Source organism: Vibrio scophthalmi (genome assembly GCF_040869025.1).
Classification (GTDB): Bacteria; Pseudomonadota; Gammaproteobacteria; order Enterobacterales; family Vibrionaceae; genus Vibrio; species Vibrio scophthalmi.
The window spans coordinates 515,340-573,010 of the sequence record NZ_CP134272.1 but is presented as its reverse complement, the minus strand read 5'-3'; the positions used below and the strand labels follow the sequence as shown (position 1 = coordinate 573,010).

Annotated in this window: 50 protein-coding genes and 1 pseudogene (2 of these 51 cut by a window edge); 34 read left to right on the top strand and 17 right to left on the bottom strand. The window is 45.0% G+C overall.

The genetic code is table 11. The features are described from left to right. Positions 1–128, top strand: partial view of a hypothetical protein gene (locus tag RJD38_RS17540; protein ID WP_009385940.1) — the 3' portion only. 91 nt of this gene lie to the left of the window's left edge; only the last 128 of its 219 coding nucleotides appear in the window; its start codon lies off the left edge, out of view; the stop codon is at positions 126–128. A gap of 220 nt (positions 129–348) precedes the next feature. Next, entirely contained in the window at positions 349–1,959 is a 1,611-nt protein-coding gene (locus RJD38_RS17535; RefSeq protein WP_005593474.1) for a BCCT family transporter, read from the top strand. A 267-nt stretch (positions 1,960–2,226) separates the two neighbouring features. On the opposite strand, the gene RJD38_RS17530 is transcribed toward RJD38_RS17535, so the two are convergent. The 5 genes from RJD38_RS17530 to RJD38_RS17510 form a co-directional block, all read right to left on the bottom strand. Next, complete coding sequence (locus tag RJD38_RS17530; RefSeq protein WP_005593473.1) at positions 2,227–2,847, bottom strand: YitT family protein; 621 nt, start codon at positions 2,845–2,847, stop codon at positions 2,227–2,229. A 134-nt stretch (positions 2,848–2,981) separates the two neighbouring features. Further along, a complete protein-coding gene (locus RJD38_RS17525) occupies positions 2,982–3,896 on the bottom strand; it encodes a L,D-transpeptidase family protein (protein WP_005593472.1) in 915 nt (304 codons plus the stop codon). Next, entirely contained in the window at positions 3,896–5,347 is a 1,452-nt protein-coding gene (phrB, locus tag RJD38_RS17520; protein ID WP_065546738.1) for a deoxyribodipyrimidine photo-lyase, read from the bottom strand. The genes RJD38_RS17525 and phrB overlap by 1 nt, the downstream gene beginning before the upstream one ends. Before the next feature lie 77 nt (positions 5,348–5,424). Further along, complete coding sequence (locus RJD38_RS17515) at positions 5,425–6,225, bottom strand: MerR family transcriptional regulator (protein WP_065546737.1); 801 nt, start codon at positions 6,223–6,225, stop codon at positions 5,425–5,427. Continuing rightward, positions 6,215–7,165, bottom strand: coding sequence for a YbgA family protein (locus RJD38_RS17510; protein ID WP_065546736.1), 951 nt, complete (start codon positions 7,163–7,165; stop codon positions 6,215–6,217). Before RJD38_RS17510 ends, RJD38_RS17515 begins: the two co-directional genes overlap by 11 nt. A gap of 390 nt (positions 7,166–7,555) precedes the next feature. Here RJD38_RS17510 and deoD point away from each other — a divergent pair, with 390 nt between their 5' ends. The 9 genes from deoD to RJD38_RS17465 all read left to right on the top strand — a co-directional run bounded on the left by deoD (position 7,556) and on the right by RJD38_RS17465 (position 18,339). Next, a complete protein-coding gene (deoD, locus tag RJD38_RS17505) occupies positions 7,556–8,266 on the top strand; it encodes a purine-nucleoside phosphorylase (RefSeq protein WP_005593468.1) in 711 nt (236 codons plus the stop codon). A gap of 283 nt (positions 8,267–8,549) precedes the next feature. Next, a complete protein-coding gene (locus tag RJD38_RS17500) occupies positions 8,550–10,022 on the top strand; it encodes a lactate dehydrogenase (RefSeq protein WP_040757825.1) in 1,473 nt (490 codons plus the stop codon). Between the two features lie 123 nt (positions 10,023–10,145). Next, positions 10,146–11,615: a tetratricopeptide repeat protein gene (locus RJD38_RS17495; protein ID WP_065546735.1), complete on the top strand. Its 1,470-nt coding sequence runs from the start codon at positions 10,146–10,148 to the stop codon at positions 11,613–11,615. Beyond that, a complete protein-coding gene (locus RJD38_RS17490) occupies positions 11,615–13,195 on the top strand; it encodes a GGDEF domain-containing protein (RefSeq protein WP_065546734.1) in 1,581 nt (526 codons plus the stop codon). The genes RJD38_RS17495 and RJD38_RS17490 overlap by 1 nt, the downstream gene beginning before the upstream one ends. A gap of 92 nt (positions 13,196–13,287) precedes the next feature. Then, positions 13,288–13,704, top strand: coding sequence for a DUF3302 domain-containing protein (locus RJD38_RS17485; protein WP_065546733.1), 417 nt, complete (start codon positions 13,288–13,290; stop codon positions 13,702–13,704). A 2-nt stretch (positions 13,705–13,706) separates the two neighbouring features. Then, positions 13,707–14,837: an HlyD family secretion protein gene (locus RJD38_RS17480; RefSeq protein WP_065546732.1), complete on the top strand. Its 1,131-nt coding sequence runs from the start codon at positions 13,707–13,709 to the stop codon at positions 14,835–14,837. A 419-nt stretch (positions 14,838–15,256) separates the two neighbouring features. After that, complete coding sequence (locus tag RJD38_RS17475) at positions 15,257–15,805, top strand: ECF-type riboflavin transporter substrate-binding protein (RefSeq protein ID WP_005593462.1); 549 nt, start codon at positions 15,257–15,259, stop codon at positions 15,803–15,805. Positions 15,806–15,811: 6 nt separating this feature from the next. Continuing rightward, the gene (locus RJD38_RS17470) at positions 15,812–17,506 is read left to right on the top strand and encodes an ABC transporter ATP-binding protein (RefSeq protein ID WP_005593461.1); all 1,695 of its coding nucleotides are present in this window, start codon (positions 15,812–15,814) and stop codon (positions 17,504–17,506) included. Next, the gene (locus RJD38_RS17465; protein ID WP_009385955.1) at positions 17,503–18,339 is read left to right on the top strand and encodes an energy-coupling factor transporter transmembrane component T family protein; all 837 of its coding nucleotides are present in this window, start codon (positions 17,503–17,505) and stop codon (positions 18,337–18,339) included. Before RJD38_RS17470 ends, RJD38_RS17465 begins: the two co-directional genes overlap by 4 nt. A gap of 75 nt (positions 18,340–18,414) precedes the next feature. Here the strand turns inward: RJD38_RS17465 and RJD38_RS17460 are convergent, their stop codons facing one another. After that, complete coding sequence (locus tag RJD38_RS17460) at positions 18,415–19,593, bottom strand: MFS transporter (RefSeq protein WP_065546731.1); 1,179 nt, start codon at positions 19,591–19,593, stop codon at positions 18,415–18,417. Between the two features lie 130 nt (positions 19,594–19,723). On the opposite strand from RJD38_RS17460, the gene RJD38_RS17455 reads away from it, so the two are divergent. The 5 genes from RJD38_RS17455 to RJD38_RS17435 all read left to right on the top strand — a co-directional run bounded on the left by RJD38_RS17455 (position 19,724) and on the right by RJD38_RS17435 (position 25,581). Next, the gene (locus RJD38_RS17455; protein WP_005593458.1) at positions 19,724–20,215 is read left to right on the top strand and encodes a GNAT family N-acetyltransferase; all 492 of its coding nucleotides are present in this window, start codon (positions 19,724–19,726) and stop codon (positions 20,213–20,215) included. A gap of 599 nt (positions 20,216–20,814) precedes the next feature. Continuing rightward, positions 20,815–21,552 (top strand): PilZ domain-containing protein, encoded by a 738-nt coding sequence (locus RJD38_RS17450; RefSeq protein ID WP_005593457.1) that lies wholly within the window; start codon positions 20,815–20,817, stop codon positions 21,550–21,552. Between the two features lie 111 nt (positions 21,553–21,663). Further along, positions 21,664–22,584: a DUF368 domain-containing protein gene (locus RJD38_RS17445; protein ID WP_040757819.1), complete on the top strand. Its 921-nt coding sequence runs from the start codon at positions 21,664–21,666 to the stop codon at positions 22,582–22,584. A gap of 244 nt (positions 22,585–22,828) precedes the next feature. Continuing rightward, a complete protein-coding gene (locus RJD38_RS17440; protein ID WP_005593454.1) occupies positions 22,829–24,685 on the top strand; it encodes an ABC transporter ATP-binding protein in 1,857 nt (618 codons plus the stop codon). 191 nt (positions 24,686–24,876) lie between these two features. Next, positions 24,877–25,581 (top strand): DUF445 domain-containing protein, encoded by a 705-nt coding sequence (locus RJD38_RS17435; RefSeq protein WP_065546730.1) that lies wholly within the window; start codon positions 24,877–24,879, stop codon positions 25,579–25,581. 72 nt (positions 25,582–25,653) lie between these two features. Here RJD38_RS17435 and RJD38_RS17430 read toward each other — a convergent pair whose 3' ends face one another. From RJD38_RS17430 to RJD38_RS17405, 6 genes are all read right to left on the bottom strand, one after another. Next, positions 25,654–26,121 (bottom strand): Lrp/AsnC family transcriptional regulator, encoded by a 468-nt coding sequence (locus tag RJD38_RS17430; protein WP_065546729.1) that lies wholly within the window; start codon positions 26,119–26,121, stop codon positions 25,654–25,656. Between the two features lie 96 nt (positions 26,122–26,217). Beyond that, positions 26,218–26,445, bottom strand: coding sequence for a hypothetical protein (locus RJD38_RS17425; protein WP_005593451.1), 228 nt, complete (start codon positions 26,443–26,445; stop codon positions 26,218–26,220). A gap of 177 nt (positions 26,446–26,622) precedes the next feature. After that, positions 26,623–28,113: a sodium/proline symporter PutP gene (putP, locus tag RJD38_RS17420; RefSeq protein ID WP_065546728.1), complete on the bottom strand. Its 1,491-nt coding sequence runs from the start codon at positions 28,111–28,113 to the stop codon at positions 26,623–26,625. Between the two features lie 94 nt (positions 28,114–28,207). Next, the gene (locus tag RJD38_RS17415; protein WP_065546727.1) at positions 28,208–28,900 is read right to left on the bottom strand and encodes a 1-pyrroline-5-carboxylate dehydrogenase; all 693 of its coding nucleotides are present in this window, start codon (positions 28,898–28,900) and stop codon (positions 28,208–28,210) included. Between the two features lie 14 nt (positions 28,901–28,914). Then, positions 28,915–32,043 (bottom strand): bifunctional proline dehydrogenase/L-glutamate gamma-semialdehyde dehydrogenase PutA, encoded by a 3,129-nt coding sequence (gene putA / locus RJD38_RS17410; RefSeq protein ID WP_065546726.1) that lies wholly within the window; start codon positions 32,041–32,043, stop codon positions 28,915–28,917. Positions 32,044–32,229: 186 nt separating this feature from the next. Further along, complete coding sequence (locus RJD38_RS17405) at positions 32,230–33,045, bottom strand: helix-turn-helix transcriptional regulator (protein WP_005593446.1); 816 nt, start codon at positions 33,043–33,045, stop codon at positions 32,230–32,232. A 439-nt stretch (positions 33,046–33,484) separates the two neighbouring features. On the opposite strand from RJD38_RS17405, the gene RJD38_RS17400 reads away from it, so the two are divergent. The 3 genes from RJD38_RS17400 to RJD38_RS17390 all read left to right on the top strand — a co-directional run bounded on the left by RJD38_RS17400 (position 33,485) and on the right by RJD38_RS17390 (position 37,623). Then, positions 33,485–34,585, top strand: a complete 1,101-nt coding sequence (locus tag RJD38_RS17400) for a PEGA domain-containing protein (protein ID WP_005593445.1) — start codon at positions 33,485–33,487, stop codon at positions 34,583–34,585. A 152-nt stretch (positions 34,586–34,737) separates the two neighbouring features. Then, the gene (locus RJD38_RS17395) at positions 34,738–36,564 is read left to right on the top strand and encodes an SUMF1/EgtB/PvdO family nonheme iron enzyme (protein WP_065546725.1); all 1,827 of its coding nucleotides are present in this window, start codon (positions 34,738–34,740) and stop codon (positions 36,562–36,564) included. Positions 36,565–36,903: 339 nt separating this feature from the next. Next, the gene (locus tag RJD38_RS17390) at positions 36,904–37,623 is read left to right on the top strand and encodes a helix-turn-helix transcriptional regulator (protein ID WP_065546724.1); all 720 of its coding nucleotides are present in this window, start codon (positions 36,904–36,906) and stop codon (positions 37,621–37,623) included. A gap of 56 nt (positions 37,624–37,679) precedes the next feature. Here the strand turns inward: RJD38_RS17390 and pdxH are convergent, their stop codons facing one another. After that, on the bottom strand, positions 37,680–38,315 hold the full coding sequence (pdxH, locus tag RJD38_RS17385; protein ID WP_065546723.1) for a pyridoxamine 5'-phosphate oxidase: 636 nt from the start codon (positions 38,313–38,315) through the stop codon (positions 37,680–37,682). Between the two features lie 226 nt (positions 38,316–38,541). Between pdxH and RJD38_RS17380 the strand changes: the two are divergent. The 11 genes and pseudogenes from RJD38_RS17380 to sstT all read left to right on the top strand — a co-directional run bounded on the left by RJD38_RS17380 (position 38,542) and on the right by sstT (position 50,495). Then, positions 38,542–39,932 (top strand): annotated as a pseudogene (locus RJD38_RS17380) (HlyD family type I secretion periplasmic adaptor subunit). After that, a complete protein-coding gene (locus RJD38_RS17375; protein ID WP_231893184.1) occupies positions 39,916–40,680 on the top strand; it encodes a transglutaminase-like cysteine peptidase in 765 nt (254 codons plus the stop codon). Before RJD38_RS17380 ends, RJD38_RS17375 begins: the two are co-directional and overlap by 17 nt. Before the next feature lie 5 nt (positions 40,681–40,685). Further along, the gene (locus tag RJD38_RS17370) at positions 40,686–42,596 is read left to right on the top strand and encodes an EAL domain-containing protein (protein ID WP_065546722.1); all 1,911 of its coding nucleotides are present in this window, start codon (positions 40,686–40,688) and stop codon (positions 42,594–42,596) included. Positions 42,597–42,616: 20 nt separating this feature from the next. Then, positions 42,617–44,734: a type I secretion system permease/ATPase gene (locus RJD38_RS17365; RefSeq protein WP_065546721.1), complete on the top strand. Its 2,118-nt coding sequence runs from the start codon at positions 42,617–42,619 to the stop codon at positions 44,732–44,734. A gap of 233 nt (positions 44,735–44,967) precedes the next feature. Continuing rightward, entirely contained in the window at positions 44,968–45,606 is a 639-nt protein-coding gene (locus RJD38_RS17360; RefSeq protein ID WP_065546720.1) for a DUF2057 family protein, read from the top strand. A 76-nt stretch (positions 45,607–45,682) separates the two neighbouring features. Beyond that, a complete protein-coding gene (locus RJD38_RS17355; protein WP_065546719.1) occupies positions 45,683–46,216 on the top strand; it encodes a GNAT family N-acetyltransferase in 534 nt (177 codons plus the stop codon). A 143-nt stretch (positions 46,217–46,359) separates the two neighbouring features. Further along, a complete protein-coding gene (locus RJD38_RS17350) occupies positions 46,360–46,785 on the top strand; it encodes a hypothetical protein (RefSeq protein ID WP_065546718.1) in 426 nt (141 codons plus the stop codon). After that, positions 46,782–47,372, top strand: a complete 591-nt coding sequence (locus RJD38_RS17345; protein ID WP_065546717.1) for an SCO family protein — start codon at positions 46,782–46,784, stop codon at positions 47,370–47,372. The genes RJD38_RS17350 and RJD38_RS17345 overlap by 4 nt, the downstream gene beginning before the upstream one ends. A 12-nt stretch (positions 47,373–47,384) precedes the next feature. Further along, complete coding sequence (locus RJD38_RS17340; protein ID WP_065546716.1) at positions 47,385–47,831, top strand: copper chaperone PCu(A)C; 447 nt, start codon at positions 47,385–47,387, stop codon at positions 47,829–47,831. A gap of 120 nt (positions 47,832–47,951) precedes the next feature. Then, positions 47,952–49,004 carry a ribosome small subunit-dependent GTPase A gene (gene rsgA / locus RJD38_RS17335; protein WP_065546715.1) on the top strand — a complete coding sequence of 351 codons (1,053 nt, stop codon included), beginning with the start codon at positions 47,952–47,954 and terminating at the stop codon, positions 49,002–49,004. A 267-nt stretch (positions 49,005–49,271) separates the two neighbouring features. Continuing rightward, a complete protein-coding gene (sstT, locus tag RJD38_RS17330) occupies positions 49,272–50,495 on the top strand; it encodes a serine/threonine transporter SstT (RefSeq protein ID WP_005593431.1) in 1,224 nt (407 codons plus the stop codon). A gap of 129 nt (positions 50,496–50,624) precedes the next feature. On the opposite strand, the gene RJD38_RS17325 is transcribed toward sstT, so the two are convergent. Beyond that, a complete protein-coding gene (locus tag RJD38_RS17325; RefSeq protein ID WP_065546714.1) occupies positions 50,625–51,854 on the bottom strand; it encodes a tetratricopeptide repeat protein in 1,230 nt (409 codons plus the stop codon). Between the two features lie 508 nt (positions 51,855–52,362). On the opposite strand from RJD38_RS17325, the gene nagB reads away from it, so the two are divergent. Further along, entirely contained in the window at positions 52,363–53,163 is an 801-nt protein-coding gene (gene nagB, locus RJD38_RS17320; protein ID WP_009385983.1) for a glucosamine-6-phosphate deaminase, read from the top strand. 60 nt (positions 53,164–53,223) lie between these two features. Here nagB and RJD38_RS17315 read toward each other — a convergent pair whose 3' ends face one another. Together RJD38_RS17315 and RJD38_RS17310 are read right to left on the bottom strand one after the other, a co-directional pair. Next, a complete protein-coding gene (locus tag RJD38_RS17315; RefSeq protein ID WP_005593428.1) occupies positions 53,224–53,556 on the bottom strand; it encodes a GlpM family protein in 333 nt (110 codons plus the stop codon). A gap of 12 nt (positions 53,557–53,568) precedes the next feature. Further along, complete coding sequence (locus RJD38_RS17310) at positions 53,569–53,925, bottom strand: hypothetical protein (protein WP_005593427.1); 357 nt, start codon at positions 53,923–53,925, stop codon at positions 53,569–53,571. 235 nt (positions 53,926–54,160) lie between these two features. On the opposite strand from RJD38_RS17310, the gene RJD38_RS17305 reads away from it, so the two are divergent. Beyond that, entirely contained in the window at positions 54,161–54,487 is a 327-nt protein-coding gene (locus RJD38_RS17305; RefSeq protein WP_065431148.1) for a hypothetical protein, read from the top strand. A gap of 138 nt (positions 54,488–54,625) precedes the next feature. On the opposite strand, the gene RJD38_RS17300 is transcribed toward RJD38_RS17305, so the two are convergent. Then, a complete protein-coding gene (locus RJD38_RS17300) occupies positions 54,626–55,390 on the bottom strand; it encodes a ferredoxin--NADP reductase (RefSeq protein WP_065546713.1) in 765 nt (254 codons plus the stop codon). A 238-nt stretch (positions 55,391–55,628) separates the two neighbouring features. On the opposite strand from RJD38_RS17300, the gene RJD38_RS17295 reads away from it, so the two are divergent. Then, positions 55,629–57,413, top strand: a complete 1,785-nt coding sequence (locus RJD38_RS17295; protein ID WP_065546712.1) for an ankyrin repeat domain-containing protein — start codon at positions 55,629–55,631, stop codon at positions 57,411–57,413. A 207-nt stretch (positions 57,414–57,620) separates the two neighbouring features. Beyond that, positions 57,621–57,671, top strand: partial view of an alpha/beta fold hydrolase gene (locus RJD38_RS17290; RefSeq protein WP_065546711.1) — the start only. Its footprint extends 1,248 nt past the window's final position; only the first 51 of its 1,299 coding nucleotides appear in the window; it begins with the start codon at positions 57,621–57,623; its stop codon lies off the right edge, out of view.

The following is a 57,671-nucleotide window of genomic DNA, read 5'->3' as shown; positions in this document are numbered from 1 at the left end:
ATTTGATCCAACAAGCAACCGCAGCTGGCTTATCGACTCAACAAGCCGTTCAAGGTGTCGCAACTGGCCATATCACAACCGGTATGAGTGCAGATCAAATGCTTGAAGTTGCTGCTAAAATGAAATAATTCGCTATGCTCAGGGATGAGCAACGTTTTTCCTATCGTTTACCTCGATTTTCCTCCTACCTTCAAATGTGTTAATATAGCGCCCCTTTCACAGCCTCAACCTTTGCTAGGTCACAAAATGACTCTGCAATAGACGAGGAAAATTCACCGATCAGCTCAACAATATGTCGCACAACACAGACTGAATTAAACGGCTGACGACGATAAAAGCGAACACTCAATGTCGAATTTGACACAATCTGTTGCTCGTAAATCAGCAGATGAAAATTACCTTGCTTCTCATCCCCCCGAACAAAGTGATGCATCAAACACGGTAAACGCCTTCTCCAGTCCAGTACTCTGGTTAAGTGGCGGCTTTCTCGTTCTCTTCGTACTGCTTGCTGTTTTCGATACCCCTACTCTGTCCAGCGTGATTCAAGTTGGATTCTCTAAAGTGACTCAATGGTTTGGCCCATTTTGGCAAATACTTTTGCTGGCCAACTTTATTATTGGTCTCTATCTTGCCTTCGCTCGCACAGGCGACGTTAAACTCGGTAATCTTAAAACCCCAGAGCTCGACACCTTCAAGTGGTTGGCGATTGTTCTTTGTACCTTACTTGCTGGTGGCGGTGTTTTTTGGGCCGCTGCGGAGCCGATTGCTCACTTTGTCTCTTCACCTCCTTTTTATGGTGAAGCAGAAGGTCGTACCCTGGCACTCAATGCCTTGTCACAGTCATTCCTGCACTGGGGATTCCTTGCTTGGGCTATTCTGGGAAGCTTAGCGGCAATTGTCCTAATGCACCTGCATTACGATAAAGGCTTGCCATTACAGCCTCGTACTTTGCTGTACCCTATTTTTGGTGATAAGGCGATCAACGGCTGGATTGGCACCCTTACGGATACTTTCTGTATTATCGCGGTTGCGGCTGGCACCATTGGACCGATTGGTTTTCTTGGTCTGCAAATTAGCTATGCACTTAACTCTCTATTTGGCGTGCAAGATACATTAATCACGCAAAGTCTGGTGGTACTGTTTGCCATCGCGATGTATACCTTATCCGCTCTTAGCGGTCTGAGCCGTGGTATTCAGCTCATCAGTCGCTATAACATTATTCTTTCCGCGGCACTGATCATCTTCATCCTGCTATTTGGCCCAACAAGCTTCATTATTGACGGCTATATGCAAGGTGTGGCGAAAATGGTCAACAACTTCGTACCTATGGCGCTCTATCGCGGCGATACTGATTGGCTTAGTTGGTGGACGGTATTTTTCTGGGGTTGGTTTATTGGTTACGGCCCAATGATGGCAATCTTTATTGCGCGAATTTCTCGTGGTCGTACTATTCGCCAATTGATTCTCTCTATCTCCATCATCGCACCGCTGATCACTTGCTTCTGGTTTAGCATTGTCGGTGGTTCAGGGCTTGCTTATGAACTGGCGGAACCAGGCGTTATATCAACGGCGTTCGAAGGATTTAACCTACCAGGTGTCCTACTTGCAATTACCAATCAACTGCCTATGCCATCCGTCATTGCGGTGTTGTTTTTGATTCTCACCACCACCTTCATCGTCACGACCGGTGATTCAATGACTTACACCATCAGTGTGGTGGTAACAGGATCAACGCAACCAAGCGGTGCAATGCGTGCCTTTTGGGGTATTTTGATGGGGCTGGTTGCGATTGCTCTGATTTCGATGGGTTCCGGCGGTATATCGGCCTTGCAGTCATTCATTGTCATCACCGCAGTACCAGTGTCGTTTGTGTTATTGCCTTCGTTATGGCAAGCCCCACAAATTGCCAAAGCGATGGCACAACAGCAATTTGGTGAAGCTTCTTCAACGAAAGCATAACCTATGCATAAACGAACGTGCTCAATGGTGAGCACGTTCCTCTGTTCTCTATTCTCTGTAGCACGCCGCTTGCAATAATGAAAATTATCTTTGTGATTTTAAGGATTAATAAATCGTAATGATAATGTTAAGTTACGCATCGTTGGTTACGCTGCTACAAAGTCATTCTAAAGATCGCGGATACTTTATAACAGTTTGAATAAGGATGTTGCCAACATCTCCAATTAACAATGTCAAATTGTTGCCCTTTTTCGCCCATACGATTGCTTATCGTGTGGGCGCTTTTTTATCCGCACGTGGTTGATATCGTCCTGGCTTATGGTTCATCGCAACAATAAGATTGGTCATAATCGCACCTAATATTGATAAACCGATAAGCCGCCAATCAACAATAAATACCGACATCACGACGATGCTACAATCTAATGCCATCTGAACTTTACCTGCCCGAATGCCAAATCGATCCTGAAGATATAACGCCAGAATGCTGAACCCACCAAGGCTCATTCTGTGGCGAAAAATAATCAACATTCCCGTTCCAATTAGACCGCCACCGATCAATGCCGCATATAAAGGCATAATGTGTTTCAGTTCAATAACATGGTAGAGATGGTCAACCGCAAGTGATACTAGACTGACCGCAGCAAACGTATTTAAGGTAAAACGCCAACCCATGCGTGTCACAGAGAGCAAATAGAAAGGGAGATTGATAAGGAAGAAGACTTGGCCAAAACTTAAGGTGCTAACTTTGGTGATGAAGATGGCTAATCCAGCCGTTCCCCCGGTTAACAGACCTACATGATTAAAGAAGATAACACCTAAAGAAACCAAAGCACTGCCCAGTAGCAGTGCCAAAATATTTTCACGTAATGTATGTTCACTATCCAAAATTCCCGCCTAAATCACCATTGAACGTAATCACTTTACGATGGCGATTTAGAAAGGATATGTCGAATTTTGTTCACAATTTAATTACAAACACCCTGTAGTAACCGCTTTACAGGCAGAGCGTAACCTTGCTATTACAGAGGAGACTCTAGCTCTTGGGGCGCCACTATCTCAACTGGCACACCATTTTGCGCCAAGATCACCGCACGAGCTTTCGCTTCAGGCTGATCCATTGCTTGCAACCACCATGTTAGCTCTTGTGGTATGCCTAGCACGGTTTTACTACCATCGCTGCGTGTTAACGGTTCATGAGCTTCAATATAGACACTTCGGTCAGGCTCTAAGCTAATTTTAACCGGTGCATTAATGACGGTAACTTTCTCCCCCAAGTCAACCTGCTCAAAAAGCCATTCAATATCTTGTGGTGACATACGAATACAACCCGCACTCACTCGCATCCCAATACCAAAATCTTTGTTGGTACCGTGAATTAAATAGTCCCCAGCGCCGTGAGCTAAGCGCAGTGCATATTCACCCAACGGATTATCAGGCCCTGCGGGAACAACCGCTGGTAGAGTCACCCCTTTTGCTAAATATTCTTTACGAATCGAGTTAGGTGGTGTCCAAGTTGGATTCGGCCTTTTTTGGCTAATTTTAGTTACCATTTCTGGCGTATCACGTCCGATGCGTCCAATTCCGACCGGAAAGATGTGCACCACGTTTTGCTCAGGAACAAAATAGTACAAGCGCAACTCGGCAAGGTTAATCACCACACCTTCACGTTTCACATCCGGCAAGATCACTTGCGTTGGGATGGTCAAGACGTAGTCAACAGGCGGCAAGAAAGGATCCACGCCTTGGTTAGCCGCCATCAAAGCTAAGAAGCCGACGTCGTATTGCTTAGCAATATCAGCCATACTTTCACCTGTTTTGATTTGGTGAAATTGAGTTCGACCGACAATCTTGCTGTCTTGAGGGGGAAGCTCATAGCTCCGTGCAAAAACCGTGGAGCTGACACAGCAGCATAGTATGAGCAGCTTACGCAGCATCATTGGAAATCCTTAGCATCTTGAAAGAGCCGTAAGGTTATCTCTCTTTCGCTTTTGTGATCAACCATTGGTTTAGGATATGACAAGCTAATGACATTTTCCCACCGCCAAGGTTGGTGAATAAACTTGTTGGGTACTGCGCTTAACTCCGGGATCCAATGACGAATAAAATCACCGTCTGGATCAAACCTCTCACCTTGCGCGGTCGGATTAAAGATACGAAAATAAGGCTGAGCATCGCACCCCGTCGAAGCGCTCCACTGCCACCCTCCATTGTTGGCCGCATAGTCCCCATCCACCAGCTTCTGCATAAAATACCTTTCACCGTCATGCCAATGAATGTGCAGGTCCTTAGTCAAGAAACTGGCCACGACCATTCTCAAGCGATTGTGCATCCAGCCGGTTTGATTGAGTTGACGCATAGCGGCATCGACAATTGGATAGCCTGTCATCCCTTTTTGCCACGCCGCTAAATGTTGTTTACTCCCGGGCCAATTCAGTTTTTCAGTCCACTGAACAAAATTTTGTCCTTTACAAAGCTTTGGTTCAAAGTGTAGTAAATGTTGATAGAAATCTCGCCACACCAATTCACTGATCCAAGTGTGGATGCCTTCCCCCAAGAGGGGACTGGTTATCTGATGAGCTTGGGCAGAGTAGAGAACCCGAGCCACACATTGTCGAACCGACAAAGCGCCAATGGCAAGATAAGGTGAAAGCATGCTTGTCGCGTTTAGCGCTGGTTTGTCACGATCGTTGTGATAGTTATCGACCCGCTCGTGGCAAAACTCACGTAACAATTGACGAATCGCTTTGCTGTTAACCACATATCGCTCACTCGATTCGCGTGGATAAGAGAAAACACTTTGCGGCGATAAAAGTGCTGGATACGACTCTTTCTGCTCCGCCTTGATATCCAATATGTTCGTCGAATCGTCTCGTACTGCGGTAGTTTTTACCACTGGCGGTAGATTTTCGGTTAAACGAGCTAAATAGGCACGTTTAAACGGGGTAAAAACTTTAAAGTACTGACCTTGTTTGTTGAGTACGGAGCCAGGAGGCAGCAAACACTTATCATCAAAACCCTGAATTTCAATCGCGCTGTGGCTATGTAGTAAATCATCACGATCTTGTTCATTAACCTCATACTCGCGATTAAATACCACACGCTCTGCACCATAGCGCAGCGCGCAGTCACTCACTTGCTGAACAGATTGCTGATAGTTTTCAACTTCCATGTATAGCAAGGGAATATTGAGTTGTGCTAAGTCTTGCTGTAACTCAAATAGACGACGATAAATCAAATCCGCTTGAATTGGACTAAGGTGATGGTTTCGCCAACTATCGGGCGTGGCAACGTAAATCGCAATAACGGCTTGCTGCGTATTAATCGCGCTTTGCAAAGCCGTATTATCTTCAACGCGTAGATCACGGCGAAACCACATGAGTTGCATCACAACACTCCTTTATCAACAGCCATTGCCCGTTGGATGTTCGTTTAATCCGCTTTCATCAACCTAAAAAATCAATCTTACGCACTCATTAACGTAGTGATTAATGGGCTAGTGGTAAACTGACTGCCCAACACGTTAGCAATTGCTTGTATTGGCGTGAGCTGTGCTTGAGCAGGCGCTTGTGAAGCAAACACAGCAACCATTGCATAATTCTCAAGGCCCGTATTAGATTGCAACCCACTGATATCGTCAACGCCTTCGATAAAGCTAATACTGTAACCTCGATCGACTAACTTTAACGCCCATAGCCTCATGGCTGTCGAGCCTATAGCATCATAACTAACCACCAAGCCTTTACCATTGCGAGCCGCCTTGTTTTCAGCGTCTAAAATTGACGTTAACCGTGCTAACAAAATCGATTGAAACAGACCTGATTGCAATGTTTGCTGACTTTTTTTCACCTGTGCTATCGCGGCAACGATGGGTTGAATATACCGAGTGGTAATGATCTCTAATGGATACTCTTTAAACACCAACGATAACGTCGCTTCCGCTTTATGGCGATTTAGTTGAGCAAGTGCGCTTAAGGTCGTTTCCACTTCTTCTAGCACTACATCCGCGGCGCCTGTTGGAAATTCAGGAACTTGCCCGCTATCAAGTAAAACTTTTACCTTACCAATCGCAACGCCTTTTTCCAGCCACCCTTGTATGATTCGGATCTGTTCAATATGTTCATAGGTATATAAGCGATGGCCCTTCTCAGTACGCTGCGGTTGAATGATATTGTATCGACGCTGCCATGCGCGCAATGTCACCGGCTTAATCCCGGTTAACTCTGATACTTCGCGAATTGCGTACAGTTTATTTTCACAGCCCATAGCGTAAACGTAACTCCTGTGGGTAAGGGTTTAAAAATTTCTGACTTTGTAAATATTCATCAGGGAAGCGCTGCATATGATGCTTTAATAGCGTTAGCGGTGCCAGCAGAGGAAGAACACCCAGACGATAATCGTCAATCACCTGGCAAAGCTCAGCTTTCTCGTTTTTTTCTAGTGCTTTTTTGAAATAGCCCTGAATATGCATTAAAACATTAGTGTTATTTTTTCGACTGGCGCGATTTGCCATTGCTGTCATTAAACCAACACGGTAGAGCTGATAAAACTCTTCAATAGAATAATTTGCAACTTGTGCGACTAGTTTTCCCAGCTCTTTATAAGAGGCCGGATGGTGCGCCATCAATGTCAGCTTGTAACGAGAATGAAACGCCACAATTTTACCTGCACTTGGCTCCCCATCCATCGAATGATAAAAGTCGTGTAAGCAGAACACCCGAGTCACAAAGTTTTCTTTTAATATCGGATCATTAAGTCGGCCATCTTCTTCGATTGGCAACCAAGGCATACGTGTCATGAGCTCTTTGGTGTACAAACCAATACCGCTTTTTTCAGCACTATTGCTGCCATACACTTTTACTCGTTCCATGCCGCATGTCGGAGATTTAGCGCACACCACGTAGCCGCATAAATCTTCGTTTTGTAATCGTTCTATACGACGACGAGAAAATGCCAACATGCTGTCAGTGTGATCCTTGCTTGCATCTCTTGTTTCAACCAAGGCAATACGTTCTTTATCTGAAATCAGACGAATCGTCGGCCTTGGTACTGGCATACCAGATTCAACTTCAGGGCAAACGGGAACGAATCTAAAATGATTACCCAATTCCTTGGTAACAAATCGACTCGATTTATGTCCACCGTCAAAACGAACGGTTTCACCGAGTACACAGGCACTAACACCGATTTTGATTTCCTGTTCCATACCCTTTCCCTCTTTAAACAATCGCCCTTTACATCTCAAAGGTCACCAAACAAGTTATGCACACAAACTGCGTATACAAAATTATTTCACGTATAAGTATTAGCATAAAAACAATTGTTGTACAAAAATTAAATTCGTACAGAAATGTCATACTATCGATAAATAAATAAGGAATTGAATGACGCAATCGTTCGGCAAAACGATTGCCTTACCAGTTTCAACACAATTAGTTATCAATAGGAAAATTAATCCGATTAGCTCGACTTTTTGTGACATACTTCTCAAGGAGTCCCGCTACATCTAGCTAGTATTGCCTCAACAGATTTATTGAGGTTCAACACTTTTAGTAATTACTAGATTGAACTTTCCTAAAATATCGGAGTAACGACTATGGCAACCCCACACATTAATGCTCAACCTGGTGATTTCGCTGAAACTGTTTTGATGCCAGGCGATCCTCTTCGCGCTAAATATATTGCGGAAACTTTCCTTGATGACGTCAAACAAGTGTGTGATGTGCGAAACATGTTTGGTTACACCGGCACATACAAAGGCAAGCCTGTTTCTGTGATGGGGCACGGTATGGGTATCCCATCTTGCTGCATCTACGTACACGAGTTGATCGCAGAATACGGTGTGAAAAATGTGATTCGAGTAGGCAGCTGTGGTGCGGTTCGCGATGATGTAAACCTAATGGATGTGGTTATCGGTATGGGCGCATCAACCGATTCAAAAGTAAACCGCATTCGTTTTAACAACCACGATTTCGCTGCGATCGCAGATTATGGCCTACTTGAAGAGGCGGTAAACCAAGCGCGTGCGCAAAATGTGCCAGTGAAAGTGGGCAACGTATTCTCAGCGGATCTTTTCTACACGCCTGAAGCCGATATCTTCGCAAAAATGGAAAAGCTAGGCATTCTTGGTGTTGATATGGAAGCGGCTGGTATTTACGGCGTAGCGGCGGATCTTGGTGCAAAAGCACTGACAATTCTAACGGTTTCAGACCATATCATTCGCGGAGAGAAACTGAGCGCGGAAGAACGTCAAAAGTCGTTCAATGACATGATGAAAGTTGCACTCGAAACGGCAATTTCTATCTAAATTTGTTTTACAGCCAGTGCCTGACTGGCTGCTTTAATCACCCGAGGGGGGATTGTGGCATCTAGCAACTGACCCAACGAGGCATAACAACGACTGCTCACTTTATTCATTTAAGTTGAATATGTCGTTGTAGTACATCCTACTTCATTGATTACATTGGCGTGTTATAAAGTGTGAAGGATGTCATTTGCTTGATTAGGTTTGGTCGTGGATAAAGCCTTGCCCCCTTAATTTTAGGTGTTACGTGATAAAACCATCATCGCATCCACACAAAGGTTCTGAATTGCCCGAAGCTGTCACAGACGAGCATGGCAACACCTTATGTCAACTGAACTTCTGTAAAACACTGGCCTGCGATAACTTTGGATTAAGCGACGCACACCGTTATGTTGTCCAACATGCCAACCCTAAGCGCCCTGCGATGGTTTGTCGTGAATGTGGTGCCTTCCCTCCGCTACTCAACAATCAAGATGTACTTGATGAATTACACCGTTTAAGACAATTACATTGTGAAGGACTGCCCGCTTGTCGCAATAAAGATTGTGAGCATTTCGGATTATCCATCCATAGTCATAAACACCTCTACCATGCCTTTGGTTATAGTGGTGATCGTCAACGTTATCGCTGCAAAGTATGCCAATCGACTTTTGTCGACAAATGGTCCGGTGCCAACCATAAACTCAACTTTCAAGAGAACCTATTGGGGTTGCTCTTTATGGGTTATTCCGTCCGTGAAATTTGTCGTAAGCTGACTATCAACCCAAAAACCTTCTATGATCATATCGATCATATTGCCAGCCGTTGCCGCCGTAAATTGGCGATGTTCGACGCACGTTGGGTTAACCACGCTGAGCAATACGAACTCGCATCCCACTACATGCCTTTGCAGAGCAAAAGCAACAATGGAGTCTATTGGATTGCGACCGGCGAGGCACATTCTGGCTACATTCTCAGTCAGCACGTGAACTATTCGGCTCAAGAAGAACCTACTGGCAGCTGCGATCACGACCCTTTTTCTAGTCCTGCGCGTTTCGTCTCTCGAGATCATACTTCAGAGTCAAATCATCTAAATACGACTTCAGCCCGAAATCTGCGTGAGCGAATCGATCAACAATATCAGACGATTCTTGCCCGTGGTAATGTAGAAGACCCGATGGGGAACTTAACCGCTTTTCATTACCCATCGAAAGGCGCGCTAATTCGTCCACCATACACCTCGTATGCGCATTTTCTGCATGTTTTAAGTCTGTGTAACGACCAAAGAAAAGTGGCGATTTACTTGCCGCAAGACCCATTGCTGAGATCAGCGGCATTGAGTGTTAGTCTGCCACGTATTCACGCGGCAACAATCGACCTTATGTACGTCGATGAAGATGGTCAGTGGGGCAAAGAATTTCCACTCGATAAAATTGATATCGTGCATATGGGTTGGTGGCGAGATCGCTGGGCAATTGTTCATGCTGGAGACATGGCAAAAGGGATTTGCTATTTAGCGGGAAGCCACAACAAGCCAAAATATTGGCTCCGCCGAGCCTCTATTCGCCAAACCGCATTTTACCAACAACGGTTTCAACTTTTGTTTGACAGTTTTATTAATGAGCCACGTCGCAAACTGCGCCCTGGAGGACTACTTCCTGTATTGGATATATTCAGGGCATGGCATAATTTGTGCTATCAAAATAAAGATGGCATAACGGCAGCGCAGGCTTTAGGTATCAATCAGTCACCCATGACACTGCGAGAACTTCTCTCATAATTGCATTACTGTGAAGTCCGCCATTAAACCGTCGCTCGAATAGCTCTTTTTCTAGCACACGAATGGCGGCTATTTTTATAATACTAAGGTATGAGTTCAGTTAGCGGTTAAGGGATTAATTCATTGGATAAGAGTCAGCATTTGCTAGAAGTTGAGCTTGGACAGCTCAAATCACGCATTGAAAGCGAACCTGAACAGGTGTTACTTGCAGCGGAGCAATGCGCGACAAGAGCAAATCAGATCTTGTTTCCTCGAGGTGTTGTCCAAAGTCTCGTCATTATTTCCCGTTGCTATTGGGCGCTTATGGATTACCGTAAAGGCCTAAAAACCATCCGCGAAGCCTACACCAAACTGAGCCAAGTCGATAACGATGACGACTTACCAGAAATACTTCACCTCCATGCTCTGCACTTTTGGGGACAAGCCAAATACTACTCAGCCCAGCAATATTGGATTCAATCCCTCGAGCAATCAGCACTAGTTGACCAAGTTGAGATACAAATTGAATCGCTTATCGGCCTTGGCAATGTATGGCGCGTATTGGGCGAGTACAAATTAGCGTTATCCACCCATGAACTATCGGTCAAAGTGGCCAATAACATGCGCATCTATTGGCTTGAAGGTAAAGCCCGTATCTTATTGGCATGGGACCACTATCTCATCGGTCATTATATTGACATGCTCTCTATTCTCGACAGCGCCGAAGAAGCTTTATTACATCATGATGACCGCACATGGCAGGCTGAAATTTGGGATTTCCGCGGTCTAGCCTTGCTCGGTTTAGAACGAATCGATGATGCCGAAAAAGCCACACAAAAAGCACAACAGTTGGTTGAACAGAACAACCTAACTTGGATGAAAGCGCACGCTTACATTAGCCAAGCGCGTTTAGAGCTGATGCGTAAAGAACCTTCAGAAGCTTCCCAACTTCTTATTGCCGCAGAAAGAACAGCCAACAGCTTTGATAATGGCGAGCTGCTATCACAAATCTATTTTCAGCAATCACGCGTTGCTGAAGAGGTTGGCGATTTTGTGATTGCGCTGCAAGCCTTTAAAAAATATCGAACCCATTCTACCGAAATGTTACGCGAGCAGACAGTACGTGAAGGCAGCGACAAGGCTCGCGCGTCGAAACGAACGCTTGAACAACGCGCTAAAAAATTAATTAAACGTATTCGCGCCCAGCATGAATACGACCCTGATAAACATATGAGTCAAATGGTCTCAGAGACGTTTTGGTGGGAACAGATGATGCTGTTTAAAACTGAGTTGAAACGCGCCAATCATGTGGCCATCATTATTCATCATCCAAACAACAAGTGCTTAGACATCTGTGCTGAGCTGGCTCACTCTTTCTGTAACCATCAAGATCTGCTTTCACGTTTAAGTACCGACAAACTCGGTCTACTCTTGGCCGAAAAAGGCGATGATGCGCATCGTATTTTCCAAGTATTGACGCAAATGTTCGAAATGTATCCGTGGAAACGTCGTGGTATCAAGCAGGGTATGCCACAACTCTCCTTTTACGACATCCTGACCTTTCCGTTCACACTAGAACAGTTAGAGCAAGAGCCGGTGGTAACAGAATTATGATGGAAGCATTGTTAAACAAAATTTCAGATGCTGGTTTAGATGCGTCTTCCGTGACGGGTGAGGAAGCGCTCGTTTTCTGGAATCACATTCGTCAACATGTCGCGACCACACCACAAGAAAAAGCACAATCTTATGTGATCAGCGCTGAATTTCGTACTTCACTAAAACAGTTCCAAGAAGGTATTGATGAGCTGCGTGCCGGGTTAGATTTGCTCTGTTTGCCACAAGATGCACAGTTGATCCTTGAAGTGCGGGGCTATTTAGCCGATCGCTTAGTTGATCATGGTGATTTTAACGCTGCCCTTAACGAATACATCGCTTCATCAACCATTGCCGTCGAAAATGGCTTCATCGACTCGTACGTGAAAGCCGTATTGGGCATGGGTAACTTATGTGATGCTTATGGCGATCACGCCCGCGCCCTACGCTATTATCAAAAAATAGACAGTCTCGACCATGCCATCAGCAGTCGTTCTTTACGTCTACGCTATAAGCTCTATATGTTGGCCTGTTTCATAGATCTTAAACGTATCAATGCTGCCAAGGAACTCATCAAAGAGTGTGAAGAACTGAGCATCCTTGTGAGTGATAAAGTACTCGCAGGGCAAATTTTGCTTTATCAAGCACGTTTACTCAGACAACAAGCCCTCCTTGATGATGCGATGCGCTGCCTCGGCCACGTGCAATACGCTGCCGGCAATATCAATTCCAATTGGTTGTCGAATATGATGCGCATGGAGCTAGGCTATTGCCTTAACGATGCAGGAAAGATCCATCTAGCCAATTGGATCTTGGAACGTGCCCACTCCCGAATTCAAAAAGAAGGTTCGCCTATTTTGAATCTAAGACTGTGTGATGCGCTCGCCTCTGTGTGTGAGAAACAGCACAACTTTAAGCGTGCACTTGAATATCAGCATCGTGCATATCGCATCGGAAACGATCTAATGAAAAAGATCCCCATTTGTGAACTCGGTGCCAGTCAATTACGTCGCCTTGCACGCTTTGAGCTACAGCTCAAGTTGATCCTTTCGGAGTTAGAAAATCGCGAACTAAAAGAGACTACAGAACACCAAAAACATGCCGTAGCGCAATTGCAACAAGATGTCTTCACCGATCCGTTGACCGGTCTCCACAACCGACGCTGGTTGGATGCAAAACTAAAAGACCTGTTACTTCATGACACCCCTTTTGCTCTGTTAGTGGTTGATATTGACCATTTTAAATCCATTAATGATGAGTTAAGCCATTTGGTCGGCGATAAGGCCATCGTTAGCGTTTCATCGGAACTTGCTGACTATTTTAAATTCCGTAGCGCCTCTTGTGTGCGATTTGGTGGTGAGGAGTTTTTGATTATTCTTGAGCGCCACACGCTAGAGCAAGCCACTATACATGCCGAGAACTACCGCGAACGTATTTTCCAGTTTGGTTGGGGTGACATATTAGGTGAACGGGGTTTAACCGTAAGTATCGGGATTACCTTACATCGTGAAGGCGAGAATACCCAACGCACCTTCTATCGTGCAGACAAAGCGCTCTATCGAGCCAAAGCCAATGGCCGCAACCAAGTGTGCTATGAATAAAACCGCGGAAGTTACAAAATCTCAACAAAATACCGTTAGTTGTATAATTTAATTGTTACACTTAAAGCGTGTGATTATACAAGGACGGTATTATGTTTCTCGATTACTTCGCTCTGGGTTTACTCGTTTTCGTGGCCCTCGTGCTGTTTTATGGCATTATCGCCATTCATGATATTCCCTATGAAATCGCCAAAAGTCGCGAACATCCTCATCAAGATGCCATTCACTATGCTGGCTGGGTTAGCCTATTCACCTTACATGTACTTTGGCCGTTTTTATGGATTTGGGCCACGCTATGGCGTAAAGAACGCGGTTGGGGTTTTCATAAACTCGAAGAAGAACAGCACGATCTCCACCATCGTCTTGAGCACTTAATTGATCAAGTCGAAGCTCTACAACATGAAATGACGACGCTGAAAGAAACCCAATCAAAACAATTAAACACCCCCCAGCAATCCGTCGGACAGCCAACCAGTGTCGAACAACCAACTAATAAAGAGGAGCAGTAAACATGGATCTATTACTGATACTCACTTATGCCGCTCTCTGTATTGCTATTTTCAAAGTATTTCGCATCCCACTCAATAAGTGGACAGTCCCTACCGCCGTGCTCGGGGGTGTCGTACTGATTGGCACCTTAATTCTCTTGATGAACTTTAACCACCCTTACACTCAAATTGGTAACCAGGTGTTTTCAACCACACCAATAGTGTCTGGTGTTCGAGGCCGAGTAATTGAAGTTCCCGTCGAAGCTAACCAGCCACTTAAAGAAGGGGATGTGCTATTTAAGATCGATCCCGTTCCTTATATGGCTGAAGTCGACAAACTCAAAGCTCAAGTCAAAGAAGCCAGTCAAGGCGCTTTGGGGCTAGAGGCTACCGTACAAGAGAAAGAAGCCGCATTAACCAAAGCGATTGCTGAACGTGATAAAGCACAACGTGAATTCAATCGTTATCAACGTGGGTACGATAAAGGCGCATTCACCGCGCAACAACTCGATACGCGTCGTCAAGCCTTTAAAGCGGCTCAAGCAACGGTGGAAGTTGCATCGACCAATATCGATAAAGCCGAGATTGCGTTGAACTCTGAAATCGGCGGAGAAAACACCACTGTAGCCCGTTTACTCGCCGATCTACGTAAAGCTGAATTTAACCTTGAGCAAACCACCGTCTATGCCCCAACCGATGGCTTTGCCACTCAACTAGCACTACGTCCGGGAGTGATGGCGGTCCCCCTGCCGCTGGCACCTGTGATGACTTTTGTCCATAGCGAAGAGCTGGTTTACACCGCAGCCTTTCGCCAAAACTCTCTTCAGCGCTTAAAACCAGGCTTTGAAGCTGAATTTATTTTTAGAGCTTTGCCAGGAAAAGTATTTAAGGGGGAAATCATTGATATCTTGCCTGCCATCGGCGAAAGCCAATTTCAAGCACGCGGCACCTTGGTTGGCACAGACGCTCTGAGAACCAATGGTCGAGTGCTGGTCACACTCAAGGTGAATGATGATTTAACGCCTTACGCGCTGCCAATGGGCACCGCGGTTGAAGTGGCGGTCTACTCTGATAGCTTTAGTCACGTATCCATCATGCGTAAGGTGTTGATTCGCATGAAGAGCTGGCAAAACTATCTCTACCTTGACCACTAACTTAAGACGCATTTCATCGATGTTCACCAAATCGACGCTCTCTAATACAAAGAGCAATGAAAGCTATCTTTAACGTCGTTCTATAAAAGCATAAATACTGAGGCTCCAATCGGGGCCTCGGTAACCCATCATTCAACGTCTGTTTCGGCTAGTTCTCCGCGGCTATATCCCCGCCACAATCACAGCGCAGGATAAACATTCACCACTCCAATAAAGCCAAATAGACAAACCACTAAATTTATTTGCTGTACATCACACTTTACGACCATCACTTTCGCATCTAGACGTCTAGATAGTTAGCTTTCCATCGCTCACAATGTTCTGTATAATCCGCTCCCCTACGCGTCCATGAGTAAAAATCGAATCAATATTCGCTCATTTGGATCACTTATTTTATTTCGCTAGAACACAGGTTAACTATGAATCTTTCTGCCAAAACCGTCGTGGTTATTGCAATCGGCGCTGCACTTTATGGTATCGGCGGCCTGCCTATGTTTGGTATCCCAGTTTTTGCTAATACCACCCTAAAACCAGCCATGGCTGTACTGGCTCTATTCTCAGTACTGTTTGGTCCACTGGTAGGCTTTTTAGTTGGCTTTATTGGCCACTGGGTTACCGATCTCTTTGCAGGCTGGGGCGTATGGTTAACATGGGTTCTAGGTTCTGGCATTGTTGGTCTCACCATGGGTTTTTACTCAAGTATGACCAAAAACAATCTTGAAAAAGGCATCTTCAACAAAACCGATTTTGCCCTGTTTGTGTTATTGGCTTTTGTTGGCAACGTGGTGGGCTATGGTACTTCTGCGTTTCTCGATACCATCTTGTATGCCGAACCGTTCACCAAAGTCTTTACCCAGTTAACTATTATCGCGGCAGGCAACTCACTGTTGATCGCAATTGTTGGTTTCTTCATTCTTAAAAACGTCGCCAAACGCAACGCGATGAGCCGCAATTTAACTGAGGCCTAATCGGCAATGACCATTGAATTTTCTAACTTCTCTTTTAGATATCAGTCGCTGGATAAACCGACACTAAAAAATATCAATCTAAGGATAGAGCAAGGAGAGAAAATCGTCATCATCGGTCCAAGCGGTAGCGGTAAATCTACCCTTGGTCAGTGCTTAAACGGCCTTATTCCTCACGCGATTTCAGGTGAGATTTCCGGTCACTTAACCATTAATGGTCAAGTGACTTCGGCGCTGGATCTGCACGCTTTTACCGAACAAGTTGGTACCGTACTACAAGATACTGATAGCCAGTTTGTTGGCCTAAGCATTGGTGAAGATATTGCCTTTGCTCTGGAAAACCAGTGCATGTCGAATATTGAGATGTACCCACTGGTAAAAGCAACGGCAAAAATGGTTGATCTTGCAGACATGCTCGAGCGTTCACCACACGACTTATCAGGTGGTCAAAAGCAGCGAGTATCACTGGCTGGCATCCTTGTGGATGATGTCGACATTCTTTTGTTTGATGAACCGCTGGCTGCACTCGATCCAAAAACAGGCCGCAGAACCATCGAAATCATCGATGAGCTGCACCAAAAAACCAACAAAACGATTGTGATGATTGAACACCGTCTTGAGGATGTTCTGCATCGCAATGTTGATCGTGTTATTTTGATGGAACAAGGTGAAATTGTTGCAGACATGACGCCAGATGCACTGTTGGCTTCAGATTTGTTAGCGCAACACGGTATCCGTGAGCCTCTCTATCTTTCTGCTCTCAAGGCCGCTCATTGCCCTCTTGCTAACACTGATAAGCTCTCTTCGCTCGACAATATCGGCGTTGAACAGTACCAGTCAGCCTTTACGCAATGGCAAATCGATACCCCTCTTGCCTCTAGCGCTGAAGTTGCGCCTGCTCTACTGCAAATTCGCGACCTGACTTACTCTTATGATGGTGAGAAGAACGCCCTCGAAAACGTGTCATTTGACGTGAAACGTGGTGAGTTTGTTTCGATCTTAGGCAAAAACGGTTCAGGTAAGTCAACCATCACTAAGTTGATCATGGGCGTTGTTGAACCCGATGCTGGCAATATCGACTTTGATGGTCAAGACATTGCTAACCTCAACATTTTTGAGCGCAGTCAGAAGATCGGTGTGGTGATGCAAAACCCAAATCATATGATCTCTCATCATATGATCTTCGATGAAGTTGCCTTCGGTCTACGTAATAAAGGGCTTGAAGAGAGCGTTATCGAACGAAAAGTCGAAGACGTACTCGCGTTATGTGGCTTGACGAAATATCGCCATTGGCCAATTGAAGCACTAAGTTATGGCCAGAAGAAACGCGTGACCATCGCCTCGATTTTGGTGATGGAACCACAACTGTTGATTTTGGACGAACCAACAGCAGGGCAAGACTACCGCAACTACACGTCAATGCTGAGCTTTGTGCAAAAACTCAACCGTGAAATGGGCATTACTGTGGTGATTATTTCTCATGATATGCACCTGGTTTTGGAGTACTCAACTCGTTCGATTGTGATTGCCGATAGTCTGTTGATCGCCGACCAGCCTATGACACAAGTATTCAGTCAACCAGACTTGCTTGAGCAAGCCAACCTGACGACCACCAGCTTGTACGACTTAGCCGAACGATTGAATATCGACGACAAAATTCGCTTTATGCAAACCTTTATTGAACGTGAGAAACCGGCAGCATGAATGCTTCAAAAATGAAATTTGGTATCAGCTATGTTGATACAAAATCCCCTTTGCATGCACTGAACGGAATCACTAAGTTTGCTCTTTTTATGGCGTGGGTAACCGTGGTATTAACTACGTTTGACTTACGTCTAATCAGTGTATTGATTATTGCTGGTCTTAGCCTGCTAAAAATGACTCGCGTGCCTCTATCAGTCTACAAACCATTGTTGATTGGTACGGCAAGTGTATTGATGATGAACGCGCTATTTATGTTCTTGTTGGCTCCGCAACAAGGTACGGAATACATGGGCTCAACCACCGTATTATTGCCACTTGGTCATTACTCGGTAACGCAAGAAACCTTGTTTTATCTGCTGACGGTAACGCTAAAATACTTCAGCATGTTCCCAATCGCATTGGTGTTTGTTTTTACCACGCACCCAACAGAATTTGCGGCGAGCTTGAATCGTATTGGTGTACCTTACAAAATCGCCTACGCGGTAAGTTTAACCTTGCGTTATTTGCCAGAAGTAAAAAAAGACTTCGTCAATATCATGCATGCCCAACAAGCCCGTGGCCTTGATTTGTCCAAGAACACACCACTATTCTTACGTCTGCAAAACGTCTCGAAAATCCTTGGACCATTGATTTTCTCGAGTTTAGATCGTGCTGACCAAATCTCAAACGCGATGACATTGCGTGGTTTTGGCCGTCATAATCGTCGTACTTGGTACAGTAGCAGAGCATTGAACAGCATTGATAAATGGACGTTGTTCGGAATTGTCATTGTGGTTGCGGCAGCGATTACCAAACGCATGATGGATAGCCAATTATTTTGGTATCCGTTCTAAGTAAAAAAATAGGCGCCTTGTAGGCGCCTATTTTGATTCCAGTATCCATTTACTTGTCAGCAATAGCGATAACGTTTAGCGCCACTTCAACACACGAACTTCGTTGCCCTCTTCTGGCTTAGCCGGGATATTAAGCGACAGTAGCAAAGACACACCAGCCATCGCAGCGCCAATAAAGAACACCGCTGAAGGTGATGCCAACCAAATGAGACCAAACGTCACCGGAATCACCACTGCAGCAATATGGTTAATCGTGAATGACACCCCTGCCGTCGAGGCCATGTCAGCCGGATCGGCAATCTTTTGCAAGTAGGTCTTAATCGCCAGCGCTAAAGCAAAGAAGAGATGATCCACAATATACAACGCCGCCGCCCATTCCGCCGTTTCAACAAAGGCATAACCAACAAATACCCCAATCAAGCCAATGTATTCAAACATCAACGCTTTGCGCTCACCGACTCGACCAATAAAACGACCGATTTTCTTTGCAAATAAGAAGTTAAAGAAGTAGTTAGCCACGAAGAGTAACGTGATATCGGCCGCTGAATAGCCAAATCGCTCAACCATTAAAAAGCCAGCAAATACGGTAAAGATCTGACGACGAGCACCACTCATGAAGGTTAAAGCATAGTAGAGCCAATAACGCTTACGCAGCACCAATTTCTTATTCTGTACCACTTTGGTTTCAAACTGAGGAAAAGCAAACGCAACCACAACCACCAAAGCAAAGCCAATCCCGCCGAAAATCAAATAGATCCACTTAAATTCAAGCTGGAATACTTCCAAGCAAACCCATAATGCCGCGTAAGTAAGTAGAGAGGCGAGTGCACCAACAGAAATGTATTTACCCAGCGTCTCAGGCGCTTCCTCTTTTGTCAGCCACTGCAGTGCAAGTGACTGCTTTAAGGTTTCAAAATAGTGAAAGCCGGTAGACAGCAGTAAGGTGGTGAGTAGCAAACCTGTTACTGACGGGAAAAAACCTGTCATCGCGCTGCCAATGGCAAGCATCGCTAATGACACAATCATAAATCGTTGCTCGCGAATAAACATCAGCACAAAAATCACCGTAAAAGCCAAAAAGCCTGGTATTTCGCGCACACTTTGCAGTAATCCAATATCAGCACCATCAAAATTCGCTTTTTCAATAACAAAGTTATTCAACAAAGCCATCCAACTTGAAAAGGCAATTGGAACGATAATAGAGATGATTAGTAAAAAGTTTTGTGGGGTTTTCCACCCAGAAGATTGATTCATCAAACGGTTCCTTATAAAACGCCTCGCAAGATTACCGAGGGAACCCTTCACACTCAATCATATTTACTTTTTATACAGAACCATAAATATGTTATACCAAAGCATGAACCGATAAGCGGATGAGAAAGATATGGATATTAAGATTCGCCCAACCCTAGTGTCAGATGCTGCAGCTATAGCTGAGCTCTATTCACAACCCAAGGCGCAAAGTGAGACATTACAACTCCCTTTACCCAGCAGCGCGCTGTGGCAACAGCGTTTAGAAAACATTCCTGACCACATCTATAGCTTCGTTGCCGAAGTCGAGGGAGTGGTCGTAGGTAATATCGGATTCGAACATCTGCGTAGCCCTCGCCTGATTCATTGCGGAACATTTGGCCTTGGTGTTCACGACAACTACCATGGTTTAGGTATTGCCAGTCGTTTAATCGAAACCGTTCTTGATCTCGCCGATAATTGGCTGCAAATCAAACGTATCCAGATTGATGTGAATAGTGACAATCAGACCGCCATCGCTTGCTATAAAAAATTTGGTTTTGAGATCGAAGGGGAAGCGAAGTGCTCGGTATTTCGTCGCGGCGAATATATTAGCACCTATTATATGGCGAGAATAAAAGCCTAATCTTCATCCTCAGCTCACCAACACCAATACGGTCTCGATAGTCAAATTTTGACTCGTTATCGATACCGTATTAGCCTTGTATCGAATAATTCACGCAACCCTTTAGCGGCCTTCATTGCGGCTTGGATTCAAGTAAAAAGAGTGACCGATAAGTCACCACAGCATGCTGCTGCTACAACCCCATGATGCGAATCGGTCTTCGCGGCTATCGCTTTAATGACCAATTTACCATACTCTAGCCTCTAAAAGAGAGAGTGGAATCAAAGTCAAAGTGAAGGTGACAACATCATCATTGTGCCTAAACGGCATGAAAGAGAACAAATCTCACTCAACAGAATCTTGAAAATGCTGTTCTTCTTGGTCAAGTGTGACTACGTGCATATAATTGACGTCAAAAATGATAACTAGCTCATACTTATAACCTATATTGATGTTTGAACTCGAAGCAAACCCTCAATAGAATTTACTGCGTATTCCCAATAGGCAAATAAGTTGAACTTAACCGTGTCTATACACAAGTAACGTCAAACAATAGGATTCAGAGTGAGATCAGCACGCTCAATTCAAAATAAATACGCTAACGGGATAATGGTGGTGGAATGAATACTCAGTCACAGACAACCACTGCAGCTAAAGCTCAGCCAAACAAGATGAACTCACGCGCCGCAACCGTTGTTAATAGCGTCGATGCCCTCCCGATGATCGATCATGGCCGTGAACTCAGCATTGGTATCGTCACGCCTGTCGGTACCAGTTTTCGAATCAAAAGTAACTTTATTGGCACTCACTCTAGCCATATGATTTTGGTCGAATTACCTAAACTGTCAGATGAAAACATCAACGACTTCTTCCAAGAAGGATTTTGGGCCACATTACGTGCTATTGCACCGCGTGGAGAAGGGGCGGTATTTAGCTTCCGTAGCCAAATTTTGCACATCATTAAAGCGCCAATCGCGATGGTTGCGATGTCGATTCCACAAACCGTGCAGTCCACACCGCTGCGTAACGAACCTCGTTATGAAGTCAATTTACGTGCTAAAGCTCACAGCACCAATCATCGTATCGAGTGTGTGATGCGAGACTTATCGAAAAGTGGCTGCTTATATATTACCCCTTCCCTTACACGCCCGTTCGCATCAGGGGAAAAAGTTGAACTATTGATATCAATGCCAGGGAAATCGACTTCATTTGATTCACTCAGCGGCACGATTTGTAACGTCAAGCAATCTTCACAGAAAAGAAGCTACGGTGTTAAGTTTGATGATCGTGGTAAGGAAAATGCGAAAACTTTACTGGCACATCTCAAGTTCGATGGTAATCGCCTCTCTCTGCGTTAACCTCAGCCAATATCCAATCTTATTTTTAGGGCGATTTTGCGCCCTATTTTCATACTTTTTTGACACCTTTATCGGTATACTTTCGCCATCTCAACCTGATTACTGTATTGAATGAACTACTTAACGACGTTTTTTAAAGGTCTCGCCATGGGCGCGGCCGATGTTGTACCTGGCGTATCTGGCGGTACTATCGCGTTTATCACCGGCATCTATGATACGCTTTTAGAAAGTATTCGCCGTATCAACCCTACTGTACTTGGCATTTGGAAACGAGAAGGCTTTAAGGCCGCGTTCAGTCATATTAATGGCCTATTCTTGATCGCGCTATTTGGTGGGGTTTTCACCAGCATTGCGACCTTGGCTAAACTTATCTCTTGGTTATTGGTCACTCATCCTATTCCACTTTGGTCATTCTTTTTCGGCCTCATTTTGGTGTCGGTGTATCACATCCTCAAACAAGTGGAACAACGCACCATGAGCCGCGCCATATTCCTGCTGCTGGGGGTAGCTTTTGCATACTGCATTACCATACTAAATCCACTGCAAATGGAACCGACCAGCATCAACATCGTCTTTGCTGGCGCCATCGCGATCTGTGCCATGATCCTTCCGGGTATCTCGGGCAGCTTTATTCTGCTACTTATCGGCATGTACGCTCCGGTTTTAGGTGCGGTAAAATCATTTGATTTCACTATCCTGTCGCTCTTTCTAACTGGTTGTGTGGTTGGCCTACTGAGCTTCTCTCATGTTCTATCATGGTTGCTAAAACGCTTTAGAGATGCCACCTTAGTTTTCCTAACGGGTTTGATGATCGGCACGTTGCCAAAGATCTGGCCATGGAAAGAGACCATCTCATGGCGCACCAACTCAAAAGGGGAAGAAGTGCCATTGATTCAACACAACTTAACCCCATTTGAATTTGAGAACGTGATGAATCAACCGGCCCACTTAGGTATGGCTGTGGTGATGATGATTGCGGCAATCGCCCTTGTGATTGGTTTAGAAAAATTTGCAGAGCGCTCGCAACACTAAGCGCGTAAGCATCAATTTCCATCGAATTAGGCCAGCATTGCTGGCCTTTTTATTGCCCCACTTCAGCCGTATCGAACTCTGACCGTTATTTCTCTGACTAAATCGACGCCTGCCACATAAACGTACGATCATGAGCCGCTCGATAGTTACATTTCTGCTGGCAAAACGATAACATACAACACTTAACACAGCGCGCAGCCCTATCGTCATAATATCTTTTTCTTGCCGCGCTTTAGGATGATGTATGTTCAAGAAATTTGAGAGCTTCACAAAGCCATTCCCCGATCAAGAGCCAGAACAGCCACCACAAGGCATTTTTGCTTTTTGTCGTTACTATACGCGCGGATTTGAAGTGCCATTGGTCATCATGTCAATCATGGCCACCATTGTTGCGATCGTCGAAGTCGCCCTGTTTGGCGCGATGGGTAACTTGGTTGACTGGCTGTCCAACAGTAATCCTGAAACTTTCTGGCAAGACAACCAGGCTGACTTGATCTTTTATGGTGCTCTGCTATTGGTCGTGATGCCTATCATGGTCGTCGGCTACTCATTACTTGTGCACCAAACATTGCTCGGCAACTATCCAATGTCGATCCGCTGGCTGGCGCATCGCTACTTACTCAAGCAAAGTGTCAATTTCTATCAAGATGACTTTGCCGGTCGTGTTGCGACAAAAGTGATGCAAACCTCACTAGCGGTGCGTGAAACCGTGATGAAAAGTATGGATGTTTTTGTCTATGTGTCGGTCTACTTCACCAGCATGATCGTTCTGCTCGCGCAAGCTGACTGGCGCTTAGCCATTCCAATGCTATTTTGGCTTGTCGCTTATATCTGCATCCAGATCTATTTCGTGCCAAAACTAAAACAAGTCGCAACTGAACAAGCTGACGCACGTTCATTGATGACAGGCCGCATCGTCGATAGCTATACCAATATCTCTACCGTTAAACTGTTCTCACATAGCCACCGTGAAACGGAATATGCCGAAGAAGGCATGCAAGGCTTTCTACAAACCGTTTACCGTCAAATGCGCCTTGTCACGGGCTTTGACGTTGCGGTAGAAGTGACCAACTACATCCTGGTTTTTTCTATTGCCACGCTATCGATCGTATTGTGGATGGACAGTGCGATCAGTATTGGAGCGATTGCTATCGCCATCAGTTTAGCTCTACGCATCAACGGTATGTCAATGTGGATCATGTGGGAAGTGGGTGCTCTATTTGAAAATATGGGCACCGTTGTTGATGGCATGAAAACCTTATCAAAACCGATCGATATCGAAGACAAAACCGATGCAAAACCGCTTAACGTCACGCAAGGTGGTATCGAATTTAACGATGTCAGCTTCCACTATGGTGACAAAAACAAAGGGGTGATCAGCAACATGAATTTGACGATCAAACCGGGCGAAAAAGTGGGCTTAGTTGGTCGTTCTGGTGCAGGTAAGTCAACCTTAGTGAACTTACTGCTGCGCTTTCATGATGTGGAACAAGGCCAAATCAAAATTGATGGTCAGGTGATCTCAGATGTCACTCAAGAATCTCTGCGCAGTAATATCGGTATGGTGACACAAGACACATCACTGTTGCATCGTTCAATCCGCGACAACATCTTGTATGGCAAACCTGATGCCAGTGACGAAGAGTTACTAAAAGCGACAAAGCAGGCACACGCACACGACTTTATCCAAACGCTTAATGACCCATTTGGCAATGAGGGCTACGATGCTCAAGTTGGTGAGCGTGGCGTGAAACTGTCAGGTGGACAACGTCAACGTGTGGCAATTTCACGTGTGCTACTGAAAGACGCACCGCTGCTTGTGTTAGACGAAGCCACCTCAGCACTCGATTCTGAAGTAGAAGCGGCGATCCAAGAAAGCTTGTATGAGTTGATGGAGGGCAAAACCGTTATCGCGATTGCGCACCGCTTATCCACCATCGCTGCGATGGATCGCCTGATTGTTCTTGACCAAGGCCAAATCGTAGAACAAGGCTCGCACCAAGAATTGCTGCAGAACAATGGTATTTATGCACAACTTTGGGCACACCAGACAGGCGGTTTCCTTGGCGAAAAAGATCAAGACCAAGCTCAGCAAGACTAAACGATAGAAGCTAAGTAATAGAAACCAAGCTCGGTTATGAGCGCTTGAGCCCCCTCAACCCGCTTGGTATCGCGATTACCGTAAGCTGATATGTCCAATAAAAAGGTCAAAAGCCCTCTGTTGAGGGCTTTTTGCTAACCTTCGACTCCGTTATACTCGTCACACTTTTTTAAACCACGAGTCTTCCGTTAATGAACAAAAGTTTACTCACGAATGTCATTGCCCTTGCGCTACTTGCCGGTGGCCATGTTTTTGCTAATCAACTGGCCTTTTATGCAGGCCTATTTGCTTTCTCTGGGGCAATTACCAACTGGTTAGCCATTCATATGTTGTTTGAAAAAGTACCCGGTTTGTATGGTTCAGGTGTTATTCCTGCGCGCTTTGAAGAGTTTAAACTGGCTATCAAGCAACTGATGATGGAGCAGTTTTTCACCGCCAGCAACATTGACAAGTTTCTAAACCAAGAAATAAATAGCAGCAAAACGCTCAACCTTGAGCCTGTTATTGCAAAAATCGACCTCAACCCTACCTTTGATTCACTCGTAGAGGTCATTGCACAATCTTCTTTTGGCGGCATGCTGGCGATGTTCGGCGGAACGGAAGCTCTACAACCGTTAAAACAGCCCTTTGTTGAGAAGATGCAGCAATCAATGGTGGAAATTAGCCAAAGTGATTCGGTTAAGCTCGCACTAAAAGAGCAGATGGAGTCTCCAGCGATGATGGAGGAAATCAAAACTAATATTGAAAACATCATCGATCAGCGTTTAAACGAACTGACGCCTAAATTGGTTAAAGAGATGGTGCAAAAGATGATTAAAGAACATCTTGGCTGGTTAGTTGTTTGGGGAGGCGTGTTCGGTGGCCTAATTGGGGTTGTTTCTTCTTTTGTCGCTTAACTAGCACCACAAACGCCACTCTGACGGTGAGCCCCAACAGGTTCACCGTTTTTGTATCTGTTCACTATAAACTTAAATCTGTGCGGCGTTTAATCCATTACTGGTCTTATGCTCTTCAATCACCACTTCACTTCTTGATTGAATAACCCCGGGCAAGGTAACAAACTTAGTCGCCATAAAGTTCTGATACGCTTTCATGCACTTTACGCGCACTTTGATCATCGTATCAAAGCCACCAGATAGCGTGTAACACGCTTCAATTTCAGGATGTTTAGCAACTTCAGCAGCAAATGATTCAAACGGTGAGTGGCCACTTTGATCTAAACGTATGTGGATGAAGACCTGTACAGCAAAACCAAGCTTATCTGGGTTAAGATCGGCATAGTAACCACTAATAAAGCCCTCTTTTTCCAAACGCTTAACACGATCAGAACAAGGCGATGTGGTGAGATTAATACGCTTTGCGAGCTCAACGATAGGCAAGCGCCCTTGAGCATTTAAAATACGTAAGATTTCACGATCAATTCGATCCAACTCCACAATACATCCCCCGATGATTCATCATTCAAACAACACTATTTGAACAATCTAATCACAGGCCGAATGAGATATAAATGGAAGTAACGTAAGAAATTGTTAGACCGCGTTGGCATTTGTTAATGGTGAGGCCACCGCCGAGCAGTGGTGATTGCAACTACGACAGTAGTATTGCTGTTCCATTTTGACATAGTGATCACCTTGCAGCACAGTGACAAAAAAGCTAGCAAAAGAACGAAGAAATGAGCTGCGCTGGTTATCACAACGCTCCATGACAACTTTATGTGGAGTGTGTTTGTGGCAACATTCGCAGTATATCTGTGGCATGACTCTTCTCTCCCTTACGTTTTAGTCAATTAGGTTGACTCTGTTATAGTCCTTTGGTTCCAGATATTTTACGACCAAACGCCGTTTTGTGAGCTAAAGCAAACAAATAGTAAGCAAAAAAGTACAGCCCTGCTATGAGGGCTGTACTGGTTCACATTTTATCTGATATTCAAAAGCTTATTCTAGCTCTTGCAGTTGTTTCTCAAACTTCGCATGTTGCGCCTTAACCACCTCATCTGGTTCGCCAGTCATCAAGCTAACCACAACAATCGCAATGGTTGAGAAAATGATACCCGGTACGATTTCGTATACATCAAACACGCCGCCAGTTAGTTGCTTCCATATGACAATCGTCACACCACCAACAATAATGCCCGCTAACGCGCCATTACGGTTCATACGTGACCAATAAAGACTCAATACCATCGCAGGACCAAATGCTGCGCCAAAGCCCGCCCAAGCATAAGAAACCAAGGTCAATACTGAGCTATCTGGTGACATAGCAAGAATTAGCGCAATAATGGAAATACCCACCACGGCAATACGACCAACCATAACAATTTCGTCAGAGCTCGCGTCTTGCTTAAACACTTGCTTGTAAAAATCTTCCGCCAGCGCCGATGATGACACTAACAATTGAGAGTCAGCGGTACTCATTACCGCAGCAAGGATCGCTGCCAATAGAATACCCGCAACCACTGGATGGAACATCGAGTTTACCAATAGCATGAAGATTTTTTCACCATCATCCAGTGAAACGCTACCAGTATTGGTCACGTAGACCAAGCCAACGACGCCCACCATCAATGCACCAATCATCGATAAACCCGTCCACACAACGGCAATGCGACGCGCCGTTGTCAGATCTTTGTTGCTACGAGTCGCTTTAAAACGCGCCAAAATATGCGGTTGACCAAAGTAACCCAAGCCCCAAGCAACTAAAGAAATAATTGCGATCGCCGACAACGGTTCACCTTTCGAATCATTCCATAACGTTAAAAGCTCTGGATTGATCGCTTCTAACTGATGCGTTAAGTCGCTAAAGCTACCTTGCATGGTTGCCACTGGTACAATAATCAGCGCCGCAGCCATCAATAAACCTTGCACTAAATCCGTCCAAGACACGGCTAGAAAACCGCCAAATAAGGTATAAGACACAACACAAAGCGTGCCGATGACCACTGCAATGCTGTAATCTAAACCGAATACGGTTTCAAACAACTTGCCGCCTGCAACCAAACCAGAACTGGTATAGAAAAGGAAGAACAAAAGGATAAAGAACGCAGAAATGGTTTGAATAAGTTTAGAGTTATCATTAAATCGACGCGCGAAAAACTCCGGAATCGTCAGCGAGTCCGTCGTAATACTATAAGTACGTAAGCGCTTAGCGTTGATCAGCCAGTTAGCCCAAGTGCCAAGTAACAAGCCACCTGCTAACCAAAATGCTTCGATACCCGCAGCATACGCGTAACCCGGAAGGCCAAGCAGCAACCAACCACTCATGTCTGATGCACCCGCAGACAACGCGGCAGGCCAAGGGCCTAAAGTACGTCCACCCAAAAAGTAGTCGGTGGAGTTTTTTGTTCGTAAATAGGCGATAACGCCAATTGCTAACATTAAAACTAAGTAAGCAATAAACGTCGTTGTAATAGCAAAGCTATTTTCCATGTGGTATTTCCTCTTCTTTAAAATGTCCCCTTAAACAGCAATGTCCTCCATGGCATTGCTATTAAGGAGTTCGTGAGTTTATCCCTGACATCACTCAGAGATTGGCTGCGCCCAATAACGTCGCATTACCACCCACTGCTGTTATATTTATTGTTCTGGTTCGCTCGGTGATAAACCGCAACGATAAATGGGGATCATGAGCCACAGATAAACTGACTAAATCCGTCTCCGACACTAAGCTCACTATCGCCCCTGTGCGATTGGCAAGTTGTCGATTGAGATTTAGCTCCCCACTGGTTGAACCAACAAAGCCCACCACTCGCACATCTGATTCCAGCACTTGCGGTGCTGCATCAAGTGCAGCAAATTGAATGAGATTTATCGGCAGAGATGACTGTTGATAAGCCGCCTCTAATTCGGTGACAAAAGTGACATCATCACTGCATAGCACGACACTATTGCCCGCGACTAATGCAGCAATAAGCTGAGCAATGACGGCCTGTCTTGCCGCTGCTTCATCGACCTCCATAATGAGTAAACTCACGCCCCGCCCTGCGGTATACAACTCATTGCTTTCACCTGTCGGCCCCACTAACTGATGTTCAAAGCCTATCAACGTTGCCGCTTGTTCAATGTGAAAACCAATGACTTCCGCCCACTCAGGTTGGTTATGCTCAACCCCCTGTTTAAGCTCAAGTAGCCCCTCGATTTTGGAATCAAAATCGGTCAGATTCCAATTTTCCCAAGCAGAGAAGGCATCTGAAAATCCAATGACTTGATGAACCATGATTTATCTCCTTCTCATCCATGAACTTGGTTGCTGATCTGAGTAAAACGATACAGGTAGTGTGGACCACCCGCTTTAGGGCCTGTACCCGATAGGCCTTGACCGCCAAACGGCTGCACACCAACAACCGCCCCCACTTGATCGCGGTTAATATAGCTATTGCCCACTCGGGTATGTTTTTCTATCCAGCGATAAGTCGTTTCGTTCCGGCTATGGATCCCCAAGGTCAAACCAAATCCCGTTGCATTAATATTGGCCACCACTTGAGCGACTTGATTCGCCTTAAAACGAACCACATGCAAAATTGGCCCAAACTGCTCCTCTTTAAGCACGCTGATATCATCAATTTCAAAAGCGCAAGGTGCGACAAAGTCTCCATATTGACACGAGTCATCTAAGTTCAGTTGCGCGATCGTCTTGTGCTGAGAGGCCATTTGATCGATATGAGCAAGCAGTTTTTGTTTCGCACCGGCATCGATAACGGGCCCAACATCTGTTGAATGCAACTTAGGATCGCCCACTGACAGTTCATTCATTGCCCCTTGAATAAGGGCAATAATACGATCAGCAATGTCTTCTTGGACAAACAGCACACGCAGTGCACTACAGCGTTGCCCTGCTGAAGCGAATGCTGAACGAATCACATCACGCACCACCTGCTCGGGTAGCGCGGTACTGTCGACAATCATCGTATTCTGCCCTCCGGTTTCCGCAATCAAAGGGACAGGCTGGCAATCACGGCTGGCTAAGGTTTGATTGATACGTTGCGCCGTTTGCGTTGAACCAGTAAAGGCCACGCCAGCAATAGCTGCATGAGAAGTAAGCGCATGACCAACATCACCGCCTCGGCCTGGCAGTAGTTGAATAACACTAGGCGGAAAACCCGCCTGCAACATCAGCTCGACGGCACGCGCAGCAATCAAACTGGTTTGCTCTGCCGGTTTTGCTACAACGGTATTCCCTGCAACCAACGCGGCAGAAATTTGACCTAAGAAAATCGCCAACGGGAAATTCCACGGGCTAATACAGACAAAGACACCACGACCCTGACGTGTGATGGTTCGTGTTTGACCATCAAAGCTCTTGATTGTAAAGGCGCTCAGTTCATCCACTTGTTGGGCGTAGTAACGACAAAAATCGACCGCTTCGCGTACTTCATCAATCGCGTCATGAATGGTTTTTCCCGCCTCTTGATGACATAAGGCCACCAATTCAGCCAAATTGATCTCCAACAAGTCTGCTAATCGATCTAATGGCGCCGCACGTTCACTCGATGGCGTCGCTTGCCAAGCGCTAAATCCCTGCTGGGCAACATCAATCGCTGCGGAAACATGATCAAGGTGTGCAAACACAACTTGTCCAATATCAATACGTCTATCGTAAGGCGCGGTGATGGTCTCCACTTCATTTCCTTCCTTGATCATGCTTTCGAAAAATGGCACACCATTCACCATCGGTGATGCTTGCCACTGATGCGTTAACCAAGTTTCAACCTGCGCTTCGAACTCTTGCGCTTCGCTTTCAATATCAACATTAATACCAAGCGAGTTTCGACGTTGCGGAAAAATACTTGGTGGTAGCGGAATGTTGAGATTGTCCAAGCGTTCAAACGCTTGCAAGCTATCAACCGGATGCTGAGTCAAACTTTCAATCGGGCAGCGCGCATCAACTAAACGATGAACAAAGGAGCTATTGGCGCCATTTTCAAGTAAACGGCGTACAAGATAGGGCAATAGATCTTTATGGCTTCCTACAGGAGCATAAATGCGAACTGGTTGCTGATACATCGCCATTACATGGTTATAAAGGGATTCTCCCATACCGTGCAGACGCTGAAATTCATAATCATTGTGCTCAGCCATGACTGCGATGGCCGTGACGGTATGAGCATTGTGGCTAGCAAACTGAGGGAAAATATTGCCACGTACACCCGCACTCAGCAGGAAGCGAGCACAAGCAAGGTAGGCAACATCCGTCGATTCTTTACGAGTATAAACGGGGTAATTACGGTAGCCTGCTTGTTGCGACCACTTGATCTCGCTGTCCCAATAAGCGCCTTTTACTAAGCGTAATGGGATCACATCGCCTTGCTGTTTAGCCAGTCGATTAAGCCACACTAATACTGGCAAAGCGCGTTTTGAATATGTTTGAATCACCAAACCAAATTTGCCCCACCCCTGCACCACCTCACTGCGATACAGCTTGGCAAACAGCTTGAGCGACAACTCCAGTCGGTCTGCTTCTTCAGCATCAATGGTAATGGCAACATCCAACTCAACGGCACGACGTAACAGCTCTAACACGGTTTGGTAGAGCTCGCTTATCACACGTGATTGATTAGCCACTTCATAACGAGGATGCAATGCGGATAATTTGATCGAAACGGAAGGGGCCGAATGGGTTTTAACCGTCGGCATTTCACGGCCAACCGCTTCAATCGCCATCAAATAATCTTTAAAGTACTTGTTGGCATCCGCGGAAGTTAAAGCCGCTTCTCCCAGCATATCAAACGAATAGGTAAAGCCTTTTTGGTATGACGCTGCGCCATTTTTTTGCGCCTCACCAATACTGCGACCGAGCACAAATTGATGGCCCATGATTTTCATCGCTTGATGCATAGCTTGGCGAATCACTGGCTCAGAGAGCTTATTGACTAAACGATTAAGAGCCTGAGTTGGACTAGGGGTTTTCGGCGCGGATAATCCAACCACCTTACCGGTAAACATCAATCCCCACGTTGAAGCATTCACGAACACCGAATCGGAGTTTTTGAGATGAGATTTCCAGTCCGCCACGCTTAATTTGTCGCGAATAAGGGCATCAGCGGTTGCTGCATCAGGAATACGCATCAATGCTTCGGCCAAACACATCAATAAGATCCCTTCTTGGGTATCAAGACTGTATTCAAGTAACAGAGCATCAATCATTTGGATCGATTTTTTATCTGCCCGTATTGCTTGAATCAGTTGAGTCGTTTGATGCTCTATTTGTTGTTTTTCAGCCGAACGGGGCTCAGCCAAAGGGAGCAGCTGTGATAGCCATTGTGATTCATCCACCATATATAGCGGAGAGATCAACGCCCAGAGATCATCAAGCGGCTGCTCAATAAACTCAGCATTCAACACATCGGTTGCTGTAAACATGCGTTTTCCTCAATCTCACACCTGCAAATGTGCAGGTTTCCTACAATGGCTTGCAGTGTATTTTGAGCTTGAGTTGGATACTTGTCAAAAACTCCGGATTATTTGCTAAAAACTTCGTTATTTAACAAAGTTAAAACACGATCACATCACATTTAGCAAAACAACTCACCAGATCTTTATCCCAATTTAACCAATTTGTTTCTTATACTGTGATGGAGAGATACCTTGTAGACGCGAAAAAGCATGGGCAAAGGTACTTTGTCCGGAGAATCCCGATAACTCAGCCACTTGACCTAAGGTTAGATGACCTTTTTCAATCAGCTGCTTAGCCATATCGATGCGTTTGCTTAATAGGTACTGATGAGGAGTAATGCCCAATTGCTCTTTAAACAACGAATGGAATTGGCTTTCACCGAGGAAGACGCTGCCTGCCAACTGCGCGACTGTGATCTTGTAGCTAATGTGGCGCTCTATGTAGCGATCAATTGCTTCTAGGTCAAAACGCGACTCTTTACGATTGACTTGTAACGAAGAAATATGGCGATGCAGTAAAGCCATTACCGTGTCGTTACACGCTCGACTAAGTAATAAATCTTCCGGGCTTGCATGCATCTCTGCTACCAACATTTGAATCAACTTTTGAATCTGACCATCGAGCTGAAAATAGACATCGGCTTGGTTCAGTTCATTGAGTTTTTGCAACATCAAAGGGTCTTGGTGACTAGCGGATGGCATGTTCAGCACCAAAATATCCGATTGACCAATTACACCACCAAAGGCATGGCCTGAACCAGAAGTGACGACGCAACCTTGGCCCGGTCCGACCAAATTCCCATAACCGTTCACTTCAAACTCTGCTTGTCCCTTCAAACCAATCACGATCTGAGTATAACTATGATCATGGCAATCCATATAAGAAGGTAATGTCACCAACTCAGCAGGTCGGGGAGACAAAATTTTGTCGCTATTTAGCTTCAATTGCGCAGTTTTGTCGTTGCTCATTGGCATCTAATTTCAGGCGGTTTTTACTGAGTTCGATGGTATAACAAATGGCAGCTTATCTCGATAAAATCCTTTACGACATGGTGAACGACAGAAAAGAAAGGCAGATTCAGCCAAATTCCGTTTTTAAACTACTCAAAATGTGAAGGATAATCTTTCGGAAGAATGATCAAGTGCACATAAATTACGGTCTGTGTCACTTCTACCCACAGCAAGATGACTGAAACTGTAATATTTTCTTGCTTATTTCCGTGAACTACCCAAAATAATCGTTAGCACTTTAGGTTTATTTTTATAAACTTATGATAGTCTTAGAGTTCAAAGTGCTAATAAGGGTATCTAAGACTGCTCGATACGACAGGATCTCAAGGGACTGTCAAAACTTTGTCTTAAATATTTTTATATTTAGTGAATTAAAACAAAATTGTTGTAGAGACTTATGATCACACGTCGCATCCCAGCGCTTTTGCTCGCGCTAAGCCCTTTTTGGGTATCGACCACGGTAAGTGCAGAAGAAGCTTCCGCTGATCCTGTTGCTGCCATCGATATCAAATTGAGTAACAAGCAATCCGAAATGAGCACTATTGCTACAGAGTACGACTCTGAAGCTCAACGCTTTCAACAACTGCAAAACGAAAACGCTAAGTTCAAGCGTGACGAGCAGGAGCTAAATGCTAAGCGTAACCGTGCGAAATCGGCTCTGGACAAACAGTATAGCCGTCTTCTTGAAGATCCAGAGATCGATTTATTAAGCTTTCAACAAGCGTACCAAAATGCTTGGGCATCCGTAAAAGAGAACCAAACTATTCTGCTAGAGAGCCAACAAGCGATCACAGAGAGTGAAATTCGCCTTTCTCAAATCAAGCAAAAGCAGGCTCGTCTAAGTTCCGAGTTCTCTTACCTTGAAGAACAGAAAGTTGAGGCGCGCGTTAAACGTCTTGGTGCTGAACTACGTGAAAGCGACGTAATGCAGACCAGTTTTAAAACCACCTGTTCTGCGACCATGACTCTCGGTGAATGTACTAGCCAAGGCCAGTACCTAACCAAGCAGAAAGCGGTAAAAGCGTTCAAAAATGAATTAATGGACAGCTTGACCGAGTCAACACTGGCAAAACAGAATGCCAAAGGCGTTCAATTGAACGTTCACGTGCAAGACAGCCAGATTGTTCGTGCCGGTTTCGAAGGAAACAACAGTTACTTCACTGAGATGCAAGCGCAACTGCAAGCAAAACCAGAAGCGACAGCAGCCTGTAAGCTACTTAACGTTTCTAGCCGTTACTGCTTGAAAGATGACTCTAGTACCCACGCGAAAAAGCAAGACAAAAACTGGGTTAGCGTGACAGTTCGCTCTGACCAATACAACGATGATGTGGTGATCAACGGTGTTGATTACGGCAGCACGCCAGTAGAAGTTTTGTTGCCACGTGGCCTGCACAAAGTGACGGTTTCAAAAAACGGTTACCAAACCTATAACCGCGAAGTGACCATCAGCCAAAATGATACCGTTTGGGTGAAATTGCGCTCTAAAGACGACAGCTAATCTAGGCTTCTCTTTATAATAAAAACGAGCCAATTCACAAAGATGAAGGAAAGCGCCATTTTGCTTCTAAGTTATCTAACGATAATTTAAGACAAAATGGCGTTTTCGTTTAGAATAAGCTAATTAATTTAATTGAAGATAGACATACCACGATGCGAACAAGTTTACCGACTCTTTTGCTGGCATTATCTCCATGCCTTATAAGCACTGGCGCATTGGCAGACACTACAGCAACCACTGTTGTTTCCATTGATGACCAACTATTTTCCAAGCATGCCGAGCTAGAGAGCGCACTTAAAGTACGTAAAGAGCAACAGGCTAGCGTAGCCCAGCAGCAAAACATGTTGCTTCAAGCCAAGAAAAACAATCAAGCACTGACGGATAAATTTGCCGCGGCGAAAGTTCAGCTAGAAGCGGACTATAAAGCGATGATTGATGATCCTAGCGTTGATCTCGCCAGCTCGCAAAACGCTTACCAAGATGCATGGAAAGACCTCAAGCAGAATCAGCAAGACAAATTAAACGTCGAGCAACAGCTTGAAGACGCCAAGCTGCTATTAGCCCAGCAAGATGCAAAAATTCAAACCATTGAACAAGCAATCGCTGACTTTGATGGCGCTAAAATTCGCGCGCGTGTCGAACGCCTAGAAACTGAACTCTCGCCGAGCCATCAAGTTAACGTCAGCTTTACTAATCGCTGTCAGTCAAATATGACCTTGGCTCAGTGTGATAACCAAACTCGTGAACTGGCACTTCAAAAAGCCGTCAAACAATTCCAAACTGAGTTGATTGATCAAACCACTGAAGCGCAATTAGTCAAAGCGAATGCGAGTAAAGCATCGTTCAATATCCATGTTATGCGTCACAAAGTCACCAGCTCTGGCTTCTACGACGGCGAACGCTACCGCACCGTTATGGACGTCGATCTTGAATCTCGCCTCGACAACACCACCGCCTGTACCCTACTCGATGTTGATAAACAATACTGTTTTGAGCCGGGCTACACCTCTGCGGAACAGTTTAGTAATGAAAAAGAAGTCGCATGGGTAACGCTTTCGGTTCGCTCAAATCAATTTGATGATCAAGTTTTTGTTGATGGTGTTTCATACGGTAATACGCCAGTAGAGATTATGCTGCCCGTTGGCCCACATCACATTGTGGTGAAGAAAGATGGCTTCCAAACTTTCGATCAAAACTTAAGCATTAAATCCGATCACCAACTACGTGCGAATTTAAAGCAAAAAGCAAATAGTCTCAGCGCAGGCGATAAGTTCGCAGACCTAATCAAAGGTGGGATTACCGCGCCGCAACTTGTGGCCATCGTACCGGGCGAATATATGCTGGGTGAGAACGCATCCAATCAAGTTTACCTTGATCATGCTTTCGGTATCGGTGCCCTTCCGGTCACGGTTGGTCAGTTTGATAACTTCGTTCGTCAAACGGATTACCAGACCGATGCGGAACTTAAAAATACCTGCACTGCCATTGTGGAAGGGGATGTCACCGCGATTGAGAAAAGCTATTGGCGTAATCCAGGCTTCAAACAAGCGAGCGATTCACCGGTGGTTTGTATCAGTAAAAATGATGCAAAAGCGTACGTAAAATGGCTGAGCCAACAAACGGGTTACCACTACCGTTTACCAAGTGAAGATGAATGGGAAATTGCCTCACGCGCTGGCAGTCAGAGCGACTACTGGTGGGGGAATGACTTCATTACTGGCGAAGCGAATACAGGTTGGAGTAGCTCACCGTGGGCTAACACCAGCACTTCTCCAGTAAAGTCTTTTAAAGCTAACCCGCTTGGCCTTTACGATACCGTTGGTAACGTATGGCAGTGGACTAACAGCGCACAAGGCATTGCAAAAGGCGGCGCATGGAACTTTTCTCCTGCGAAAGCGGTTGCTTACGAGCGTCTCTATCTTTCTCCAACCAGTGCTGCGAACTATGTGGGTTTCCGTGTTGTTCGTGAAATCAAATAGATAGATAGATAGATAGATAGATAGATAGATAGATAGATAGATAGATAGATATCACAATAGTGAAAAAGAGGGGGGATTTCCCCCCTTTTTTGTTTTTGTCGCACGGGATACAGTCACTTCAAGCTTTGGCACTCAGTGTCATCGTCGGCATCAATAGTCGTATATTGATGCCTCTATCACTCAGCAGACCCTCGTTGAGTCATAGAACCTCTTCTACACGTCGACAAGAATAATTCTTGTATTTGCCAGATATTGATGAGATATCTGGCTTTTTTTATATCTTCACTAAACAGAATCTCTTACCATATGCGTATCTAGTATCATATATGAGATTGCACCATGAGTTTGGTGGATAGTACGTTTGATTCGTTGGTCAACCAACTACCAGGCTACTGGGGCTGTAAAGATTTAGACTCGGTATTCGTTTATGTGAATCAAGCATACGCACAATTAATTGGCTTCCAATCTAGCGAACAAATTACCGGCTTAACAGACCATGATATGCCTTGCCAAACCGTCAATTGCGCCGATGATTTCCGTCGCCAAGATCGCCATGTTATCGCAACGCAATGCTCACTAAAGATCCTCGACATTCATCCCTATCCTGATGGCAGTTGGCGTGCTCATATCTTCACTAAGAAACCTTGGTATGACGAAGATGGCCAAGTTCGCGGCACCGTTTTTTTTGGTCAAGATCTCACTGAAACCGCCATACTTGAAGTGGGGCATTGGATCTGTCGAGCCACCGGGCTGAGCAGTGGTTTAAAAATACCCAAGGTAGATGATTTTAAATTAGTGAAAGAAAAGCTGACGGCTCGCGAGGAAGAAGTGCTGTTTCTGCTGCTCTACGGCAAAAAACCCACTTTCATTGCCGATACGATGAATATCTCGATTAAAACATTTGAAGGCTATGTGGCGCGACTGCGAGCCAAATTTTGCGCACACAGCAAAGCCCACTTGATTGATCTCGCCCTTGACCGCGGCTACGGTTCGCATATTCCACAAACCCTACTGCGCACACAACTCTCCATCGTTCTTAATAACGAAAACGCCACATAAATGTGGCGTCTTTTGAACAAGAGTAATAAGCCTATTTGGCTAACACGAACGCTCCATCATGGTGCGAGTCGATCGATATCCCAGCGTCCCTCTGCTTGCGAATACAAGAATCGGTCATGAAGACGATTTTCTCCGCCTTGCCAAAATTCAATGCTCGTTGGCTTGATGCGGTAGCCCCCCCAGAACGAAGGCACTGGAATTTCACCTTGAGCGAACTTCTGTTTTAACTCAAGAAATTTACCTTCCAATATTCCTCTTGCAGAAATACGACTGCTCTGTTTGCTAGCGATGGCAGCAAGTTGACTCTCTTTGGGTCTGGAGGTGAAATACTTAAAATTCTCTGCCGCGCTCAGTTTTTCAGCCACGCCCAGTACGTTTACTTGCCTTTCAAGATTATGCCAAGGGAAATGCAAACTCACTTTCGCATTGCCTTCAATATGCTGTGCTTTCCGACTACCCAAATTGGTATAAAAGACAAAACCATCTTGATCACAATGCTTAAGCAAAACGATGCGTTGGTAAGGTTGCCCTGAATCATCCACGGTGGCGACGGTCATTGCGGTCGGATCAAGCAATTTAGCCTCAATCGCTTGTTGAAGCCAAAAATTAAACTGCTCAATGGGGTCACTACGCAAATCTTTACGACGTAAGCCCCCTTTGCTGTACTCGCGGCGAATATCTTCCAGTTCCATTTCATCTCCTTGGCTTTTTTTGGTGATTGTGCGCCCATATTATTGATAACTCAAGACCTATCCTTGTTTTGCGTCTAGACTTAAGTCAGTGATTTACACTCAATATCACCCATTAGATTTAGATATTCTCACTATTTATACTGAACTTTAATATCAAGTTCTTAACATTTTAGTGCAAAGGTAATAAAATCAATTAAATAACGTAAGTAAACGCTAGGGAAATTCAATGACCAAACGCAGTTACAATCGTCTTAATGCTGACGAATTGGACTATGTCGATGACAAGACTGCCGCCCTTCTGCTTAATACCCCTAATAGCGCTCGTATTATGCTTTGGCTGATGCTGTTATTTTTTATTATCGCAGTTGCGTGGGCATCATGGGCTGAAATAGATAAGGTTACGGTTGGCCAAGGCAAAGTTGTGCCTTCTTCTCAGATCCAAGTCATTCAAAATTTGGAAGGTGGCTTAGTAAAAGAGATCTTAGTTCGTGAAGGGCAAATGGTCGAAAAAGGCCAACAACTGCTCCTTATCGACGACACTCGTTTTCGTTCCGACTTTCGTGAGCGCGAACAGCAAGTCGCCAACCTAACCGCGAGCGTAATTCAGCTATCGCCTCTCTCGCCAGTGTCTCAATTGCCGAAGAGTTTGATAGTTCCAACTGGCAAAAAAACGTCACCATTGATTACAGTAAACTCGAATTCCCTGAAGGTTTTGAAGAACGACGCCCTCAGTTAGCCTCTCGCCAACAAGCAGAATACCGACAAGATCTTAACGAACTACGCAACCAAATCTCACTTATCGACCAACAAGTAAAACAGAAGCAACAAGATTTGGTTGAAATTGAAGCGCGTGTGCGCAACTTACGTGAAAGCTACAACTTTGCACGTAAGGAACTCGAAATCACCAAACCGCTGGCGGATGAAGGCGTTGTGCCGCGCATCGAACTACTCAAACTGCAGCGCCAAGTGAACGATACTCGTCGTGAAATGACCTCAAGCAAGTTAAAAGTACCAGTGCTGAAATCAGCCATTCGCGAAGCGATGCTGAGCCGAATTGATGCAGGGCAAAAATTCCGCTCAGAGCAGCAAGAGAAACTCAATCAGGCGGAAGACAAACTCTCGGCAATGACCGAATCCACCGTAGGACTTGAAGATCGAGTTAATCGTACCGTGGTTGTTTCGCCAGTAACCGGTACTGTCAAAACTTTAAACATCAATACCGTGGGTGGTGTGATTCAGCCCGGTATGGATATTGTCGAGATTGTTCCAAGCGAGGATACACTGCTAGTTGAGGCGAAAATTGCCCCACAAGATATCGCTTTCCTGCATCCTCAATTGCACGCCATTGTTAAATTTAGTGCGTATGACTTTACTAAATACGGCGGATTAGATGGTACGTTGGAGCACATTAGTGCCGATACCACCACTGATGAAGAAGGCAATAGTTTTTATCTCGTGCGCGTGCGTACTACCGAAACGAGTTTAAACAAAAATGAATCATTGCCTATTATTCCCGGCATGACCGCATCAGTCGATATCATTACTGGCAAGCGTACCGTGATGGAGTACTTACTAAAACCGATCTTAAATGCGCAGACCAATGCACTTAAAGAGTAATCAGGTTCGTGCGCCAAATGCGCAAAAGCATAATGAGCGAAAAGTGGGTTCATTAAAGCGTTCGCGTACCAAAAACGCCCGATGGATTAAGTTCACGCTACTCGCTTCACTGCTGGCGTTTGGCTCAACCGCGTCACAAGCACTGAACAGTAAAGAACAGCGTTTAGTGGAAACGGTGACACGAATTTACGGTGAGCGAGCGGGTTTGAGGGTCACTACATGGCGCAAAGAAATGGCGGTATATCATGGCTTGCCTGAACATAAACAGCTGGCTCATGTGAATCAGTTTTTCAATCAACTTAACTTTGTTAATGATGACAAATTATGGGGAAAAAATGACTACTGGGCGACACCATTGGAGTTTCTCGGTAGTAATGCAGGTGATTGTGAAGACTTCACCATCGCTAAATACTTCTCCTTATTGGAACTTGGCGTCTCAGATAAAAAATTGCGTCTGGTGTATGTTAAAGCCATCACTTTGAATCAGTTTCATATGGTCTTAGCTTATTACTCCAGCCCAAGCGCAGAACCTTTGATTCTCGATAACATTAATCCAGAGATCATGACAGCATCAAAACGTCGAGATCTATTACCGATCTACAGTTTTAACGGTAAAAATCTGTGGTTAATGAAATCACAAAATGGACAGTTGGCAGGGAAGTCATCGCGATTAAGTCTATGGAATGACCTTCGTGCTCGCGAGAAATCGCTCCAACTAAGAAAACCAATTGTAAATTACGATGAGTAGGCACTATGACTCTTTATAAACAACTTGTCGCAGGGATGATTGCGGTGTTTATCCTCTTAATGGTTTCGGTGTTTCTCATCGAATTCAATACGACTCGTAACAACCTCGAGCAACAACAACGTTCCGAGGTCAATAACACCATCAATACAGTTGGGTTAGCGCTAGCGCCTTACCTGCAAGAGAAAGACCCAGTTGCGGTCGAGTCTGTAATCAACGCCCTGTTTGATGGTAGCAGCTACTCGGTGGTACGTTTGATCTTCCTTGATAGCGGCGAAGAGATTGTCCGTACTTATCCTGTGCAACCGAGCAATGTTCCTGACTGGTTTATCAAGCTAGGATTGTTTGACAAAATCCATGACAGCCGTGTTGTTACAAGTGGTTGGATGCAGCTCGCGGAAGTCGAAATCGTCAGCCATCCCGGCGATGCGTACGCTCAGTTATGGAAAGCGTTTGAAGACTTGGTGATTGTTTTCTGTATTGTGCTCTTGATTGGCCTACTCGCCATCTCATTCATTTTGCAACGCGCGTTAAAGCCACTGCGAATGATCGTAGAGAAGATGGAACAAGTGGCGCGTAACCATTTTGGTGAGCCACTGCCCCGCCCTGCCACGGTCGACTTAATCAGCGTGGTTGATGGCATTAACAGCATGTCAGCCCAGCTAGAGCTTTCCTTTAAAGCACAAGCAAAAGAAGCCCAGCAGCTTCGCCAACGCGCCTACATCGATCCGGTATCAAACCTCGGTAACCGTGCTTATTACATGAGTCAGCTTAACTCTTGGTTAGGTGAAGGCGGCTATGGTGGTGTGGCTTTACTCGAAGCACGCTTTATCAAAGAGCTTTACGATGAAAAAGGCTACGAAGTGGGTGACAATATGGTCAGAGAACTGGCCGAACACTTAAAAGTGTCGCTTACCACCAATGGCATTGTTATCGCTCGTATCTCTTCAGACGAATTTGGCTTTATCATTCCAAACATTGACGATGATGAATTGAAGCTATTAGCACAAAGCATTGTCACCTATGTACAGAATCTCAACGCTGACCCTACCGGCATGGCACAAGCGAAAGCATCGCTTGGGGTAGTCCACAACACCACCAGCTGTTCAGCCTCAGAAATTTTGACCATGCTGGATAACTCGTTGGCGCAAGCATCATCTAACCCAGAATTGAGCTTTGGTTACACCACCAGTGATGACTCACGTACACTGATGGGTAAACAACAGTGGAAACTGTTGGTGGAAGAAGCAATCAGCAATGATTGGTTTAGCTTCCGTATGCAGCCCGCAAACAGCAGCAGTGGCCAAACCTATCACTACGAAGTATTTAGTGCGATTGAGCATGACGATAAACGCTATAGTGCACCGCAATACTTGTTTGCCTTAGAGCAACTAAACGTCAGCCACATATTAGACCAATATGTAATTAGCGCGATGCTCGATAAAATTCGCCACGACAACTTAACCTCACCGGTCGCGATTAACATCGCTCAAGGCAGCATTTCTCAACCAAGCTTTATTCGCTGGGTGAGCCAGAAACTCAATAAGAATAAGGATATTGCTCAACTTATTCACTTTGAGGTTCCTGAAGATTGTTTTGTCACCTCTCCACACCATTGTGCGTTGTTCTGTAACGCGGTTCGATCTGCCGGCGCTGATTTTGGTGTTGATAACTATGGTCGAAATTTCCAATCTCTCGATTACATCAATGAGTTCCGCCCTGCGTACGTCAAGCTCGACTATCTCTACACTCACCATTTGGAAGATGAAAAACAAAAATTCACGTTAACGTCGATCTCTCGAACAGCAAACAATTTAGGGATTATAACCATTGCTTCGCGAGTCGAAACTCAAACACAATTAGACTTCTTGTCTGAACACTTTATTGAAGTTTTCCAAGGCTTCATCGTTGATAAATAGCAGTAGGAAAGGCTGATTGTATGCAGGATCCGTTACTCAGTTCACTCATTTACGTTAGTCGGTATTATGGGTTAGCGAATTCACCTGAGGCCCTGATCAATGGTTTACCATTATCAGATGGCAAACTTACGCCATTTCTCTTCCCCCGCTCCGCCGAGCGTGCTGGATTGGTGGCCAAAGAAAATCGTTCTGATCTGACTGCAATCTCAGATCTTGTTTTGCCCGTCGTGTTGCTGCTCAAAGGTGGTGACGCCTGCGTGCTAAACGCCTTCAACCACGAAGATAACGCCGCGGAGATCGTCACCGGTGAATCAGGCCTAGTCCCTGTTTCGGTGCCTATTGAAGATCTCAAGCAGCAATATGTCGGTCGCTACTTTCTGGTTAAAAAGCAATTTCGCTATGACGAACGTTCTCCAGAAGTTTTAGACACCAAAAAAGGCCACTGGTTTTGGAGCACGATTTGGCAATCAAAAAACATCTACCGTGATGTACTAATCGCATCAATATTAATCAACCTCTTCGCGGTTGCCGCACCGATGTTTACGCGTATTGTTTACGATAAAGTGGTGCCTAATCTCGCATTTGAAACCTTGTGGGTGCTGGCCAGTGGCATTTTTGTCATCTTTTTATTCGATCTGGTGCTCAAGCTCATGCGCAGCTACTTCATCGACGTGGCCGGCAAAAAATCCGATATTCTGATTTCATCGAAACTGTTTAGCAAAGTGCTGGGTATTCGCATGGAGGCAAGACCGCCTTCGGTCGGTGCTTTTGCTCGACATTTGCAAGAGTTCGAATCCATTCGTGAGTTTTTCACTTCAGCGACGATTGGATCCTTGATCGATTTACCTTTTGCCATTTTATTCTTGTTCCTCATCTGGCTAATGGCGGGTAATTTGGTGCTGGTGCCTATCGCAGGGGTGTTGATATTGATTATCTACTCTCTGCTAATACAAGGGCCACTACGCCGAGCGATTGAAGAAGGCTCTCGTTTAGCCTCACAAAAATACGCCAACCTGATTGAGAGCCTTTCAGGGCTCGAGACAGTGAAACTGTTCGGTGCGCAAAGCCAGTTCCAATTCCGCTGGGAAGAAGCAGTTGCCCACATGGCAAACTGGAACATCAAAAGTCGCCGTATCACGGATGGCATTCAAAACACTGCCAGCTTCGTTCAGCAAGCTTCCAACGTGGGGATGATTATTTTTGGGGTTTACCTCATCGCTGAGGGCGACTTGACGATGGGTGGGCTTATTGCGGCGACAATGCTCAGTGGTCGCGCTATAGGGCCAATGGTTCAGCTCTCTTTACTCTCAACGCGTTATAATCAAGCGAAATCCTCCATGACCATCATTGAGCAAGTGATGAGTATGCCGGATGAGCAAGAAGAAGGTAAACGTTACATTCATCGCCCAATCATCCACGGTAAAATTGAACTTGATAATGTGACCTTCCACTACCCAGATTCACCGATGGCGTCGATTCGCAATCTAAGCTTGACCATCAACCCCGGTGAAAAGGTAGCAATTATTGGCCGTATTGGTTCAGGTAAAACCACCTTAGAGCGTTTGATCCTTGGTTTATACAAACCAACAGAAGGCCATGTACGCATCGATGATACCGATATTGATCAGCTCCATCATATCGATATCCGCCGTAATATTGGCTGTGTACCACAAGATAACCACCTGTTCTATGGCTCAATACGTGACAACATCACGCTGGGCCGACCTCTGGCCGATGATCGTGATGTGATGGATGCGGCCAATCGTGCTGGGGTGACAGTGTTTACCCAACAAGATCCTGCTGGTTTGGAACGTCAAGTGGGTGAAGGCGGTCAATTGCTTTCTGGTGGTCAACGTCAAGCGGTTTCTATCGCTCGTGCCATTCTAGGGCGCCCGCCAGTACTATTAATGGATGAGCCAACCAGCGCGATGGATAACCGCTCTGAAATGCACATCAAGCAGCAGTTAGCGCAATTAAACAAGCATGAAACGCTGATCTTGATTACTCATAAAACCTCAATGCTTGACGTCGCAGAACGCGTTATTGTGATGGAAAAAGGTTCCATTATCGCGGATGGTCCAAAAGCAGAAGTATTGCAGAATTTAATGCAAGGTAAGGTTAGAGCCGTTAGCTCCTAACTTATTGCGGTTCCATTACCCCTTTACTAATGCCAGCAACTCGCTGGCATTAGTATTTTTACAACAAGTCTCCTCACTTTTCAGATTGTTAGCACTACACTTAACAACAACACTCGCAATCGATACGAAATGACATTTGTGTGAATTTTCCAACATCTAACATTGCACCCCTTGCAATCCCCACCATCAGTGGGCAAGCTCATCCTTTACGCTGCAATATCTAGGAATACATAATGAAAACAATGACAACCCTACTGGCTAGCCTCCTATTCACTGGTGTAGCCCACGCGGATATCACTTTAAACCTGCCAGACAACGTTGACCTATTGGTGGTTAACCAAGCGAAGCCTGACGTTAATGGGGGCTTATTCAGTTCAGCCAAAAGCGTGACGTTGCCGGATGGTGAAAATCAAATTGTGCTACGCTACCAGCCCTACTTCACCAAAGGTAACGACCGTCACATCGTTGAAGGTGAAGCCATCATCGCCAATTTTTCAGCGGAAAATACCACTCTTGATTTCGTACTACCGGAATACCGTAATGAGCGAGATGCGGAAAACAACATCAAAAAACTTGAGTTAGGCCTGGTCAACCAACAAGGGCAATCGATCGAAATAGTCCAAGATGTTCTACAGAAAGATGGTCTACAACTTGGTCGTGACTATGTCATCGAAAGTAAACTCTATAACGAAAGTGCGGGTGTTGCGGCATTATCGAGCAGCGTTGCTGCCGTCGCCATGACAAACTCTACTGCCAATACCAAGGCCGTAAAAGTTAACGCAAACACCGCTGAAGAGATGCTGCATTTTTGGTATCAAAAAGCCGATGATAAAACCAAAGCGAAATTTAAGCAGTTCGTTAACCAACAATAATCGATACATTGATCCTTAAGCCGCAATGCATAAAATAAGTTACTGCGGTTTAAGGATGATTATCTAGGAGGTGGTGATGTTTACTGTTCATATTGATAACGATATTGAATTGGCTCTAATAGAAGAATCTCTCGCGGCTCAATACTGTGCGCTTGTCAGCGAACAAATCGATTACCTTTCGCAGTGGTTGGCTTGGCCTGCCTTTTGTCAGAGTGAACAAGATTTTCGTCACTTCATCCAACGTTCATTGCACGATTATGCCGAAGGGCAATCTCTCACCTGCGCGATACTCTATCAAGGCAAGTTGGTTGGTAATTGCAGTTTAAATAGCATTGATCATGATCTCAGTCGGGCAAAAATTGGCTATTGGCTTTCTCAAAATCACACCGGAAAAGGCATCATAACCCGCTCGGTGCTTAAACTCATCGACCTCGCCTTTAATCACTATCAAATCCATAAAGTAGAGTTAGCCGCTGCGGTCGATAACTTCCCTAGCCGTAAGGTTGCAGAACGTACCGGGATGAAACTCGAAGGCATTATTACCAACAGTGAAAAAGTAGGTGATCGTATTCTCGATCACGCAATTTATGCCATACATAAGTCCGTTTAGCGTCACTATCTGTTATTGAGTGTTCATTTTGTAGGGCAGAGACCCAAGCGTAACTTGATACTCGGCACAAAATTGTTAAACAATACAAAACTATTGTTAGTGAAGTGATAGCATATCGTTTCAATCAATAATTTTGTTTGCCCATGCCCACTATACTTAAACTCATTTTCATCGCTATTGCGCTGAGCACAGGCTATTTCGCTCAAGATATTGCCTCGTGGTTCAATGAAGACAAACAAAGCCAACTGGCGCAATACTGTCAGTTATCGACTCGTGGTTGTGAGCAAGAATCCATCACGGTAAAACTTGATCGCGATGTCGCCCAGCCTTTAATGCCTGTGCAGATTTCTGCTACTTGGCCAAACAGCCAATCACCTTCGCTACGGCTAACGCTTAACGGGCACGAAATGGATATGGGCACGGCATTGTTTGAACTCCAAGCCACCGGTAATGGTCTCTATCAAGCTGAAGTGCTGCTACCCGCCTGTACGATGGAAAACATGACTTGGATTGGTCAATTATCCGATGGTCAACAGTCAATCTCCCTCGCGATAAGGATGGCACGATGAGTAAAAATTGGTCTCTAATTTTAATCGCCGCCTTTGCTCTGGGGTATGGCGTAAAGGTTTTTATTGATAGCAAACCGACTCCTGCCGTTAATGAAGCAGATAGTGCTAAAGTGATATTTCAGGGCGAAAACAACAACGCTGTCGATCTTTTCGATATCCAAGATGATCGTGTGCGGGTAATTTATTTCGGTTTTACTCATTGCCCAGATGTTTGTCCCACATCTCTTGCCATGTTAGCGGGCGCACTCAATCAACTCGACGACACGACCAAATCAACCATTCGTCCGATATTCATTTCTCTCGATCCTGAGCGAGATGATGCCAATACAGCACATACTTATGCTCAGTATTTTCATCCTCTGATTGAAGGGCTATCGGCGCCAATCGAGGTGACTCAGCCTCTCGCCACCAAATATGGCGTGGTATTTAAAAGAACCGAACTCGAAGAGTCTGAGCTGAAATATACGCTCGACCACAACTCTTATTTTTACTTTATTCACCCCGATGGTAGCTTGATCACTAAGGTGCCTCATACGCTCACGCCGGCACCTTTAGTTGCCGCAATCAAAAGTCTCAACCAACAATAACAAGGACTGACAATGAAACTCAACGCTTTGCTCTTAGCCGCCTTAGCGCTCAGCCCGATTGCTCATGCCAATATGGATATAATGACGCACCATCCATACGCCCGTGCGACACCACCTAACGCAGCAACCAGCGCAGTATTCGTCGAATTAATGAATCACACAGAACAAAATCGCGCCATCGTTGCGGCATCAACACCAGCAGCAGGCAAAGTTGAGCTGCATGACGTTATCCATGACGGCGATGTTATGCAAATGCGCCAAGTAGAACAAATTGAAATTCCAGCTCAAGGCCATGTCTCGTTAAAACCTGGCAGTTTGCACATCATGCTATTTGAGTTAACTAAACCTCTGGTTGAAGGTGAAAGCATTGATGTTGAACTCACTTTTGCCAATGGCGAAAAGCAAACTTTCAATGCCCCTATCAAAGCCGTGATGAAAGGAATGAAACATCATCATTAATTATTACTAAGTGGGAAAGGGGCTGAGCATAACTCAGCCCCTTTTGTTATGCTTCTCGCAATCAATAGACCTGATGCCGCATCGCTCACAGCAGGCATCACATGCTTGAGGTAGTAATATATGAACAGCACTGTTCATCCCGTAACACTCTCCCAACTGGGTTGGAACCATTTATTTCAAACTCAGTTGACGCTCGATGAGCTTGAATCCAATACCATCGCTCGAATTAGTGAACATCACCGTAGTGGTTACACGCTCGTCAGTGAGCAGGGAGAAATGGCTCTCGCTATACACAAGTCGCTACCCGACATGACGGTTGGCGACTGGATCGTACTTGATCGTCATGGTCAATTTATCCGGTTACTTGAGCGCCAATCCCTATTTAGCCGCAAAGCGGCGGGTAGCAAAGTGGCAGAACAGCTCATCACCTCGAATATCACAACTTTGTTTATTGTTTGCTCGCTCAACGATGACTTCAACTTAAATCGGATCGAACGCTATCTTGCCATCGCTTATGAAGCCGATGTCGAGCCCGTTATTATCTTGACCAAAGCCGACTTGTGTAATGACGCCGAAGAAAAACGCGCACAAGTCCAATCACTCGATACTATGCTGATGATAGAAGTCGTCAATGCGCTTTCAACGGAGCAATGCCAAGCATTATTAGCTTGGTGTAAGAACGGAAAAACCATCGCCTTTATGGGCTCTTCCGGTGTCGGAAAATCTACCTTAGTGAACAGTTTACTCGGCGAGAGCACTCAATCGACTGGCCATATTCGGGAAAACGATAGCAAAGGTCGCCATACCACCACCAGCCGTTCATTGCACTTATTGCCAAGTGGTGGAGTATTAATTGATACGCCGGGAATGCGCGAGCTACAAATTCATGACTGCGCTGATGGTGTTGAACAAACATTTTCTGATATCCAAACGCTGGTTGAACAATGTCGATTTGCCGACTGCCAACACGTCAATGAACCGGGATGTGCGATCAATAAAGCATTAAATGCAGGTCAAATCGACCTACGACGCGTCAACAACTACCTAAAGCTAATGCGTGAACAAGAACGAAACAGCGCATCACTGGCAGAACAACGATCCAAAGACAAGCAATTCACTAAATTTTGCCGTTCAATACAAACAGAGAACCGCTCACGAAAGAAGGGTCTTTAGATAAATTTCGTTTGTCGACAGCATTAGAGGAGCAATTCGCTCCTCTTTTTAAACACTAAGCAAACGTTAAAATGCAACATAAAATTCACAACAAATCACAAATCGCAATCTTTAACCCTAATATCCAATTATTTCTAGACACAATATCTCAAAGCGCTAGTATAAATTATCTCAGTAGCCATTCGCTGAGCGACGCCCAAGACACACCAAAATACTAATTACTTGGGTAATACAATCGAATTACATAAATACTTCGCAGGGATAACTATGCAACACAACTCTCTCTTAGCACGATTTGCACGAGGCAATTTAGTGCTCCAAATCTTAGTCGGTATCATTTTGGGTATCGCACTGGCATTAATTGCACCTGAATCAGCCCAAAGCGCAGGCTTACTTGGTAGCTTATTCGTCGGCGCACTAAAAGCCGTCGCACCGATCTTGGTGTTTATCTTGGTGGCCGCTTCAATTGCCAATCAACGTAAAAACCAGCATACCTACATGCGCCCTATCGTGATCTTGTACCTTTTTGGCACCTTCACCGCAGCGTTAACTGCAGTGAGCATGAGTTTTCTTTTTCCAACCACTCTAACTCTGGTGTCAGGCGCTGAAGGGGCAACCCCACCGCAAGGTATCGCTGAAGTTCTCAATACACTACTTTTCCAAGTGGTTGATAACCCAGTGCATGCGCTAATGAACGCAAACTATATTGGTATTTTAGCGTGGGCGATTGGTTTAGGCCTTGCGCTGCACCATGCATCAGGCACTACGAAAGCGGTTTTTGAAGACTTAAGCAACAGCGTGTCACAAATTGTACGCTTCATTATTCGTCTCGCCCCGTTTGGTATTTTTGGTCTTGTTTCATCAACCATCGCCACAACGGGCTTTTCTGCACTCGCAAGCTACGGTCACTTATTAGCGGTACTGCTTGGCGCAATGGCCGTCATTGCTCTTGTGGTAAACCCATTGATTGTACTGTTTAAAACCAGAGAAAACCCATACCCGCTGATTTTTCAATGCTTACGTGAAAGTGGTGTTACGGCTTTCTTCACTCGTTCAAGTGCAGCGAATATCCCAGTGAACATGGCGTTGTGTGAAAAGCTAAATCTGGATGAAGATACCTACTCTGTATCAATTCCACTGGGTGCAACTATCAACATGGCAGGCGCTGCAATTACTATTACGGTATTAACGTTAGCCGCTGCCCATACTCTAGGTATTCAAATTGACCTACTTACCGCGTTGCTACTGAGTATTGTTGCTGCGGTTTCTGCGTGTGGAGCTTCAGGTGTTGCTGGTGGTTCACTACTACTGATCCCGCTCGCTTGTAGCCTATTTGGTATTCCAGATGAGATCGCGATGCAGGTGGTTGCCGTTGGCTTCATCATTGGTGTAGTACAAGATTCTGCTGAAACAGCCCTAAACAGCTCAACGGACGTTGTCTTTACCGCTGCAGTTTGTAAACAGAAACAAAAGCAACAACCTCACGGTTAGAGCCGATGATATAAGGTTTAGGCCTAGTGGTTTAAACCACACAACAAGTAAATGCAAAAAAGCCCCGAGATCACTCTCGGGGCTTTTTAATTGGTTTTTTCTAATCGCGAGATTAACAATCTACCATGCTTAACTGCGCGACCTATCCATGGGGGATTGTGAGAAGTCGAGCGTGGCGGCTGATGTGACACTCACTTGAGGCTGTTGATTGGATGAATCATCAATGGCCTGAAAAGGCCCCCCATCAAGTGTTTCTTCTTGCGATAATACCTCGCTGGTCATCTCTTTCTCTACTTGTCTGTTAGACTTAGATTCCGTGTCTGAGTCTTTAGTGACCGATGGCATTGGATCATATTTGTCTATGTCGATCTCACGCTTATAGAGTTTATTGAAGGCTTTAATCAAGGCGTGCTTACTTACTTTATTGGCTAATATTCGCTTAAGCATTGGTTTTGCAAGCGCTTGCAAACCCACAACAGTATCAACACTCAAGTTAAGCGCGACTTGTTCACGCAAAACACGGGCTTCTTCATGCCCCATCTGTCCTGCTAAGAACAGCCAGATATACGCAATACTACGGCCACTCACGCCATGCTCAAGCCAAATTTCACCGGCCTTATACATGGCTGGAACATAGCCTTTTTCAGCGGCACGCTCTAACCAATAGCACCCATGAGCAAAATCTTCTTCAACACCAATACCATTCAGATAATTAAGGCCCAGTTTCATGCGACCTTCGTTGTTACGTAATAGTGCGACTTTCCGAAACCACTCGGTCGATGCGACAGGACTAGGGGAAGGGTTGGCATTCGCAATCATCCAATCACCAAGGAACAGCATTGCTGGTTCATATTGTTGTAATGCAGCTTGCTCCATTAATGCATAACCCTTGTCAAAATTCTGCTCAATACCTCTGCCGTAATAAAGCGCTTCTGCGACTTGGAATTTCGCAGACATATCACCATCACTCGCCGCAATGGCCTTTTTCCAGAATTTTGCCTGCTCTCTTAACACCATGTCATCACGCATTCGTTCACTGATGCGAACAATACCGTACATGCCGGTTACGTTGTCTTGCAATGCGGCTTTATGATACCAATAGAGCGCCTTGCGCAAATTGGTTCGTTCGGCTTCTTTCGCCAAGTACAAAATCATCGTAAGGTCACCATTTTCCGCTTTCCTTACGCGCTGCTCTTCTTCTTGCTTGCGGTCACGTTCAAGTGCTTTACGGTAGGTGATTTCCCGTTGTTTACGCTCGCGTTCAACACGCTTTTGTCTTAATGACAGCGCCAGCATCCAAGCAAATAACAGCAGTAAGAGTAACCCGGTCGCACTAATGGCGATCCCCATCATATTCATTATTTTTATGCCACACGTTGAGTTAATGGTCGCTAACTTGCTCTACCCCAACCTTTCTTAGGTTGTTCGGTGAAAAGTTAATTGCAGCCTGTTGCAAGACTCTAGTTCCTGCACCTGAAGTTACTAACCTCTATATCGGCTTTTTGCCGAAAACATTGAGAGATTTCATCACACTTAGAGCTGATTCGCGAACTAAATCGATGGGTAAACGACCGGCTCATCAATTTGTGACTCGCTTATCAATTCACATAATTATGTTATAAATCCGTCAATTACAACCAATCGCTATTGATAGTTCGCTGAATAAAAAATCCTTTTCTCTTCCGTATAAAATAGCATACATCTCGGGGAGAACATTGCTCAGCAATCGTATGCGTTATCATTTGTCGCATCATTTTAAAAAGAAATGACAAAAATTGACCAAAAACAATAGAACAACCAGATCACTTATTTTATAATGCGAATTAATGTGTACAGCATATTGAATTCCAATAATTAGGGGCAAAAAATGAGACTTATCCCGCTTCAACAAGCAGCACAAGTAGGTAAATGGGCAGCAGCGCATATCGTAAAACGTATTAACGATTTCGCACCAACAGCTGAGCGTCCGTTCGTTCTAGGTCTACCAACAGGTGGTACTCCTCTAGCAACTTACAATGCACTAATTGAATTGCACAAAGCTGGCGAAGTTAGCTTTAAGCACGTAGTTACTTTCAACATGGATGAGTACATTGGTATCCCTGCGGATCACCCAGAGTCATACCGTTCTTTCATGTACAACAACTTCTTCAACCACATCGACATTCAGGATGAGAACATCAACCTGCTTGACGGTAACGCGGCTGATAACGAAGTTGAATGCCAACGTTACGAAGACAAAATCAAGTCTTACGGCAAAATCAACCTATTCATGGGCGGCGTAGGTAACGACGGTCATATCGCATTTAACGAGCCAGCATCTTCTCTGTCTTCACGCACTCGTATTAAGACTCTGACTGAAGAAACTCGTATCGCGAACTCTCGCTTCTTCGATGGCGACATCAACCAAGTACCTAAGTACGCACTAACGATTGGTGTTGGCACTCTACTAGACGCACAAGAAATCATGATTCTGGTTACAGGCCACAACAAAGCGCTAGCTCTAGAAGCAGCAGTTGAAGGTAGCGTTAACCACCTATGGACTGTATCTGCACTTCAGCTACACCCTAAATCAGTGATCGTATGTGACGAGCCATCAACTCAAGAGCTTAAAGTGAAGACAGTTAAGTACTTCCATGAGCTAGAAGCTGAGAACATCAAAGGTTTCTAATCTTTAGTTCACTCTATTGATGAAAAAGGAGGCAATCGCCTCCTTTTTGTTTATCTTTATTCATCGAGTCCAAAAGAACAGTAATACCGCAGCAGCGAGTAACCAAATGATTGTGGCGAAAGCTAACGTCGTCGGTAATTGATAACGATAACTCAGCCAATAAACCGCAAGTAAATACGCAGCATAAGGCAGTAAAGAAAACAGCCCAAACAACGCAGTTGCTCGTAGCCCCTCCATCCCTTTCTCTTCACCAACAATATAGTGTGCGATCAGAGCAAAAGTCGGAAACAGCGGTACTAATCCAGCAACGAAAAAGTATGGTGTGCGAGATAAAAGCGCAATAACCAATACAGCCAAAGCACCCAGCATACTTTTGAGAAACAAAGCCAACATTACAATGCTCTTCTAAGCGAGATTCATCAGCAATTGTTCATCGGTCATATACTTGTGTTTGGCACTCAGATTACGCACATGCATAAACATAAATTCAGGAAAACCAGGGGCAAGTAACGAGTTCGGTTCCCAACACACACCACCAATAAAAATGTAACGACCTTGTTTGCTGTCATCATGCAGAGGATTATTGAGTGGTGTCGATAATTCTGCTCGGCATCCTTCAATGACACAGACAATTTGCCCTTTTGCGATGCCCACAACGCGGCTAACGACATTGGCCTTTACACCACATTTCCACGCTTGACGCGTTGCCATCTCAAAACCAACTTTGCGCACACCTTTATGTACATTAACGATCAAATTCATTTTTCTGCCATTATTTTCATCCTTTAACGTTCAGAGTAACGTGGAAAGAAACAACAACACGACAGGTTAATTCCGGCGATTCTCACCAGATGAAAATTTCCCCAAAGCCTTTATGTCACCTGAATCATACGCCTGAGCAGATAGAATTCTTAAATTTGATACAAAGTTTTGCACCTATTACTTATCCGCCTCCTATACTTAAATCAGCATTTAGGCAGCCTTCTAGGAGCGTATGATGAATAGCATTATTTTCGCAGTACTGCTGCTAACCACTCCAGCCTCAGCCACCGGGCCCAACTCTTTACCTTTAAAATGTGAACTACTAGAAACCGCCGATACCTTTTTATTCTATCCAGAACAAATGGTGTACCGCAGTGAGCAATTTGTTCTTTTTCAAAACTTTAAAGGTAGAGTTATCACTCAGGTCGATGTAAATACTGGCGACCTCATTCGCACTACCTATCTTGGCAAAACCTATGAGCCAAGCTACCAAATTTTAAAAGGTCGATGCAAAGAGACAGTCCATATCCTGGATTTTTGGCAACTTGATCAAGCGCCATAAATGACTGCTGGTATCGGCAATTTATCATCCTAACTGATCGTACTCGTCGAGTATTATCACCGACAACAAAAGAGCGAGCGGATCATGACTCGCTCGCCCTTACTCACTTAAACACTGCGTTTCGTCATTAGTACGATGTCACCAATAACGCTCGTAGATAATATTACCTGCTTGAGCTGTACGATGCTTAGTAAGCCCCTTCTCGGTTAAGGTAGCGAGGGTACTTTTGATCATTTCAGGATTGCCGCATAACATAACAAAGCTTTGTTCGGCATGAAATTCGGCGTCGGTTGCTTGCATCAATTCACCACTCTCAATAAGAGCTGGAATGCGACCATGTAGCGCCTCTGGCACTTGCTCTCTCGACACGATAGGCTGGTAAATCAGTCGTCCTTGATACTGTTCAACTAACTGATTAATCAGGTAACGGTACACGAGGTCGGATTGATGTCGAACAGCATGAACCAGTACGATTCGCCGGTTACTTGGCCTAAAATTGAGATCATCAAGCAAAGCAAGAAAAGGCCCAATGCCGGTTCCAGTAGAAAGTAACCATAACGTATCACTTTGCTTTGGAATCGACTCAAACGTTAAGTCACCATTGGCTCTCTGACCAACAAAAATTGCTTGCCCTTCTTTTAGTTGATGTAAGCGCGGACTCAGTTGTCCATTAGGATCAGCAATAATCAAAAATTCCAACATATCACTGCTCGTCAGAGGCGCATTAACCAGCGAGTAAGCCCGGGAGATAGTATTACCTTCATCATCGAGTAATGCCAATTTGGTGAATTGCCCCGCTTTAAAAGAGAGGTTGGCGCCGCTTAAGCGAAGACTGAATATTTCCTTGGTCCAGTCGGTTCGCTTCGCAACGATCGCCTGAGAATAGCCTGTTATTTCATTCATCTTCACCTCTTGTCTCATCACCAACAGCGTTATTAACAGTTTAAAATATAGACCATTCGCTATTTTTTAAGCAGGTATTTTACTGTTGAGCGATAGTACTTCTCTTGGTTTGGCAAAGGGCTGATGTCATTGATCACACAATCAATCCGAGACAATAAATCACCTGTTGAGCGCTGATTTCCCAACAAAGACAATTGCATAAGTCACTGTTTTTATTTAGCCTTATTCGATCACCGTCATGAGTTCTGATCATGATGAGCTTTTTAAATTTCAAGCATCCCCTCTTTTTATCGTTGCACAGGAGATAAGCATCACCATGAGCAAAAAATTACTGCTGACCTTAGTCATCGCAGCAGGCATATCGACATCTACCCACGCCCAGCAAGACCCATGCAATAATCTTGATTTTACAGCGCCAGATCGGCTGTTTAACGCCGTTGAATACCAATGTTCTATTAGAGTCGGTGAAATGCTCAAAATGGGTGCAGATCCTAACGTGACTGACTATTTGCACGTGACGCCACTGATATATGCCGCCATCGAAGATCAATCATTGATCATCGAGCAACTCATTAAAGCAGAGGCTAACGTTGATGCTGCCACCCACTCAGGGGTCACCGCCTTAATCGCCGCGGCTAAAAATGGCAGCATTCATGCAGCGCAACAATTAATCGCTGCCAACGCCAAGCCAGATCTCATCGACGATAACGCAATGACCGCACTGATGTACGCAGCCAAAAACAACCATGCAGACATCGTCGATGAATTAATTAAAGCCAAAGCAAACCTCGATCTCGCTGACGAGCGAGGTTTCACCGCTTTAATGATGGCAAGCTGGGAAGGAAATGCCGCAATGGTTGAAAAACTGCTAGCAGAGAATGCCACTGTCGATATTCAATCATCCAATGGCTATAACGCTCAAACGGCCCTCATTTTCGCCAGCGATAAAGGCCATACTGAAACCGTAAAACAGCTACTCAAAGCCAATCCAAGAACTTATATAAGGGACAACTTTGGTAAATCCCCATTAGATTATGCCAAAGAAAATGGTCATGACGAGATTGTGATCTTACTTGAGCAGTACCAGCCACCTGCTTACTCTGTGCTGCCTAAAGATAAGGCGCTATGCCAACAAACTTTCAGTCAACAGCAGCAACAACCGCTATTTTATGCCATTGATCACGACTGCGCCGAAGCCGTGAATAAGCTCGTCAGCGAAGGGGCTAACCTCAATGCCATTAACGGTTATGGTTATACTCCGTTAATGGTGGCGGCGATCCAACGAAATCCTGTTATTGCACAATTGCTTATCAAGGCCAATGCCGACGTCAATGCAATAGAACCTGAATACGCTCGAACTGCGCTAATATTTGCGAGTTCTCGAGGTTCGTTGGAAGTGGTCAACCTGCTATTAGAAGCCGGCGTTGACGACATCAACGCAAAAGGCAAATGGGGAGACTCTGCTCTGATAGAAGCAATCTTTGATGATCACGTCGCCATAGTAGAGCGTTTAGTACAGGCCAATGCCAGTCTGGATATCTCCAGTCGTTACGACCTCAATCCATTAATGATGGCCAGTCTTCAATCGCCAAAGGTAGTCAAATATTTAATTAGCATTGGCGTTGATGTTAATGAGCAAAACAAAGAGACGGGTGAAACGGCACTGATGACCGCGAGTAAAAGGGGCCAATACTCTATTATTAAGCTACTAACTCGAGCAGGCGCACAATTGGATATCGAGAGTAAAAACGGGGCGACAGCCATGAGTATGGCAAGAAACCCCGAGAGTAAACTGAGATTAAAAATGGCTCGATACGAACAACTGGTACCTCAACTGCACAAGCAACTAGAACAAGCGGTATCAATCTCAGATCCAGAGGTGCAAAAACTGGTCAAACAAATTATCGACGTTGCTCCCGTCGGTTACCGGATGACATCGTTTGAACGCCGTTATATGGAAGATAAGGAATCGATGATTTCACTGCCAACAGACGCCTTCATCGTGAGACGGATGTACCACTAATCTTGTGTGCATACAAAGCCATCATCATCTGACCAGCACTGAGCATTCCCAAGGGAATGCTCTTTTTAATCAAGTTCCCTTTCATCTGCGCCTTTTGCTTTATAAAGCCAAACGATTTGCACTGTTCGCTTAGGGATGAACAAGTCAGCAAGTCGATGGTAAAATAAACGCTCGAACCGCTGTAAGGCCACATTAGGAATCGTTTCAATGTTACATGCACAAGCTTTTATCCAACAGGGTGTTCACTACCTACCGCAT

Coding starts and splice junctions, on each gene's coding strand:
- RJD38_RS17535 (WP_005593474.1), top strand. CDS start 349: ATGTCGAATTTGACACAATCTGTTGCTCGTAAATCAGCAGATGAAAAT.
- RJD38_RS17525 (WP_005593472.1), bottom strand. CDS start 3,896: ATGCTGCGTAAGCTGCTCATACTATGCTGCTGTGTCAGCTCCACGGTT.
- phrB (WP_065546738.1), bottom strand. CDS start 5,347: ATGCAACTCATGTGGTTTCGCCGTGATCTACGCGTTGAAGATAATACG.
- RJD38_RS17515 (WP_065546737.1), bottom strand. CDS start 6,225: ATGGGCTGTGAAAATAAACTGTACGCAATTCGCGAAGTATCAGAGTTA.
- RJD38_RS17510 (WP_065546736.1), bottom strand. CDS start 7,165: ATGGAACAGGAAATCAAAATCGGTGTTAGTGCCTGTGTACTCGGTGAA.
- deoD (WP_005593468.1), top strand. CDS start 7,556: ATGGCAACCCCACACATTAATGCTCAACCTGGTGATTTCGCTGAAACT.
- RJD38_RS17490 (WP_065546734.1), top strand. CDS start 11,615: ATGGAAGCATTGTTAAACAAAATTTCAGATGCTGGTTTAGATGCGTCT.
- RJD38_RS17485 (WP_065546733.1), top strand. CDS start 13,288: ATGTTTCTCGATTACTTCGCTCTGGGTTTACTCGTTTTCGTGGCCCTC.
- RJD38_RS17480 (WP_065546732.1), top strand. CDS start 13,707: ATGGATCTATTACTGATACTCACTTATGCCGCTCTCTGTATTGCTATT.
- RJD38_RS17475 (WP_005593462.1), top strand. CDS start 15,257: ATGAATCTTTCTGCCAAAACCGTCGTGGTTATTGCAATCGGCGCTGCA.
- RJD38_RS17470 (WP_005593461.1), top strand. CDS start 15,812: ATGACCATTGAATTTTCTAACTTCTCTTTTAGATATCAGTCGCTGGAT.
- RJD38_RS17465 (WP_009385955.1), top strand. CDS start 17,503: ATGAATGCTTCAAAAATGAAATTTGGTATCAGCTATGTTGATACAAAA.
- RJD38_RS17460 (WP_065546731.1), bottom strand. CDS start 19,593: ATGAATCAATCTTCTGGGTGGAAAACCCCACAAAACTTTTTACTAATC.
- RJD38_RS17455 (WP_005593458.1), top strand. CDS start 19,724: ATGGATATTAAGATTCGCCCAACCCTAGTGTCAGATGCTGCAGCTATA.
- RJD38_RS17450 (WP_005593457.1), top strand. CDS start 20,815: ATGAATACTCAGTCACAGACAACCACTGCAGCTAAAGCTCAGCCAAAC.
- RJD38_RS17445 (WP_040757819.1), top strand. CDS start 21,664: ATGAACTACTTAACGACGTTTTTTAAAGGTCTCGCCATGGGCGCGGCC.
- RJD38_RS17440 (WP_005593454.1), top strand. CDS start 22,829: ATGTTCAAGAAATTTGAGAGCTTCACAAAGCCATTCCCCGATCAAGAG.
- RJD38_RS17435 (WP_065546730.1), top strand. CDS start 24,877: ATGAACAAAAGTTTACTCACGAATGTCATTGCCCTTGCGCTACTTGCC.
- RJD38_RS17425 (WP_005593451.1), bottom strand. CDS start 26,445: ATGCCACAGATATACTGCGAATGTTGCCACAAACACACTCCACATAAA.
- putP (WP_065546728.1), bottom strand. CDS start 28,113: ATGGAAAATAGCTTTGCTATTACAACGACGTTTATTGCTTACTTAGTT.
- RJD38_RS17415 (WP_065546727.1), bottom strand. CDS start 28,900: ATGGTTCATCAAGTCATTGGATTTTCAGATGCCTTCTCTGCTTGGGAA.
- putA (WP_065546726.1), bottom strand. CDS start 32,043: ATGTTTACAGCAACCGATGTGTTGAATGCTGAGTTTATTGAGCAGCCG.
- RJD38_RS17405 (WP_005593446.1), bottom strand. CDS start 33,045: ATGAGCAACGACAAAACTGCGCAATTGAAGCTAAATAGCGACAAAATT.
- RJD38_RS17400 (WP_005593445.1), top strand. CDS start 33,485: ATGATCACACGTCGCATCCCAGCGCTTTTGCTCGCGCTAAGCCCTTTT.
- RJD38_RS17395 (WP_065546725.1), top strand. CDS start 34,738: ATGCGAACAAGTTTACCGACTCTTTTGCTGGCATTATCTCCATGCCTT.
- RJD38_RS17390 (WP_065546724.1), top strand. CDS start 36,904: ATGAGTTTGGTGGATAGTACGTTTGATTCGTTGGTCAACCAACTACCA.
- pdxH (WP_065546723.1), bottom strand. CDS start 38,315: ATGGAACTGGAAGATATTCGCCGCGAGTACAGCAAAGGGGGCTTACGT.
- RJD38_RS17375 (WP_231893184.1), top strand. CDS start 39,916: ATGCACTTAAAGAGTAATCAGGTTCGTGCGCCAAATGCGCAAAAGCAT.
- RJD38_RS17370 (WP_065546722.1), top strand. CDS start 40,686: ATGACTCTTTATAAACAACTTGTCGCAGGGATGATTGCGGTGTTTATC.
- RJD38_RS17365 (WP_065546721.1), top strand. CDS start 42,617: ATGCAGGATCCGTTACTCAGTTCACTCATTTACGTTAGTCGGTATTAT.
- RJD38_RS17360 (WP_065546720.1), top strand. CDS start 44,968: ATGAAAACAATGACAACCCTACTGGCTAGCCTCCTATTCACTGGTGTA.
- RJD38_RS17355 (WP_065546719.1), top strand. CDS start 45,683: ATGTTTACTGTTCATATTGATAACGATATTGAATTGGCTCTAATAGAA.
- RJD38_RS17350 (WP_065546718.1), top strand. CDS start 46,360: ATGCCCACTATACTTAAACTCATTTTCATCGCTATTGCGCTGAGCACA.
- RJD38_RS17345 (WP_065546717.1), top strand. CDS start 46,782: ATGAGTAAAAATTGGTCTCTAATTTTAATCGCCGCCTTTGCTCTGGGG.
- RJD38_RS17340 (WP_065546716.1), top strand. CDS start 47,385: ATGAAACTCAACGCTTTGCTCTTAGCCGCCTTAGCGCTCAGCCCGATT.
- rsgA (WP_065546715.1), top strand. CDS start 47,952: ATGAACAGCACTGTTCATCCCGTAACACTCTCCCAACTGGGTTGGAAC.
- sstT (WP_005593431.1), top strand. CDS start 49,272: ATGCAACACAACTCTCTCTTAGCACGATTTGCACGAGGCAATTTAGTG.
- RJD38_RS17325 (WP_065546714.1), bottom strand. CDS start 51,854: ATGAATATGATGGGGATCGCCATTAGTGCGACCGGGTTACTCTTACTG.
- nagB (WP_009385983.1), top strand. CDS start 52,363: ATGAGACTTATCCCGCTTCAACAAGCAGCACAAGTAGGTAAATGGGCA.
- RJD38_RS17315 (WP_005593428.1), bottom strand. CDS start 53,556: ATGTTGGCTTTGTTTCTCAAAAGTATGCTGGGTGCTTTGGCTGTATTG.
- RJD38_RS17310 (WP_005593427.1), bottom strand. CDS start 53,925: ATGAATTTGATCGTTAATGTACATAAAGGTGTGCGCAAAGTTGGTTTT.
- RJD38_RS17305 (WP_065431148.1), top strand. CDS start 54,161: ATGAATAGCATTATTTTCGCAGTACTGCTGCTAACCACTCCAGCCTCA.
- RJD38_RS17300 (WP_065546713.1), bottom strand. CDS start 55,390: ATGAATGAAATAACAGGCTATTCTCAGGCGATCGTTGCGAAGCGAACC.
- RJD38_RS17295 (WP_065546712.1), top strand. CDS start 55,629: ATGAGTTCTGATCATGATGAGCTTTTTAAATTTCAAGCATCCCCTCTT.